Source organism: Paracoccus rhizosphaerae, assembly GCF_026162645.1.
GTDB lineage: Bacteria > Pseudomonadota > Alphaproteobacteria > Rhodobacterales > Rhodobacteraceae > Paracoccus > Paracoccus rhizosphaerae.
Window position 1 is genome coordinate 1 of the sequence record NZ_JAOTBE010000018.1, and the last position, 55,721, is coordinate 55,721.

52 protein-coding genes, 1 pseudogene and 2 riboswitches (1 of these 55 running past the window's edge) are annotated in these 55,721 nt (G+C 68.4%); of the genes and pseudogenes, 17 read left to right on the forward strand and 36 right to left on the reverse strand.

Translation table 11 applies throughout. The annotated features are described in order from the left end of the window. Positions 1-108, forward strand: a pseudogene (locus OC184_RS08595) (IS5/IS1182 family transposase); the annotation flags it as partial. A 179-nt stretch (positions 109-287) separates the two neighbouring features. Here the strand turns inward: OC184_RS08595 and OC184_RS08600 are convergent. Further along, positions 288-497 carry a hypothetical protein gene (locus tag OC184_RS08600; RefSeq protein WP_265506793.1) on the reverse strand — a complete coding sequence of 70 codons (210 nt, stop codon included), beginning with the start codon at positions 495-497 and terminating at the stop codon, positions 288-290. Between the two features lie 131 nt (positions 498-628). On the opposite strand from OC184_RS08600, the gene OC184_RS08605 reads away from it, so the two are divergent. Next, positions 629-1,828, forward strand: a complete 1,200-nt coding sequence (locus OC184_RS08605; protein WP_265506794.1) for a CAP domain-containing protein — start codon at positions 629-631, stop codon at positions 1,826-1,828. 6 nt (positions 1,829-1,834) lie between these two features. On the opposite strand, the gene cobF is transcribed toward OC184_RS08605, so the two are convergent. The 6 genes from cobF to cbiE all read right to left on the reverse strand — a co-directional run bounded on the left by cobF (position 1,835) and on the right by cbiE (position 7,121). Continuing rightward, positions 1,835-2,575: a precorrin-6A synthase (deacetylating) gene (cobF, locus tag OC184_RS08610; protein WP_265506795.1), complete on the reverse strand. Its 741-nt coding sequence runs from the start codon at positions 2,573-2,575 to the stop codon at positions 1,835-1,837. Next, a complete protein-coding gene (locus OC184_RS08615) occupies positions 2,572-3,237 on the reverse strand; it encodes an energy-coupling factor ABC transporter permease (RefSeq protein ID WP_265506796.1) in 666 nt (221 codons plus the stop codon). Before OC184_RS08615 ends, cobF begins: the two co-directional genes overlap by 4 nt. 36 nt (positions 3,238-3,273) lie before the next feature. Beyond that, positions 3,274-3,492, reverse strand: a riboswitch (cobalamin riboswitch). 20 nt (positions 3,493-3,512) lie between these two features. Then, a complete protein-coding gene (locus tag OC184_RS08620; protein WP_265506797.1) occupies positions 3,513-4,838 on the reverse strand; it encodes a cobyrinate a,c-diamide synthase in 1,326 nt (441 codons plus the stop codon). Then, positions 4,835-5,608 carry a precorrin-4 C(11)-methyltransferase gene (gene cobM, locus OC184_RS08625; protein ID WP_265506798.1) on the reverse strand — a complete coding sequence of 258 codons (774 nt, stop codon included), beginning with the start codon at positions 5,606-5,608 and terminating at the stop codon, positions 4,835-4,837. Before cobM ends, OC184_RS08620 begins: the two co-directional genes overlap by 4 nt. Then, positions 5,605-5,934, reverse strand: coding sequence for a cobalamin biosynthesis protein (locus tag OC184_RS08630; protein ID WP_265506799.1), 330 nt, complete (start codon positions 5,932-5,934; stop codon positions 5,605-5,607). Before OC184_RS08630 ends, cobM begins: the two co-directional genes overlap by 4 nt. Next, on the reverse strand, positions 5,931-7,121 hold the full coding sequence (gene cbiE / locus OC184_RS08635; RefSeq protein ID WP_265506800.1) for a precorrin-6y C5,15-methyltransferase (decarboxylating) subunit CbiE: 1,191 nt from the start codon (positions 7,119-7,121) through the stop codon (positions 5,931-5,933). Before cbiE ends, OC184_RS08630 begins: the two co-directional genes overlap by 4 nt. Here cbiE and OC184_RS08640 point away from each other — a divergent pair. Then, positions 7,120-7,860 carry a cobalt-precorrin-6A reductase gene (locus OC184_RS08640; protein WP_265506801.1) on the forward strand — a complete coding sequence of 247 codons (741 nt, stop codon included), beginning with the start codon at positions 7,120-7,122 and terminating at the stop codon, positions 7,858-7,860. The genes cbiE and OC184_RS08640 overlap by 2 nt on opposite strands. A 41-nt stretch (positions 7,861-7,901) precedes the next feature. Here OC184_RS08640 and cobJ read toward each other — a convergent pair whose 3' ends face one another. Genes cobJ through OC184_RS08675 form a run of 7 tightly spaced genes read right to left on the reverse strand, consistent with a single transcriptional unit; the run spans position 7,902 to position 15,750 of the window. Further along, positions 7,902-8,636 carry a precorrin-3B C(17)-methyltransferase gene (gene cobJ, locus OC184_RS08645; RefSeq protein WP_265506802.1) on the reverse strand — a complete coding sequence of 245 codons (735 nt, stop codon included), beginning with the start codon at positions 8,634-8,636 and terminating at the stop codon, positions 7,902-7,904. Then, positions 8,633-9,376 carry a precorrin-2 C(20)-methyltransferase gene (locus OC184_RS08650; RefSeq protein ID WP_265506803.1) on the reverse strand — a complete coding sequence of 248 codons (744 nt, stop codon included), beginning with the start codon at positions 9,374-9,376 and terminating at the stop codon, positions 8,633-8,635. The genes cobJ and OC184_RS08650 overlap by 4 nt, the downstream gene beginning before the upstream one ends. A 3-nt stretch (positions 9,377-9,379) precedes the next feature. Then, the gene (locus tag OC184_RS08655; RefSeq protein ID WP_265506804.1) at positions 9,380-10,009 is read right to left on the reverse strand and encodes a precorrin-8X methylmutase; all 630 of its coding nucleotides are present in this window, start codon (positions 10,007-10,009) and stop codon (positions 9,380-9,382) included. Beyond that, positions 10,009-11,148, reverse strand: coding sequence for a precorrin-3B synthase (cobG, locus tag OC184_RS08660; RefSeq protein ID WP_322630193.1), 1,140 nt, complete (start codon positions 11,146-11,148; stop codon positions 10,009-10,011). Before cobG ends, OC184_RS08655 begins: the two co-directional genes overlap by 1 nt. Beyond that, the gene (gene cobN / locus OC184_RS08665) at positions 11,109-14,339 is read right to left on the reverse strand and encodes a cobaltochelatase subunit CobN (RefSeq protein ID WP_265506805.1); all 3,231 of its coding nucleotides are present in this window, start codon (positions 14,337-14,339) and stop codon (positions 11,109-11,111) included. The genes cobG and cobN overlap by 40 nt, the downstream gene beginning before the upstream one ends. After that, complete coding sequence (gene cobW / locus OC184_RS08670; protein ID WP_265506806.1) at positions 14,339-15,382, reverse strand: cobalamin biosynthesis protein CobW; 1,044 nt, start codon at positions 15,380-15,382, stop codon at positions 14,339-14,341. The genes cobN and cobW overlap by 1 nt, the downstream gene beginning before the upstream one ends. 2 nt (positions 15,383-15,384) lie before the next feature. Beyond that, the gene (locus OC184_RS08675) at positions 15,385-15,750 is read right to left on the reverse strand and encodes a DUF1636 domain-containing protein (protein WP_265506807.1); all 366 of its coding nucleotides are present in this window, start codon (positions 15,748-15,750) and stop codon (positions 15,385-15,387) included. 95 nt (positions 15,751-15,845) lie between these two features. Next, positions 15,846-16,046, reverse strand: a riboswitch (cobalamin riboswitch). Between the two features lie 41 nt (positions 16,047-16,087). On the opposite strand from OC184_RS08675, the gene cobO reads away from it, so the two are divergent. From cobO to OC184_RS08690, 3 genes are all read left to right on the forward strand, one after another. Continuing rightward, entirely contained in the window at positions 16,088-16,717 is a 630-nt protein-coding gene (gene cobO, locus OC184_RS08680; protein ID WP_265506808.1) for a cob(I)yrinic acid a,c-diamide adenosyltransferase, read from the forward strand. Between the two features lie 108 nt (positions 16,718-16,825). Continuing rightward, a complete protein-coding gene (gene otsB / locus OC184_RS08685; protein WP_265506809.1) occupies positions 16,826-17,548 on the forward strand; it encodes a trehalose-phosphatase in 723 nt (240 codons plus the stop codon). 9 nt (positions 17,549-17,557) lie between these two features. After that, positions 17,558-18,949 carry an alpha,alpha-trehalose-phosphate synthase (UDP-forming) gene (locus OC184_RS08690; protein ID WP_265506810.1) on the forward strand — a complete coding sequence of 464 codons (1,392 nt, stop codon included), beginning with the start codon at positions 17,558-17,560 and terminating at the stop codon, positions 18,947-18,949. 274 nt (positions 18,950-19,223) lie between these two features. Here the strand turns inward: OC184_RS08690 and aroQ are convergent, their stop codons facing one another. From aroQ to OC184_RS08710, 4 genes are read right to left on the reverse strand one after another with little or no spacing between them, the layout of a single operon-like run. Next, a complete protein-coding gene (aroQ, locus tag OC184_RS08695) occupies positions 19,224-19,649 on the reverse strand; it encodes a type II 3-dehydroquinate dehydratase (protein ID WP_265506811.1) in 426 nt (141 codons plus the stop codon). Positions 19,650-19,699: 50 nt separating this feature from the next. Further along, positions 19,700-21,169, reverse strand: a complete 1,470-nt coding sequence (locus tag OC184_RS08700) for an asparaginase domain-containing protein (protein ID WP_265506812.1) — start codon at positions 21,167-21,169, stop codon at positions 19,700-19,702. A 36-nt stretch (positions 21,170-21,205) separates the two neighbouring features. Then, positions 21,206-22,240 carry a histone deacetylase family protein gene (locus OC184_RS08705; RefSeq protein ID WP_265506813.1) on the reverse strand — a complete coding sequence of 345 codons (1,035 nt, stop codon included), beginning with the start codon at positions 22,238-22,240 and terminating at the stop codon, positions 21,206-21,208. Positions 22,241-22,278: 38 nt separating this feature from the next. Beyond that, a complete protein-coding gene (locus OC184_RS08710; RefSeq protein WP_265506814.1) occupies positions 22,279-22,821 on the reverse strand; it encodes a DUF924 family protein in 543 nt (180 codons plus the stop codon). A gap of 153 nt (positions 22,822-22,974) precedes the next feature. On the opposite strand from OC184_RS08710, the gene OC184_RS08715 reads away from it, so the two are divergent. Beyond that, complete coding sequence (locus OC184_RS08715; protein WP_265506815.1) at positions 22,975-24,480, forward strand: VOC family protein; 1,506 nt, start codon at positions 22,975-22,977, stop codon at positions 24,478-24,480. Between the two features lie 59 nt (positions 24,481-24,539). On the opposite strand, the gene OC184_RS08720 is transcribed toward OC184_RS08715, so the two are convergent. From OC184_RS08720 to OC184_RS08730, 3 genes are read right to left on the reverse strand one after another with little or no spacing between them, the layout of a single operon-like run. Next, the gene (locus OC184_RS08720; RefSeq protein ID WP_265506816.1) at positions 24,540-25,307 is read right to left on the reverse strand and encodes a VOC family protein; all 768 of its coding nucleotides are present in this window, start codon (positions 25,305-25,307) and stop codon (positions 24,540-24,542) included. Next, positions 25,304-25,861 (reverse strand): NADPH-dependent FMN reductase, encoded by a 558-nt coding sequence (locus OC184_RS08725; protein WP_265506817.1) that lies wholly within the window; start codon positions 25,859-25,861, stop codon positions 25,304-25,306. The genes OC184_RS08720 and OC184_RS08725 overlap by 4 nt, the downstream gene beginning before the upstream one ends. Before the next feature lie 11 nt (positions 25,862-25,872). Further along, on the reverse strand, positions 25,873-26,814 hold the full coding sequence (locus OC184_RS08730) for a ring-cleaving dioxygenase (protein WP_265506818.1): 942 nt from the start codon (positions 26,812-26,814) through the stop codon (positions 25,873-25,875). 122 nt (positions 26,815-26,936) lie between these two features. Here OC184_RS08730 and OC184_RS08735 point away from each other — a divergent pair, with 122 nt between their 5' ends. Continuing rightward, on the forward strand, positions 26,937-27,902 hold the full coding sequence (locus OC184_RS08735; RefSeq protein ID WP_265506819.1) for a LysR family transcriptional regulator: 966 nt from the start codon (positions 26,937-26,939) through the stop codon (positions 27,900-27,902). 23 nt (positions 27,903-27,925) lie between these two features. Continuing rightward, a complete protein-coding gene (locus tag OC184_RS08740; RefSeq protein WP_265506820.1) occupies positions 27,926-28,111 on the forward strand; it encodes a hypothetical protein in 186 nt (61 codons plus the stop codon). Positions 28,112-28,129: 18 nt separating this feature from the next. On the opposite strand, the gene OC184_RS08745 is transcribed toward OC184_RS08740, so the two are convergent. After that, on the reverse strand, positions 28,130-29,734 hold the full coding sequence (locus tag OC184_RS08745; protein ID WP_265506821.1) for an alpha-glucosidase family protein: 1,605 nt from the start codon (positions 29,732-29,734) through the stop codon (positions 28,130-28,132). Positions 29,735-29,941: 207 nt separating this feature from the next. Between OC184_RS08745 and glgC the strand changes: the two genes are divergently transcribed. The 4 genes from glgC to OC184_RS08765 all read left to right on the forward strand — a co-directional run bounded on the left by glgC (position 29,942) and on the right by OC184_RS08765 (position 37,298). Continuing rightward, positions 29,942-31,201 carry a glucose-1-phosphate adenylyltransferase gene (glgC, locus tag OC184_RS08750; RefSeq protein ID WP_265506822.1) on the forward strand — a complete coding sequence of 420 codons (1,260 nt, stop codon included), beginning with the start codon at positions 29,942-29,944 and terminating at the stop codon, positions 31,199-31,201. After that, on the forward strand, positions 31,198-32,622 hold the full coding sequence (glgA, locus tag OC184_RS08755; RefSeq protein ID WP_265506823.1) for a glycogen synthase GlgA: 1,425 nt from the start codon (positions 31,198-31,200) through the stop codon (positions 32,620-32,622). The genes glgC and glgA overlap by 4 nt, the downstream gene beginning before the upstream one ends. After that, positions 32,619-34,697 (forward strand): glycogen debranching protein GlgX, encoded by a 2,079-nt coding sequence (gene glgX, locus OC184_RS08760; protein ID WP_265506824.1) that lies wholly within the window; start codon positions 32,619-32,621, stop codon positions 34,695-34,697. Before glgA ends, glgX begins: the two co-directional genes overlap by 4 nt. Positions 34,698-34,901: 204 nt before the next feature. Then, a complete protein-coding gene (locus OC184_RS08765) occupies positions 34,902-37,298 on the forward strand; it encodes a glycogen/starch/alpha-glucan phosphorylase (protein WP_378927004.1) in 2,397 nt (798 codons plus the stop codon). A gap of 34 nt (positions 37,299-37,332) precedes the next feature. Here OC184_RS08765 and OC184_RS08770 read toward each other — a convergent pair whose 3' ends face one another. Together OC184_RS08770 and OC184_RS08775 are read right to left on the reverse strand one after the other, a co-directional pair. Next, on the reverse strand, positions 37,333-38,697 hold the full coding sequence (locus tag OC184_RS08770) for an NCS1 family transporter (protein ID WP_265506826.1): 1,365 nt from the start codon (positions 38,695-38,697) through the stop codon (positions 37,333-37,335). Between the two features lie 33 nt (positions 38,698-38,730). Next, positions 38,731-39,423, reverse strand: coding sequence for an aspartate/glutamate racemase family protein (locus tag OC184_RS08775; protein ID WP_265506827.1), 693 nt, complete (start codon positions 39,421-39,423; stop codon positions 38,731-38,733). Between the two features lie 129 nt (positions 39,424-39,552). Between OC184_RS08775 and OC184_RS08780 the strand changes: the two genes are divergently transcribed. Further along, entirely contained in the window at positions 39,553-40,224 is a 672-nt protein-coding gene (locus tag OC184_RS08780) for a GntR family transcriptional regulator (protein ID WP_265506828.1), read from the forward strand. On the opposite strand, the gene OC184_RS08785 is transcribed toward OC184_RS08780, so the two are convergent. From OC184_RS08785 to OC184_RS08820, 8 genes are all read right to left on the reverse strand, one after another. Next, positions 40,221-40,958, reverse strand: coding sequence for an ABC transporter permease (locus OC184_RS08785; protein WP_265506829.1), 738 nt, complete (start codon positions 40,956-40,958; stop codon positions 40,221-40,223). The two genes, OC184_RS08780 and OC184_RS08785, sit on opposite strands and share 4 nt — an antisense overlap. Further along, a complete protein-coding gene (locus OC184_RS08790; protein WP_265506848.1) occupies positions 40,955-41,890 on the reverse strand; it encodes an ABC transporter ATP-binding protein in 936 nt (311 codons plus the stop codon). Before OC184_RS08790 ends, OC184_RS08785 begins: the two co-directional genes overlap by 4 nt. Positions 41,891-41,900: 10 nt before the next feature. Beyond that, positions 41,901-43,046 carry an ABC transporter permease gene (locus OC184_RS08795; RefSeq protein ID WP_265506830.1) on the reverse strand — a complete coding sequence of 382 codons (1,146 nt, stop codon included), beginning with the start codon at positions 43,044-43,046 and terminating at the stop codon, positions 41,901-41,903. Beyond that, entirely contained in the window at positions 43,046-43,951 is a 906-nt protein-coding gene (gene osmF / locus OC184_RS08800; protein WP_265506831.1) for a glycine betaine ABC transporter substrate-binding protein OsmF, read from the reverse strand. The genes OC184_RS08795 and osmF overlap by 1 nt, the downstream gene beginning before the upstream one ends. Positions 43,952-44,056: 105 nt before the next feature. Continuing rightward, positions 44,057-45,373 (reverse strand): TRAP transporter large permease, encoded by a 1,317-nt coding sequence (locus OC184_RS08805; RefSeq protein ID WP_265506832.1) that lies wholly within the window; start codon positions 45,371-45,373, stop codon positions 44,057-44,059. Further along, the gene (locus OC184_RS08810) at positions 45,373-45,921 is read right to left on the reverse strand and encodes a TRAP transporter small permease subunit (RefSeq protein WP_265506833.1); all 549 of its coding nucleotides are present in this window, start codon (positions 45,919-45,921) and stop codon (positions 45,373-45,375) included. Before OC184_RS08810 ends, OC184_RS08805 begins: the two co-directional genes overlap by 1 nt. Positions 45,922-45,972: 51 nt before the next feature. Next, positions 45,973-46,995 carry a TRAP transporter substrate-binding protein gene (locus OC184_RS08815; RefSeq protein WP_265506834.1) on the reverse strand — a complete coding sequence of 341 codons (1,023 nt, stop codon included), beginning with the start codon at positions 46,993-46,995 and terminating at the stop codon, positions 45,973-45,975. Continuing rightward, complete coding sequence (locus tag OC184_RS08820) at positions 46,992-47,522, reverse strand: gluconokinase (RefSeq protein ID WP_265506835.1); 531 nt, start codon at positions 47,520-47,522, stop codon at positions 46,992-46,994. The genes OC184_RS08815 and OC184_RS08820 overlap by 4 nt, the downstream gene beginning before the upstream one ends. Before the next feature lie 93 nt (positions 47,523-47,615). Between OC184_RS08820 and OC184_RS08825 the strand changes: the two genes are divergently transcribed. Then, the gene (locus OC184_RS08825) at positions 47,616-48,635 is read left to right on the forward strand and encodes a LacI family DNA-binding transcriptional regulator (RefSeq protein WP_265506836.1); all 1,020 of its coding nucleotides are present in this window, start codon (positions 47,616-47,618) and stop codon (positions 48,633-48,635) included. On the opposite strand, the gene OC184_RS08830 is transcribed toward OC184_RS08825, so the two are convergent. Together OC184_RS08830 and OC184_RS08835 are read right to left on the reverse strand one after the other, a co-directional pair. Then, a complete protein-coding gene (locus OC184_RS08830; RefSeq protein ID WP_265506837.1) occupies positions 48,632-49,207 on the reverse strand; it encodes a DUF1190 domain-containing protein in 576 nt (191 codons plus the stop codon). The genes OC184_RS08825 and OC184_RS08830 overlap by 4 nt on opposite strands. Positions 49,208-49,226: 19 nt before the next feature. Next, positions 49,227-50,453, reverse strand: a complete 1,227-nt coding sequence (locus tag OC184_RS08835; RefSeq protein ID WP_265506838.1) for a glutathionylspermidine synthase family protein — start codon at positions 50,451-50,453, stop codon at positions 49,227-49,229. 317 nt (positions 50,454-50,770) lie between these two features. Here OC184_RS08835 and OC184_RS08840 point away from each other — a divergent pair, with 317 nt between their 5' ends. Continuing rightward, positions 50,771-51,856 carry a DUF475 domain-containing protein gene (locus OC184_RS08840; protein WP_265506839.1) on the forward strand — a complete coding sequence of 362 codons (1,086 nt, stop codon included), beginning with the start codon at positions 50,771-50,773 and terminating at the stop codon, positions 51,854-51,856. A gap of 174 nt (positions 51,857-52,030) precedes the next feature. On the opposite strand, the gene OC184_RS08845 is transcribed toward OC184_RS08840, so the two are convergent. Next, positions 52,031-52,735: a hypothetical protein gene (locus OC184_RS08845; RefSeq protein ID WP_265506840.1), complete on the reverse strand. Its 705-nt coding sequence runs from the start codon at positions 52,733-52,735 to the stop codon at positions 52,031-52,033. 126 nt (positions 52,736-52,861) lie between these two features. On the opposite strand from OC184_RS08845, the gene nadE reads away from it, so the two are divergent. Beyond that, positions 52,862-54,373, forward strand: a complete 1,512-nt coding sequence (gene nadE / locus OC184_RS08850) for an NAD(+) synthase (RefSeq protein WP_265506841.1) — start codon at positions 52,862-52,864, stop codon at positions 54,371-54,373. Positions 54,374-54,391: 18 nt separating this feature from the next. On the opposite strand, the gene OC184_RS08855 is transcribed toward nadE, so the two are convergent. Continuing rightward, on the reverse strand, positions 54,392-55,721 hold the 3' portion of the coding sequence (locus OC184_RS08855) for an esterase-like activity of phytase family protein (protein ID WP_265506842.1). 845 nt of this gene lie beyond the right edge of the window; only the last 1,330 of its 2,175 coding nucleotides appear in the window; its start codon lies beyond the right edge, outside the window; the stop codon is at positions 54,392-54,394.

Consider the following 55,721-nt stretch of genomic DNA (forward strand, 5'->3'; position numbering starts at 1 on the left):
TTCGGCAGGCTTAAAGACTGGAGGCGCGTGGCGACCCGCTACGACCGATGCCCAAAGGTCTTCCTATCCGCGATCGCCCTCGCAGCTGTCGTCATCTATTGGTTATGAATCCTGACCCTAACGCTTCTCAGATGAATTATCTGATCGCAGGCATCGTTAAGGGAATCTCTTGATCAAGCCGTAGAGCGACACATCCCATTCCACTCCATCATATCCTCCAGCAGCGCCTTCTTCCCCCTTTCGCTGATCCGGCGGGGGTCTCTCCATGGGAACCCGCGCCCCAAGCTCTAGGGGGAACACAGCGGCTCCTCGTCCATGCCCGCTAGCGCCGCGTGCTCTTCGCGCTGCGGATCGTCGAATTCGGGGCGGCGGCCCTCCAGCCCCTCGGCCTCGCGGTGCTCGGTGGCTATCGCCCAGAACTTGATCGATGCCGCCGGCGAGCCAGGATCGCGATTGGTGACGCCGGCTTGGGCTCGCACAAGGTCACACCCCAGCAAGCGTTATCCTGCCTGCGACGGCAAGCTTCTGCCCATCGGATGCCGTTCCTTGACCGATTCCCAGTTTCCTGCTTGAAGCGCAGGCTGGCGGTGCCATACGCTTCAACCGAAGCGTGTAGAGAGAGGCGCCGATGTCCCATGCCACCCCGGCCGAGCGGTATTTCCTGCAGTTGGTCAACCAGGAACGTGCGCGCCACGATCTTGCGCCGCTGGTCCTGGAGATGCGCCTGAACGACTCGGCGGCGGCCCACAGCCGCTGGATGCTGGAGGACGACACGTTCTCGCACACGGGCGAAGGGGGCTCGAAGGCGTCCGAACGGGTGCGGGACGCGAACTTCCCGCTCGAGGGCAGCTGGCGGGTGGCCGAAAACCTCGCCCTGATCTCGGACGACCGGGACGGGTCCTTGATGGACGAGGTCCGTCAGATGCACGTCAACCTGATGAACAGCCCCGGTCACCGGGCCAACATCCTGGATCCCAGGGTCGAATACCTGGGCGTGGGGATCGAGGTCGGGAACCTTGGCAGCGACCGCGTCGTCATGGTGACGCAGAACTTCGCCGCGACCGGCGGGCAGGTGCATCTGGACGCGGCGCCGGGGGTGGCGATCACCACCGTCGGCGCGCCGATGCTGAACGCGCCTTCACCTTCAATTGCGGCATGGCGGGCGCAGGTCGGAGACTATCACCAAGGTCCCTTTGCTACGGCCGGAAACGACCAGATCCTGCGCGGAGACGGGAACGACACGGTCTGGGGCGGGACAGGTTTCGACTGGATCAACGGGGGCGGTGGCGCCGACGCGCTTCATGGCGGGCGCGGCAACGACGTGATCATGGGGCATCTGGGGAACGACCGGATCTGGGGCGATATCGGTGGCGATCGCCTGTCCGGCGGTGCGGGGAACGACATCATGGCCGGCGGACCGGGATATGATGTGATGACCGGGGACATGGGCGACGACCGGATGTTCGGCGGCGATCATAACGATCGCCTGTTCGGCAACTGGGGCGCCGACACGCTATTGGGCGGTACGGGCAACGACCTGCTGGCGGGTGGTCTTGGAAATGACGAGCTGCATGGCGGTGCGGGCGCGGACCAGTTCGTCTTCGCCGGGCAGGTCGGCGTCGATCGGATCGTCGACTTTCAGCCGGGTATCGACCGCATCCTGATCGACAAGGATCTGGTGGGGCGCGATGTGACCGACTTCGTCCGCGCCGATGTTCGCGAAACCGATTTCGGAGTGGTGATCGATCTGGGGTCGGGGAATCGCATCGCCCTGACGAACCCGAACCTGAGCTGGCAGGACGTGGCGGACGATATCTTCCTGTTCTAGGCGGTCTCAGACCCGCTGCAGCAGGTAGCAGTCCATGATCCAGCCGTGCGAGGCGCGGGCTTCGGCGCGCGTCTTGATGATCCTCGGTCCGGCCTCGGCCAGCGGACCATGGTCCCGGATCTGCTGCGGCATCCCCAGGAAGGCGCCCCACCAGATCCGGATGCCCTCCGGCGGCAGGCTCTGGAAAGCGCAGGCGCCGTCGAGCATCACCACCAGCCGGTCCACCGCTGCGGGCCACCCGTGGTCGCGCAGCATCCGGCCAGTGGTGATCTGCACCGGCGCGCCCAGGTCGTTCAGCGGGATCGCGTGGGCCGCGCACAGTGCCTGGATGGCGGTGATGCCGGGAATGACCGTCACCGGCGAGTCCAGCCGCGCCGCGATGCGCAGGCTGCTGTCATAGAGGGACGGGTCGCCCCAGACCAGCAGCGACACCTGGCCACCATTGGGCAGGTGTCGCGCGATCTGGGCCGACCATGCCAGGGCGATGGCGTCGTGCCAGCGCTCGACCGCGCCGAGATAGTCCGCGTCGGCGGTATCGCGGCGCGGCAGGTCGAACTCTGCCCGCCGGACGCGGCCGCCGGTCAGGTGCCGCCCGATGATCTCGCGGCGCAGCCCGGCCAGGTCGGCCTTGTCCTCGCCCTTCAGAGGGATCAGCACCAGGTCGGACGCCTGCAGGGCCTGGATGGCCTGCAGGGTCAGGTGATCGGGATTCCCGGTGCCGATCCCGATCAGGGTCAGCCGGATCATGCGTAGAGGCGCGGCGTCACCAGCCCGCTGTCACGAAGCCGGTGCAGGGATTTGGCACCGGCCAGCAGCGCCAGATCGACCAGAGGCTCCAGCGCCACGACCAGCATGTAAGCGGCGCCGAATGTGGCGACGCCTTCCCACGCGGCAGCGCCCTGGCCATAGAAGGCCCAGAACGCCACCCAGGCGACGACCCCGCCCTGGAAGGCCGTCGACAGTGCCAGCGCCTGGCCATAGCTCAGGTCGACATAGGCGGTGTGGGGGGCGACGACGCGGCGGGCGACCGCGGCGACCGCGAACAGCGGCACCAGCAGCGTGGTGACGTTCATGCCGTATTGCGGCAGATCGAAGGGCGCGAAGAACAGCCCCTGCGCCAGCAGGCCAAGCGCCAGGCCGATGGCGGCAGGCGCCGCGCCAAAGATCAGGAACAGGGTCGATCCCAGGATCAGGTGCACCTCGGACACGCCGACGGCGACATGGGGCAGCACCTGAAAGAAGACGAAGGTGGCGACGGTCGCCAGCGCGGCCCGCGCGCCAAGCGAAGCAAGGCCCCGTTCGCGCAGGGCGTCCACCGCCAGCTTCAGGGTATAGATGCCGGCGGTCGCGGCGGTGGCATAGCTGAGCACGATCTTCGCGCCAGCGACGATGCCCGGTTCGATATGCATGGTCATGTCTCCTGTGGCCGTCACACCCGACGGCGGGAAAGGTTTCCTGCCATGGCCGGTTTCCTGGCTTGCGGGTCAGGGCGCGGCGTCGGCCTTCCCGGGGTGGCCCCAGTGGCACGGGTGACGCGCGCTCTCCGCATACAGTCGCGGGGGCGGCTGGGGCTTCGGGCGCCGCGATTGGGTCCGCCCTTCCCCATTCCCGATGAAGCCCGACGCCTGAGGCATCGCATGGGCACCATGCAGGCCTTCACCTGAACGTCATCGCGTCGCCTGCGTCAAGTCGCGGCAGGCGCGATCAGATGAAAGAATGTCCCCGTAACCTGCCCGCCGCCCGGCATGGCGCGGTGGCTGCCGGTTTCGGGAACCTCGGCACCATTGGCATCCGTGACCCGCGCCAGCGGCGCATCGGGCTGCGACAGGATCGAGGCATAGTGGAATTCATGCCCCCGCAGCGGCTGGCGGCCCAGGCCGGGCGTCGGGGCCACGGGCTCGGCCCGCCGGTATCCCAGGTGCATCCGGCGCTTGGCATAGCTGGTTTCCAGCCCCAGAAGGCCCAGCATCTGGTGGCGGGTGCCATCGGCATCGACCAGCCCCGCCCCCAACGCCATATAGCCTCCGCATTCGCCATGCACCGGGCGCGTTTCGGCAAAGCGGTGCATCGCCGCCCGGAACCCCTGGGCCGAGGCGATGCGCAGGGCGTGCAGTTCGGGATAGCCGCCGGGCAGCCAGCAGCAGTCGGCGCTGTCGTCCGGCCCCTGGTCGGCCAGCGGAGAGAAGGGCAGGATCGTCGCACCGGCCCGGCGCCAGGCCTCCATGACATGGGGATAGACGAAGCTGAAGGCCGCGTCGCGGGCCAGGGCGATCCGCATGCCGGGCGGGGTCAGCGGCAGGGGCGCCGCATGATCGGGCAGGGTGCGCCCGGCGGCGGCAGCGACGATGGCGTCAAGGTCGCAATGGGCGCCGACGAAATCACCGGCATGGTCCAGGATCGCCTGCAGGCCGGCGGTCTCCTCGGCCTGGACCAGCCCCAGGTGCCGTTCGGGCAGGATGATGTTGCCCTGGCGCGGCAGGACGCCCAGCACCGTGATCCCGGCATCGCGCATCCCCTCGCGGATCAGGGCCTCGTGCCGGGCAGAGGCGACGCGGTTCAGCACCACCCCCGCGAAGGGCAGGTCCGGGCGCAGCGTCGCAAAGCCGCGCGCGGTGGCGGCGGCCGACTGCGCCTGACCGCCCACGTCCAGGATCAGCACCACCGGCCAGCCCATCATCTGCGCGATCTCGGCGCTGGAGCCGATGCCGGTCTCACCTGCCGAGGCCACCCCGTCGAAGAGGCCCATCGACCCTTCGGCCAGCACCAGGTCGGCGGGCGGTTGTCCGGTGACATGGGCGGCGATACGCCCCGGCTCCATCGCCCAGGCATCAAGGTTGAAGCTGGACCGCCCCGAGGCCGCGTGATGGAACCCGGGATCTATGTAGTCCGGCCCGGACTTGAAGGGCTGCACGGTCAGCCCCCGGCGCCGCAGCGCTGTCAACAGGCCAAGCATCAGCATCGTCTTGCCGGTCCCCGAGGCGGGGGCCGAGATCATCAGGCCGGGCGTCATTCCGGAAACCTCGGATCAGCGCCGACGGGGCGATAGCGGCGGTCGTAATCGGCGGCATACAAACGGCTGTCGTCGAAGCCTTCGGCCGCCAGCGCCGGGCCGACCAGGATCAGCGCAGTACGGTCGATGCCCTGCGCGTCGCCCTGCACCCGCGACAGGGTCGAACGGATGATCCGCTGGTCGGGCCAGCTGGCCCGCCAGACCACCGCCACCGCGCAGTCCGGGCCGTAGTGCGGAGCCAAGTCCGCCACCACCCGGTCCAGGGCGTGGATCGACAGGTGGACCGCCAGCGTGGCCCCGGTGGCCCCGAAGGCGGCCAGCGTCTCTCGTTCCGGCATGGTCGAGGCGCGGCCCGGCGTCCGCGTCAGCACCACCGACTGCGCCACGCCGGGCAGCGTCAGTTCGGCCTCCAGCGCGGCGGCGGCGGCGGCGAAGGATGGCACGCCCGGCGTCACCTGGAAGGGGATGCCAAGCAGGCGCAGGCGGCGCAGCTGTTCGCCCATCGCCGACCAGACCGACAGGTCGCCCGAATGCAGCCGCGCGACGTCATGGCCCGCGGCATGTGCGTCGGCCATTTCCTGGATGATTTGGTCCAGGCTCAGCGGCGCGGTGTTCACGATCCGCGCGCCGGGCGGGCAGTGCTGCAAGAGCGCGGGCGGCACCAGGCTGCCGGCATAGAGGCAGACGGGGCAGGCGGCAATCAGGTCGCGGCCGCGCAGCGTGATCAGGTCGGCGGCACCGGGGCCGGCGCCGATGAAGTGGACGGTCATGGAACCTCTGCGATGGCGATGGCGATGGTGACGGGGCCGAAGCTGCGGCGCGGGGTCAACAGGCGGCCGCCGCAGGCGATGGCGGCAGCCTCGGCCACCGATCCTGTAGCGTACAGCGCCTGGATACGCGGTGATTGCGTGGGCGTCTCGATGCCCGCCACGGAGACCAGGCGCAGCGGCAGGCTCAGGGCGGCGGCGACGGGGCGCAGTTCTGCGGCACGGGCGGGAATGGTCGCCAAGGCATCGGCTCCGCCAGATGCCGTTAGCGCGGCCATGATCGGGCCGGGGCCGGTGCCCGGACGGCAGCCTATGCCCGCGACCCTCATCGGCTGACCGCCCATTGCACGACCGGGCGCGCGGGCTGCCAGCCGCGCATCGTGCCTAGGGGGGCGGCGCGGGCGATCTCGATCCGTGTCAGATCGCCACCGCGGCGGGCATGGAGGTCGGCCAGCAGCGCCTCGGACTCCAGCGTGACGGCATTGGCGACCAGCCGCGCACCCGGCGGCAGTGCGGGCCACAGCGCGTCGAACAGCGCCGCGCTGGCCCCGCCGCCGACGAAGACCGCATCCGGTTCCGGCAGTTCGGCCAGCGCCTGCGGAGCCGCGCCCTGGTGCAGCGTCACGCGATCCGCCACGCCGAAATGGTCCAGGTTCGTGCGGATCAGGTCCAGCCGGTCCGCCCGAGGCTCCAGGCATATCGCCCGCCCCCCGGCCAGTGCCCATTCGACCGAGATCGAGCCGGACCCGCCGCCGATGTCCCAGAGCAGCGCCCCGGACCGGGGCTGCAGTGCCGCCAAGCTCAGCGCGCGGACCGGCGACTTGGTGATCTGGCCCCGATGCGCAAACAGGTCGTCGTCCCTGCCCGGCACCGCCGCCAGCCCCCAGCCACGCGGCAGGTCGGCCCCGTTCAGCGCAACAGCGACCGGGGCGGCGACATCGTGAAGCGTGAACTCTGCCGCCACCGTCTGTCTGACCCGCTCCGCCGGCCCGCCAAGCCGTTCCAGCACGGTCATCCGCATGGCGCCCGCGCCCTCTGCCGTCAACCACACGGCGAGTTCGGCAGGCGCGCCTCCGTCCCGCAGCGCCGCGATGACCCGGCAGCCGCGCGCCAGATGCGGCCGCAGGCGCGTGAAGGGGGCGGCATGCAGGCCCAGGGTCGCGCAGGTCTCGATCCGCCAGCCAAGACGCGCCGCCGCCAGCGACAGCACCCCCGGCGCCGGCAGGGCGCGCCATTCGCCGGGCTGCAGCGCCGCAGCCAGGCTGCCGCCGGCGCCGAACCAGAACGGATCGCCCGAGGCCAGAACCGCCACCCGCTGCCCCCGCAGCGCTACGACTGGCGAGATGTCGAAGGGCACGGGCCAGGGCCGCCCGCGGTCTCCTGCCCCGGCCAGCCGCAGGTGGCGCGGCCCGCCAAAGATCACCTGCGCCGCGGCCAGTGCCCGGCGGCTTGCATCCCCCAGGTCGGTCAGGCCATTCTCGGTGATCCCGATGATCGTCAACCAGGGGTCAGACATGCCGCGCGTCCTTCTTCTGGGCGGAACGTCCGAGGCCAGCGCCCTGGCCCGCATGCTGGCCGGGGCAGGGGTGCCGGCGGTTTTTTCCTATGCCGGACGGACGGCCACGCCGGTCGCCCAGCCGCTGCCGCTGCGCATCGGCGGCTTTGGCGGAGCCGAGGGGCTGGCCCGCCACCTGCATGAGGGTGGCTTCACCCACCTGATCGACGCGACCCATCCCTTCGCGGCCCGGATCAGCCGCAATGCGATCCAGGCGGCCCGGTCCACCGGCACACCCCTGCTGGCACTTGAGCGGCCTGCGTGGCAGCCGGGACCCGGCGACGACTGGACCTGCGTGGCCGAAATCGACGGTGCCGTGGCCGCGCTGCCCCGCGACCCGACGCGGGTGTTCCTGGCAATCGGCAAGCAGAATCTGGCGGCCTTTGCCGGTCTGCCGCATCGCTGGCTGCTGCGGCTGGTCGACAGGCCCGACGTTCCACCCCTGCCGCGGGCCCGGATCGTGATCGCCCGCGGGCCGTTCACCGAAGCCGGCGACCACGAATTGATGGCCGCGCATGGCATCACGCACCTGGTCGCGAAAAACAGCGGTGGCGGCGGTGCGGCGGCCAAGCTGGCGGCGGCGCGGCGCCTGGGCGTCCGGGTGGTGATGATCGACCGCCCCGCGCTGCTCGACCGCCTGACCGTCGCCGAACCGGCCGAGGCGCTGGACTGGCTGAGCCGGGCTCCGACGACTGCCTGAAAGGCGCCGGTCCGCCGACGCGGGCGTCTGTTCCATCCGCATCACGCCCTGCCTGCGCTGCGGGGGGTATAGACCCACCGCCCGACACGCCGCGTGGCAGCGTTGCCGACCAGCACGACCGTGCGCATGTCAGCCATGTCCGGTCGTGCCTCGGCCAGCGTCACGACCGACAGCGCCTCGTCCGGGGTGCTGACGGCGCGGGCGAAGATCAGCAGGCGTTCGGGTTCGCATTCCTCTCGCAGGATCTCCAGCACGCGGGCAAAGCCCTCGGGGCGCGACCGCGAGCGGGGGTTGTAGAACGCCATGGCGAAATCGCCCCTTGCCGCGTGGCGCAGGCGATGTTCGACCAGCGCGAAGGGCTTGAGGTTGTCCGACAGGTTGATCGCGCAGAAATCGTGGCCCAAGGGCGCGCCTGCCCGCGCGGCCGCCGCCAGCATCGCCGTGATGCCGGGCAGGATGCGGATGTCAGGCTCGGCGCCCGCCGCCTCGACCGCCTCGAAAAGGGCCGAGGCCATGGCGAAGACCCCCGGATCGCCCGACGAGACGATCACCACCCGCCGCCCCGCCGCCGCGAGGTCCAGCGCGTGGTGGGCGCGGTCCAGCTCCACCCGGTTGTCCGACGGATGCAGGGTCAGGCCGGGACGCGGCGCCACCCGCGCGACATAGGGGATATAGCCAATCACGTCCGTCGCCTGATCCAGCGCGGTGGCGACTTCGGGCGTGACCAGCGCGTCATCGCCCGGCCCCAGGCCCGCGACGGCGATCCAGCCGGTCATTCGGCGGCGTCCGGCATGGCCACGGGACGGCGGCCCTGTCCGTGGACCAGCACGATGGCGAAATAGGGGCAATCGGCGGCCTCGACCTCGGCCAGCCGGGCAATGCGCTGGCCGGGCATGGTGCCACGCTCGACCAGCCAGGCGTCGTCCAGGCGCCCGGCGGCGGCCAGCGCGCGGCGGACCTTGGGCAGGTTGCGGCCGGTCTTCATCACCACCATCGCGTCGCAGGCGGCCATGTGGCGGGCCAGGTCGGCCTCGGGCAGGGTGCCCATCAGCACGGTCAGCACGTCGTCGCCCCAAGTGATCGGCGTGCCGCTGGCGTTCCAGCAGCCGACCATGCCGGGGATGCCGGGGATGACCCGCACCGGCACCCGGTCCCTCAGTCGCACGTAAAGATGCATGAACGAGCCATAGAGGAACGGGTCCCCTTCGCACAGCACGACCACGTCGTGGTTCTGGGCCAGCGCAGCCAGCCGGCCCGCCCACTCATCGTAGAACCGCGACAGCAGGTCGATATAGGCCGGGCTGTCGAAGGGCAGCTCCGTCGTCACCGGGTATTCCATCGGGTATTCGGCGCAGCCGGGGGGCAGCATTCCGTCGACGATCCGCCGCGCCTGCCCCTGCCGCCCCGGCTTGCGGAAGAAGGCCACATGGCGCGCGCCCCGGATCGCCCGGTCGGCACCGACCGAGATCAGGTCGGGATCGCCCGGGCCCAGGCCCGCGCAGATGATCTGTCCCATGGCTCACTCCTTCCGGCTGGCCAGCGCGTTGATCGCGGCGACGGTGATGGCCGAGCCGCCAAGCCGCCCGCGCACGATCACCGATGGTGCGGGCGGGGCCGCCATCAGCGCATCCTTTGATTCGGCCGCACCAACAAATCCCACGGGGCAGCCGATGATCGCGGCGGGGCGGGGGCAGGCGGGGTCCTCCAGCATGTTCAGCAGGTGAAAGAGCGCGGTCGGCGCGTTGCCGATGGCGACCAGCGCACCCTCCAGGTGCGGGCGCCACAGTTCCAGCGCGGCGGCGCTGCGGGTGTTGCCCATGTCGCGCGCCATGTCAGGAACGTGCGGGTCGTGCAGGGTGCAGATGACTTGGTTGTCCGCAGGCAGACGCGCTCGGGTCACGCCTTCGCTGACCATGCGCGCATCGCAGAGGATCGGGGCGCCGCCCGCCAGCGCGGCGTGCGCAGCAGTCGCCATGCCGGGTGTGAAGACCACGTCGCGTTCCAGCCCCACCAGCCCTGCGGCATGGATCATGCGCACGACGACGGGTTCCTCGTCGGCGTCGAAGCGCGTCAGGTCGGCCTCGGCCCGGATGGTGGCGAAGGACTGGCGATAGATCGCGGCGCCGTCCTTTTCGTAATCATGGGGCATCAGAGAACCTTCGGCAGTTGGTCGGAGTGCAGGCCGCGAAGCGCGGCGGGGTCGGCGGCGCGGCCATGACGGATCAGGTCGAACCCCTGGGGTGTGGCGGTCAGCGTGCGGTCGGCGGCGCGGGGCCAGCCGCAGCCCTTGGCGCAGCCCGACACATGCAGCACCGTGCCCGGCGGGACAAGTCCGGCCAAGCTGCGCGCCAGATCGCGTGTTTCGGCCTGGGCCTGCGGGCAGGCGGGGGCGCCGGGGCAGGCCCGCAGGCGCAGGCGCGGGTCTGTAGGGTCGAGGATCAGCCCCGGCATCTGCGGAAGATTGCGCGCGCCCTGCACCAGCAGCATCCGCCACGGCGTCACCCGCAGTGGGCCGAGTCGCGCCAGCCGGCGCAGCGTGTCGGGGGGGATCTGCCCGAATTCCAGCGCGGCCAGTGTGCCATGCACGCATGTCCCCGGTTCCGGAGCGGTTGCTGACGCGGGCGCCGGCAGGGTGGCATCGGGACTGATGCCCCGCGCGATCAGCGCCGCCATCCGGCCGCGGCCTGCGGTCGCGCCGCCCATGTCCAGGAACCACCTTGCCAGCGCCAAGGCGTCATCGACGCGGTGCAGGGGGGCCGCATGGTCCAGGCCGTCGGCGCGCAGCAGCAGGCCTCCGCGTCCGCGCTCGATGCGGATATCGGCGGGATCGCGGGTCAGGACGGGTGCCGCGCCGGTATCGACGGCGAAGCCGAATTTCGCCGGCAGCGGCAGGTCCGACGCGGCCAGCCGCGCAGCCAGCGCTTCGGCCAATGCGTCGGTTTCGGCATCCGCGAAAGGCGTCACGATGATGTTGCGCCGCGTTTCGGCCGCGATGTCTGCGTCGATCAGCCCGCGATCCGCCAGCGCTGCGATCAGCTTGGGGTGGCTGTCCGGCGTCACGCCCCGCAGCTGCAGGTTCGCGCGCCCGGTCAGCTCGATCACGCCGTTGCCGTGGGCCGTCGCGGCATAGGCGATGGCATCTGCCTGCGCCGCATCCAGCCGCCCGCCCAAGGGGCGGATGCGGACCACCCAGCCGTCGCCAGATTCCATTGGCCTCAGGGCGCCGGGGCACCAGCCCTTGACCACGCTCACAGCGTCACCGCGATGGAATTGCGCCGTGTCACCCACAGGCCCGCATCGTGCAGCTGCTGGAACAGGTCGCGCATGGCGGCCAGCGCCTGCGGGTTCTCGGCCTCCATGAAGTCGACGATCTCGGGCCGGCCAAGCGTCGCCTCGTGATAGAGGTCGAACAGGTGCGGCGGCACCGTCCCCGCCAGATGCGCGAAGGCTGCCATGTGGTCCAGCGTCGCCGCGATCTCGGCCGCGCCGCGAAAGCCGTGGCGGGTCATGGCGTCGGCCCAGGCCGGGTCGGTCGCGCGGGCGCGGACGGTGCGGGCGATCTCCTCGGTCAGGGTGCGGGCGCGGGGGCGGTCGGGTTGGGTGCTGTCCAAGTGATAGAGTGCGGCCTTGCCGCCGATCCGCGCCATGGCGGCGGCAAAGCCCGCCTCGTGCGCGGCAAAGTCGGCAGCCATCAGAAGGTCGGTTTCGGGCAGGTCCTGCGGGTGGACGAAGCTGTCGGCGCCTGACAGCCGCGCCTCCAGCCCGCTGCGGTCCAGGCGGCTGGTCCCGTCAGCCCCGATCGCCCAGCTGGAGGCCGAAAGCCAGGCCTCGCCCGCTGCCTGGCGGGCCGCGTCGGTGAAGCTGTCGGGCGCGGTGCCCATGCCCAGCCCGTATTGCCCCGGCTGCGGCCCGAAGACACGCGGCGCGCGGGCGGCATAGGGGTTCCCCGCCTCGTCACGCTCGGCCAGCGCGGCGGCGCCGGTCTCGAACAGCTGCGCCAGCACCGGGAAGACGTCGCGGAAAAGGCCCGAAACCCGCAGCGTCACGTCGATGCGCGGGCGGTCCAGCAGCGCCGCCGGGATCACCTCGACCCCCGAGACGCGCCCAGATCCCACGTCCCAGACCGGTTTCAGCCCGGCCAGGTGCAGCGCCATGGCGAATTCCTCGCCCGCGGTGCGCATGGTCGCGCTGCCCCACAGGTCGACGACCAGCCCCTGCGGCCAGTCACCGTGATCCTGCAGGTGGCGGCGCAGCAGCTCCTCGGCCAGCTTGACGCCCTGGGCATGGGCCGAGGGCGTTGGAACGGCGCGCGGGTCGACCGAGAACAGGTTCCGCCCCGTGGGCATCACGTCTGTCCGCCCCCGGTTCGGCGACCCCGAGGGGCCGGGGGCGACGAACCGCCCCTGCAGGACCGCCATCAGGCCGACGCGTTCCGCCTCGCCGCAGGCGCCGCTGCCCCAGACATGCAGCCCTTCGCCATACTGGCTTTCCTTGATGTCGCAGACGAAGCGGTCGATGCGGGTGATCGCCTCGGCCGCGCCGGCATCGGGCGGGATGCCCAGGTCGTCCTCGACCCCCAGGGCGCGGGCCTCCTCCCGGATGGCGGCAATCAGGCGGTCGCGGCGGGCCGGGTCCAGCCCGTCGGCGGTCGAATATTCGTCCAAGGCCCGTTCTAGCCCCGCCATGCCGGCGGGCAGGGCCGCATCGCGCATCGGCGGCGGCATATGGCCAAGCGTCACCGCGCCGATGCGCCGCTTGGCCTGCGCCGCCTCTCCGGGATCGTTGACGATGAAGGGATAGATGACCGGCATGGGCCCGGTCAGCGCCTGCGGCCAGCAATCGCCCGACAGCGCCACAGCCTTGCCCGGCAGCCATTCCAGCGTACCATGCGCGCCCATGTGGATCAGCGCATGCGGCGCTTGGGTGCGCAGCCACAGGTAGAAGGCGACATAGGCGTGGCGGGGCACGCGGGTCAGGTCGTGATAGTCGTCCTCGCGCCCCGCGCGGTGGCTGCGTTCAGGCTGCAGGGCCAGGATCAGGTTGCCCTGGCGGATCGCGGCCAGACGGAAGGCGCCGTCCCGGCAGTCGGGATCGTCCCCGGGTGCGCCCCAGGCCGCGTGCAGGTCGTCCCGCAGCGCCTGCGGCAGGGTGGCCAGAGCGTCGCGGTATTCCGCCAGCGGCCAGTCCAGCCGCTCGATGGTCAGGGCATTGGCGTCGACGGATGTGGCGTCGTATCCGGCCTCGGCCAGCATCCGCGCCACGGCATCGGCCGAGGCGGGCGCGTCCAGCCCGACGGCATGAGCCATCTGCCAGTCGCGACCGGGATAGGTGGACAGCACCATCGCCACCCGGCGGTCGCGCAGGGGCGTCCGGGCCAACCGCGCCCAGGCCTCGATCCGGTCCACGGCAGCGGACAGCAGGTCGGGGTCGGGGCGGTGGGCAAAGCGCGAATACTGCAGGTCGGTGTCCCGGCGTCCTGGCGACTTGAAGCTGATGACGCCGGCGAAGATGCGGCCGTCAACCTCTGGCAGGACGACGTTCATGGCCAGGTCCGAGGGCGACAGCCCCCGTTCCGCCTGCGCCCAGTCCCGGCGGCGGTTCGTCGACAGAGCCACCTGGAAGACCGGCGCCGAAAATCTCGTGAATGGCGCCGCGCCCGGCCCCGAGGAAGGAGTGCCTTCAACTGCTCCGCCCGCCGCGAATCCGGTGGCGTTGACGATGATCTGCGGGGGCGTCTTCAGCGCATCGGCCAGCCAGTCGCCCATCCCTTCAGCCTTCAGCGAGGGCGCGAAGGCCCCCATCGCCGTGATCCCGCGCCCGCGCAGCGCCCTGATCAACGCGTCCAAGGCGGCCATGTCGGCAGCGGCCAGCCAGCTGCGATAGAAGGTCACCAGCGCCTGCACATCGCCCGGCACCTCGACGACGCCATGGTCGGGATCATAGAACCCCATCTGCGGCAGGGTCTTGCGGCCCGGCACCGGCGCGGCCTCCAGTCCCGAGGCAACGGCCAGCTGCGCCAGCGCCGCCTGAGCCGCGACCGCCCCGCCCTGGTCGCAATGCCGCCGCAGGATACGCAGCACCGAGGCCGGCACCGTCGAGACCTGATCCAGCCGCGCATCGTCGCGCCCGTCGGCTGGCAGCACGGCCAGCGCGATCCCCTTCCGGCGGGCAAGGTCCTGCACCGAGGCGAGGCCATAGGGCCAGTACGCCTCTCCTCCGATCAGGCGGATCAGGATGCCCTTTGCGCCGGACAGGGTGTTTTCGACATAGGTATCGACCGACACCGGGTGCCGCAGGGCCACCAGATTGCACAGTCGCGTCGACGGCAGGCCTCCCGCCGCACGTTTCCACGCCTCCGCGAACGCCCCCAGGTCGCTGTCCGAGAATGACAGGACCACCAGATCCGCAGGCTGCTGGCCCGGATCATAGGGGGTGTCGGAGCGTTCCAGCCCGACCTGTTCGCGGAAGATGACGTGCATCAGGCGGGCACGGCCTCCAGTACGGCGCGGATGGCGGCCGGGTCGACATGGTCGTGTTCGGCGATCACCACCAGCCTCGACTGGCGGGGCTGGTCGCCCCAGGGGCGGTCGTACTGGTGGCGCACCCGCGCACCCACGGCCTGCACCAGCAGGCGCATGGGCTTGCCCGCCACGGCGACATGACCCTTGACGCGCAGGATGTGCTGTTCGGCGGCCAGGCGCGCGATGCGGTCCGACAGGTCGGCGGGGTCGGTGATCTCGGGCAGGTCGATGACGACGGTATCGAAATCCTCGTGCTCGTGATCGTCGGCGCCGTCGTGGTGGCTGGGACGGGCGGCCAGGTCATCCTCGGCCGCGGCGCCGAGGCCCAGGATCAGCCGCGGGTCGACCACGCCCTCGGCCACGGTCAGGATGGGCAGGGGGCGGGGGGCCTCGGCCTCGATCACGGCGCGGGCGGCGGTGATGCCGTCTGGACCGGCCAGGTCGGCCTTGGTCAGCAGCACGACATCGGCGCAGGCGATCTGGTCCTCGAACACCTCGGACAGGGGGGTTTCGTGGTCCAGGCTGTCGTCGGCGGCGCGCTGCGCGTCGACGGCGGCCACATCCGGGGCGAACCGGCCCGCCGCCACGGCCTCGGCATCGGCCAGGGCGATCACGCCGTCCACGGTGATGCGCGACCGGATCGCCGGCCAGTCGAAGGCCTTCAGAAGCGGTTTCGGCAGCGCCAGCCCCGAGGTCTCGATCAGGATGTGATCGGGCTTCTGCGGCAGCGCCATCAGCGATTCCAGCGTCGGGATGAAATCATCGGCGACCGTGCAGCAGATGCAGCCGTTCGACAGCTCCAGGATGTTCTCGGCCGGGCAGCTTTCGTCGGCGCAGCCCTTCAGGATGTCGCCGTCCACACCCATCGTGCCGAATTCGTTCACGATCACCGCCAGCCGCTTGCCCTGCGGGTTCTGCATCAGGTGGCGGATCAGGGTCGTCTTGCCCGACCCAAGAAAGCCTGTGATCACGGTGACGGGGGTCTTCAACAGGTCGGTCATGGTCACTCCTGCGCGGGAATTTGCGGGGGGATTCTGGCAAGGCTCTGCTTGCGGAAGATGGTGGGGCGTTCGCGCCATGGCACGATTCCGTCGGGGGTGCCGGCATAGGCTGTGGCGCCGGCCAGGATGTCGGCGGCGTCATCGGGGGTCAGGCGGCCATAGACATAGGACCACTTGCCCGGCGCCGACAGCGCGACCGAACAGCCCTGCGAACAGGCCGACAGACATTCGACCGCGCGGATCTGCACGCCCTCGGGGGCCGCGGCCTGCAGCGCGTGGTGCAGGACGGATCCGGGGCGCGGGGCGTCGGGGTCGTCCACGGGGGCCATCCCGCGGCAGGTGGTGCAGACATGCAGAACAGCGCGCATCGCCGGCCTTTCCTTCAGGGGGTCAGGGGATGCCCGAAAGGGACGGCGCGGATTGTCCGGCCGTCGCCTGCCGGTCGCGAAGCACCCCGTTCGCCCGTCAACAACATGTGCTGGCAGGTCTCCCGGCTTGCGGATCCAGGGTTTCCCCAACGGTCGTCCCACCTTCCCGGCATCTGCCAGTGGATCGGGCGACCTTTCCGGTCACGGTCGCGGGGGCGGCTGCGCCTGGGGCCAAGGCCCTGTCGCATTCCCTCTTCGCCTGTCATAGGACAGGAACCAACACGCGCCTACCAAAAGCGCCGCGCCCGCGATTTGTCAACCTTGCAGGAGCCTGCCCGTGACCCGGAACGATGCGAATCCCGACGACGACCTGGCCCGCCACGCCCAGAAGATGGCCAAGAAGAAGGCCGCCCGCGACCGGATGATGGAGAACAAGACCGGCGAAAAGGGCTTGGTCATCGTCCATACGGGGCCGGGCAAGGGTAAATCTTCCAGCGGTTTCGGGATGATCATGCGCTGCATCGCGCATGGGATGCCGTCCGCCGTGGTGCAATTCATCAAGGGCGCCTGGGACACTGGCGAACGTCGCCTGCTGACGACGCATTTCGAGGACCTCTGCCAGTTCCACGCCATGGGCGAGGGGTTCACCTGGGAAACCCAGGACAAGTCGCGCGACATCGCCGCCGCCCAGGCAGGCTGGGCCAAGGCGCAGGACCTGATCCGCGACCCCAAGATCCGCATGGTCCTGCTGGACGAGATCAACATCGCCTTCCGCTATGGCTATCTGGACGTGGCCGAGGTGCTGGCCTTCCTGGCCGACGAAAAGCCGCCGATGACCCATGTGGTCCTGACCGGCCGCGGCGCGCCCGAGGCGCTTGTCGAGGCGGCGGACCTGGTAACCGAGATGACGCAGGTCAAGCATCCGTTCCGCGCCGGCATCAAGGCGCAGGCGGGGGTGGAGTTCTGACGCTCATGCCGCAGCGCGGCAAAAAAATCGCACAAGTGCGTGAACCGGCGCGGGTGCTGAGGGGTTGGTTGTTGAAACCATCCCTCTGCCCATCCTGCAGGAGCACTGATGAACCCGCCCCCGCTTCCCGACGCCGCCGCGCTGTTTCTTGATTTCGATGGCTGCCTGGTCGAGATCGCCCACCGCCCGGACGCTGTCGTGGTATCGGACGCGCTGCGCGACCTGCTGGCCCGGCTGACCGACAGGCTGGGCGGCGCGCTGGCGCTGATCTCGGGCCGGGACGTGGCCGACCTGCGGGGGCATCTGGGTGATTTTCCCGGCATCATCGCCGGCAGCCACGGGTCTGAACTGTCGGTCGCCCCCGGCGACATCCGGACGCTGCACCAGGTCCCCTTCGATGCGGCGGCGCTTCATTCCCGCGCGCATGAGCTGGCCGCACCGCATCCCGCCATCCTGGTCGAGGAAAAGCCGCATGGCGTGGCGATGCATTACCGTGAAGATCCCTCGCTGCAGAACTTCGTCGAGGATGCGATGCAGGATCTGGCCGCGCAGAACCCGCACCTGATGCTGCAGCCTGCCAAGATGGCGCTGGAGCTGCGTCCGGCTGGCGTCGGCAAGGATACCGCGCTGGCGCAACTGATGCAGATGCAGCCGTTCGAGGGCCGCGTCCCGGTCTTCGCCGGCGACGACACCACCGACGAGCCCGCCATGGAGGAGGTGCAGTCCCGCGGCGGCTTTGCCATCAAGATCGGCGACGGCCCCACCGCCGCCCGCCACCGCCTGTCCGACCCGGCCGCGCTGGCGGCCTGGCTGGACGCATCGCTGACCTGAGGAGAAAGCATGTCGCGCCTGATCGTCGTCTCGAACCGCCTGCCTCTGGGTGACAACCCCTCGGGCGGCCTTGTCGTCGCGCTGGAAGATGCGCTGCGCAGCTCGGGCGGGGTCTGGATCGGCTTTTCCGGAGAAGTGGTCGACGATCCGTCGGACGACCTGCAGGACAATCCCGGCGCGCCGTTCGACCGGCTGTCCTTCGACCTGACGCAGCAGGACCACGAGGAATACTATCTGGGGTATTCGAATTCGATCCTGTGGCCGCTCTGCCATGGGCGGCCGAACCTGATGCGCATCCTGCCGGAATATCTGGATGGCTATCGCCGGGTGAATGCGCGGATCGCCCGGATGATGCTGCCGCATCTGCGCGAGGGTGACCGGATCTGGGTGCAGGATTATCACCTGTTCCCCCTGGCGGCCGAGCTGCGGAAGCTGGGCGTGACCGCCCCCGTCGGGCATTTCCTGCACATTCCGTTTCCCGGCCCCGCCGATTGCGCTGCCCTGCCGAACCCCGAGGAGCTGTTTGAATGGCTGTCGCATTTCGACCTGCTGGGGTTCCAGGCGCAGCGCGACCTGGGTGCCTTCGCCGAAAGCGCACGCCAGCTGACCCAGGTCACCCAGCTGTCGCCGACCAGCTTCCTTCTGGACGACCGCAAGATCCACGCCCAGGTCTTCCCCATCGGGATCGATGCCGCGGCCTTCGTGGCCGAGGCCGAGGCCGCCCCTGACGAGGACCGCATCCGCACCCTGACCGACGCCAAGCTGATGATCGGGGTCGACAGGCTGGATTACTCCAAGGGCATCCCGCAGCGGTTCCGTGCCTTCCAGATCCTGCTGGAGCAGGACCCCGAGCTGATCGAGAAGATCTCGTTCCTGCAGATCGCCCCGCCCACGCGGGGCGAGGTCGAGGCCTATCAGGTCATCCGCGAGGAAACCGAGCACCTGGCCGGCCGGGTGAACGGCCAATTCTCGACCCTGAACTGGACGCCGATCCGGTTCATCCACCGATCCGTGCCGCGCAACGTGCTGGCGGGGCTGTTCCGGCAGGCGCATATCGGCCTGGTCACGCCGCTGGCCGACGGCATGAACCTGGTTGCCAAGGAATATGTCGCCGCCCAGAACCCCGAGGATCCCGGTGTCCTGATCCTGTCGCGCTTTGCAGGCGCGGCCGAGCAGATGCCCGACGCGCTGATCATCAACCCCCACGACCCGCACGACCTGGCGCAGGCCATGGCCGAGGCGATGCGGATGCCCAAGGAAGAACGCCGCCGCCGTCACGCCACTCTGCTCGAGGAAGTGATGTCCCACGACGTCGCCTGGTGGTCGCGGACCTATCTGCGGGCGCTGCGGGTGTCGGACCAGGGCCACGAATCGGACCGGATGCAGCACGACAACTCCTGACTGCACGAAAAGCGGGCATTCGCCCTTGATCCTGCACGTCTGCCCGTTGTTGCGGAACTTCGATGCCATCGCGCCCTCGACCGCCGCAGGCAGGGTCCTGCCGCCGATGCGGCGCTGCAGCATCAGGGTATGACATCGTCCCCGAGGGCGGGCATCCTGAAGTTACGGGGCCGGTGGCCCTGCGACGTCTCCTCCTCCGCGTCCGGTAACGGGCCGCACAAGAACCGCCGGGCCTGCCGCACCCTCCTCCCTGCGGCCGGGTCCGGCGGTCGCGTCAGACCAGCGTCGCCATATGCCGCAGGGCAGCGACATAACCCCCCAGCCCCAGCCCCGCGATGACGCCATCCGCGCGCTTCGACACATAGGAATGATGGCGAAACGGTTCCCGTTTGTGAATCTGGCTGATATGCACCTCGATCACCGGGCCGTCGAAGGCGTTCAGCGCGTCCAGCACCGCGACCGAGGTGTGGGTCAGCGCGGCGGGGTTGATGACGATGCCGGCGGCCTCGTCCCGCGCCTCGTGGATCCAGTCGACGATCTGGCCTTCCCAGTTCGACTGCAGGAAGCGGATCTGGTGCGGCGCCGCGGCATCCCGGCACATCGCCTCGAGATCGGCCAGCGTCTCTCGGCCATAGATCTCGGGCTGGCGCTTGCCCAGCAGGTTCAGGTTCGGACCGTTCAGGACATGGATCAGCGGCATGGGCGCTCCTTCAGAATGTAGGTCCTTGCTAGCGCAGGCCGCGCCGCCTGTCAGCCTGCCAGAGCCGTGACCGGGGCGGCGCGGCGGCCGGGGTCGACCAAGACCAGGGACGGCGGTGACGCTGTCAGGACCGGAACGGCATCCGGCTGCGCGGGCGGACTGGTCCAGGCGACGGTCCCGTCCGGCGCGATCAGCGCCAGCCGGTCGCCCTGCATCTGCAGGCGGCCCGGCGAGGGCCCCTGCCACAGGACCCTGCCCGCGGCCCGCAGCTGCGGCCCCAGGTCCGGATCGTTCAGCAGCAGGACATCCCCATCCGCCGCGGTCAGACGCCGGCCCGGCTGCAACGGCCCCACGATCCGGTCGAGGGGGGCGCATTCACCATTCAGGCTGCGCACCAGCAGCGCCCGGAGCGTGGCCGCGCCCCAGCCATGATGTGCGGCGGCGGCGTTCAGGACCGCCATCTTGGCCCACGCGGCGACGGGGGTCATGTCGCCCGCGGCGATGGCTCCGGTGCCGTCGATCCAGGCCCCTGCGGCATAGTGGAAGGCGCCGACCTGCCCGCCGATGGCGCGGCTGGCGATCAGGACGGGGACGGGCGCATCCATCAGCGCCGCCTCTATGGCGCCGTTGCCCGCGGGAATGTTGCCTTCGCCGAAGCCTTCCAGAACCAGGCCCGTCGCGCCGCCGTCCAGCGCGTCCCGGATCATCCGCGCCAGCAGAGGCCGGGGGGCGCCGTGGTCCGACGGCACCACCGGGATCTGGGCGATGCGCTGGTCGTCGATGCAGGACTGCACCGTGTCCAGCTGCGCCAGCGCCAGCGCGCGGGCGGCGGGATCGTCCAGTGCCAGGTCCGGCGCGGCAGGTCCGCCAAGGGAACCGGCCAGCCCGTGATGCACACCGATGCCGATCTCGGCCAGCGGCGACAGGTGCGGGCTGTCGAACCCGGCGAACCGTGTAGATGACACCTTCAGCGCCCGGTTGCCGCGCAGCAGCTTGCCATCGAAGAAGATCGCCACCTCGGGCAGGCGCAGGCGCGCGGCCTGCAGCGCCCCGGCCAGGTTCGCAAAGCCGTCGCTGCCCGCGTTCAGGACCAGCCCCTGCGACGTGTCGCGAAACAGCGGCAGCTGAGAGCCCGTCAGGATCACCGGCTTTGACAGCGCCGCACGCGCCATGCCCATGTTGTCGAAGACGTTCAGCAGCATGGGCAGCGCGGCGCCGGTGAAATCCATCGTGTCGGTGCCGTGCAGGATCACGAAGGCATCGTGGTCGGCATAAAGCTCCAGCACCCGGCGGGCGATGCGGCACCAGTCCGATGGCCGCAGGTCGGTGCTGTCCAGAAGCCCACCGCCCAAAAAACGCAAACCGCTGTCCAGGTGCAGCCGGTCGCCCGGCAACGCGGCGGCCAGCGCCGATCCCAGCAGGTCCGTCACCGCGGCGGCGAAGCGGTTCGACGGCATGGGTGCCAGCGGTTGGCCGACGCTGGCGATGGTGCCTCCTGTATTGATGACGCAGATCCGCATGTTGCCCCTTCCCGTTCCGCGCCCGCTATAGGCCGGTCAGGGCGTTCCGATCCAGCCCCGAAGGTGGCTGGCGATGTTCAGGGTCAGATCCTCGGACAGATAGCCCCCCTCTTGCACGATCACGGTGGGCAGGTTCAGGGCGCGGATCATCCGGGCCGCGTTGCCGAAGGCAGGCGTGGTCACGCGCAACCCCTTGAATGGATCGTTCTCGTGCGCATCCAGACCCAGTGCCAGCACCAGCGCACCGGGCGCGAAATCGCGGATGCGCTGCAGCGCGCGGTCGATGGCCTGCAGCCAGGACGCGTCGCCGGTCCCCGGTGGCAGCGGCAGGTTCAGGTTGAAGCCCTCGCCCGCGCCGCGCCCGGTCTCGTGCGCGTGGCCCAGAAAGAAGGGATAGAACGCATTGGGATCGGCATGGACCGACACCGTCAGCACGTCGGCGCGGTCATAGAAGATGTCTTGGGTGCCGTTGCCGTGGTGGACGTCGATGTCCAGCACGGCGACGCGGTCGTGCCGGGACAGCAAGGCCTGCGCGGCGATGGCCGAATTGTTCAGGAAGCAATGCCCCGCCGCCGTGTCGGCATCGGCATGGTGACCCGGTGGCCGACAGAGCGCATATGCCGCCCGCGCCCCCCGCATCACCGCATCGGTCGCGGCCAGGGCGGTGTCCACGCCCCGCAGCGCGGCGGCATGGGTGTCACGGCCAAGCGGACAGCCTGTGTCGGCCATGTGCCAGCCCGCCCGGCCGGTGATCCCCGACGGATAGGTCTGCGTGGCCTTCTGCGGATGCAGGTTCGCCACCACCTCGGGTCCGGCGCCGGGGGCGGTCTGCCATTCCTGCCAAGCGGTTTGCAAGAAGCGCAGATAGCGGGGCGTGTGGATGGCATGCATCGCCGCGCGGTCGGTCACCGGGGGGTCGCCGACCGTCAATCCCGCCGCCGCCACGCCCGCCAGCAGGCGTTCGGCGCGTTCGGCGCTTTCCTTGTTCCGCATCGGCACGCCGCGCAGCATCCAGAACTGCGGATCATGGGCGGCGGTGTCGGGCGCATAGAAGCAGGGCAGCTGGTCCATGCGCCGAAGGCTAGGGGGCCCGGCCTGCGCCCGCAAGATCAGAAGCCGGAATGCGTCTTCAGGAACTCGGCCTCCTCGGGGGTGCTGTCGCGGCCGAGGACGGCGTTGCGATGCGGAAAGCGGCCGAAGCGGGCGACGATGTCGCGGTGGTCCCGGGCGAAGCGCAGTGAGTTGTCATCGCCAAGCGCCTCGTACAGCGCAACCGAGCGTTCCTGGTCGGCCAGATCCTCGCTGTGCATGAAGGGCAGATAGAAGAACTGCCGCCGGTCGGGCGACTGCGTCCGATCAAAGCCCTGGTTAAGGGCGGCGCGGGCGTGGCGCAGGGCGATGTCGTTCGATTCGAAGCTGCGCGCGTCGCCGCGATGGATGTTGCGCGGGAACTGGTCCAGCACGATCACCAGCGCCAGCGCGCTGTCGGCATCCTGCATCCAGTGCTCCAGCCGGCCATCATGGGCTGCCTGATAGGTGGTGGCGAAGTCGTCGCGGATGCGGGCGTCGATTTCGTCGGACTTGGCGAACCAGTTGGGCTTCATCTGGTCCGAGAACCAGAAGTCCAACACGTCCTGCGGTGTCTTGATCATGGCTTGCTCCGTTTCTGCTTGTCTGACGGTGGGCGCAAACCGGCGAACGGGCAAGGGGCGATCCGTTCGGCCCCGTCGAACACCAGGTTGGCGCGCCGGGCAATGGCGCATGGGGTCCGCCGGACGCATCTTGAGTCGGAAAGGAGATCCGCGATGACATCAGGACTTCATCACGTGACCGCCGTCACCCGTGACGTGCAGGCGAATGTCGACTTCTGGATGGGCTTTCTGGGCCTGTCGCTGGTCAAGCAGACCGCGGGCTTCGAGGATGCCCGGCAGCTGCACCTGTTCTATGGCGATGCCGCCGGCAGCCCTGGTTCGCTGGTCAGCTTCCTCGTCTGGCAGGACGGGGCACCTGGCCGGGTGGGCCATGGCCAGGTGGCCGAGATCGCGCTGGCGATCCCGCGTGCCCGCATCGGCGACTGGCTGACCCGCGCCATGCAGCACGGCCTGCGAGTCGAGGGGCCGGTGCGTGAATTCGGCGCCCCTGTGCTGCGCTTGAAGGACCCCGACGGGATCATCGTCAAGCTGGTCGGCACCGACATCACCGACGGCGGCTGGCCGGCCGCCCCCGTGCGCCTGGCCGGGGTGACCATCTGGTCGGGCGATGCCGCCGCCACGGCGTCCTTCCTGTCTCGCTTCGGTTATCGAGCCGATGCGGTGGAAGGCGGGGTGACACGGATGGTGTCGGATAACGACGTGCTGGACATCCGCGACGCTGGCGGCTTCGTGCCGGGCATTCCGGGCACCGGGATCATCGACCATGTCGCGCTGCGCATGCCCGACGTGGCCGCGATTGCCGCGCATCGCGATGCGCTGACGGAGGTGACCGTCCACGACCGGCTGTATTTCACGTCGCTATATGTGCGCGAACCGGCGAACACGCTGATCGAACTGGCGACCGACGGCCCCGGCATGGCCGTGGACGAGGCGCCAGATGCCCTCGGCCGGACCCTGAAGGTCCCGCCGCATGTCGATGACGACACCGACCTGCGGCTGCACCTGCCGCAATTCGCCCGACCGGGCGAGGAAAGGAGACCCATGCGCGACCTGCCCTTCATCCACCGCATCCATGCGCCAGAGGATGCTGACGGATCGACTCTCTTGCTGCTGCACGGCACCGGCGGGTCGGAAACCGACCTGATGCCGCTAGCCCATCGCATCGCACCGCGCGCGACGCTGATCGGCGTGCGCGGGCGGTCGACCGAGGAAGGCGTGGCGCGGTTCTTCCGTCGCCTGTCGATGACCAGCTTCGACCAGGCCGACATCCGGTCCGAGGCGGCGGCCTTCGCGGCCTTCTGGGACGGCGCCCTTGCGGCCTATGGCATCGACGCCGACCGGTTGACGGTGCTGGGGTATTCGAACGGCGCGAACTTCGCCGGGGCGGTGATGGCGCTGCATCCAAGGCTGATCCGGCGCGCGATCCTGATGCGCCCGATGGCGGTGCTGGAGCCGCAGCCGGTGGCCGACCTGTCGGGCGTGTCGGTCCTGACCCTGCAGGGCGCGCAGGATCCCTATGGCGCCCACGCACCAGCGCTGAACGACTGGCTTGCGGCCAGCGGCGCGGATCTGGACGCGCAGGTCGTCCCGGCAGGGCACGAGATCGGGGCGGATGACATGGTCCGAGCCCAAGCTTGGCTGAGCCGGAACGCGGCATGAAAAAGCCCCGCCGCCGAGGCCTCGGCGGCGGGGACGTACTCTCGAAATTCGAACACAGCCTACAACTCGGTCCGGGTGAACTTGTTCCCCCATGGATCGAATTTTTTTATCGTTTCTTCCGGCAGGCCGCGCAGGACGACTTCCTCCAGCCCGGCCATGCCGGTGGGACGTCGGCCCGCCCCGTGGCTGTTCCAAGTGTTCGCCGCAAGATGGTGGTGATAGCCGTTCCAGCCGTACCAGGCCGCGCCCGGAGCGTCGAAGGTGCGTGTCAGGCCCAGATCGCCGGTCAGAAAGGCATCGGCCTGATCGACATCGCCCACCTGCAGGTGGACATGACCGATGATCGTGCCGTCGGGGGCGCCATCCCAAGGCGTTCTGGCCTCTGCCGCCAGCGCGGCAAGGTCCAGCCGTGCCGTCGTCATCTCGATCCGGTCGCCGTGGCGGGTCCAGCTGTCGGACGGCCGGTCGCGATAGATCTCGATCCCGTTCCCCTCGGGGTCGTCCAGATAGATCGCCTCGGACACCCCGTGATCCGATGCGCCCGTCAGGCGCAGGTCTGTATCGGCAGCGTGGCGAAGCCATGACGCAAGGTCCGCCCGCGCGGGCAGCAGGATCGCGACGTGGAAAAGCCCTGCCTGTCGCGGGTCCCGCGGGCGGGCGGCTGGGTCGCCGCGCAGCTCGATCAGCACGCGCCCGCCCGCACCAAGGCGGCGCACTCTGCCGTCGCCGCCCAAGGGCTCAAGGCCGATGCACCTTTCATAGAACGCGGCCGTGCCCGGCAGGTCGCGCACGGTCAGCACGACATGGTCGATTGCGCCCGGTGTCATCGGGCCCCTCGCGCGGTCAGGCTGGCGGTGAAGCCTGCGACGAAGTCGGCCAGCTTCTGGCGGGTCCTTTCGTCGGTCAGTTCGCCCCGTTCATCGAAGAGGTCGCCCGCGCGCGACACCATTAAACGTCCTTCGAACCAAGGGCGGGTGTTCAGCATCCGCAGCACCGGCAGCCAATGAGATTGCGCATGAGCCGTGCCGAAATTGCCCGGAGAGGCGCCGATCACCGCGACCGGTTTGCCCTTGAAGACCTTGAGCCCGTCGCCGCGCGACATCCAGTCGATGGCGTTCTTGAGGACGCCGGGAACGCCGTTGTTGTATTCGGGCGTCACCAGCAGCAGCCCGTCGGCCGCCGCCAACTGGTCGACAAGCGACCTGACGGCGGCGGGAATGCCTTCGGCGGTTTCGAGGTCGCCGTCATAGAGCGGGATCTCGCGGATGCTGCCGATGGACAGGGTCACGCCATCGGGGGCGACCTGCTGCGCGGCGCGCAGCAGGCCCGAGTTGAACGACGTCCGGCGCAGGCTGCCGGAAAGCCCCAAGATCGTGGTCATCGTCTTCTCCTTCAGGCCAAGGGCTTCAGCCCGGCTTCGATCTGCGCGCGGCGACCTTCCAGGAAGGGCGGCAGGGACAGGCCTTCGCCCATGCTGTCGCGGGGCTCGTCCACGTCGAAGCCCGGCCCGTCGGTCGCCAACTCGAACAGGGTGCCGCCCGGTTCGCGGAAGTAAAGCGACCGGAAGTAGTAGCGCTCGACCTCGCCGGAACTGGCGACGCGGAACTGGCCGACGCGGCCGGTCCATTCGGTCAGCGCGGCCGTGTCGGGGACGCGGAAGGCGACGTGGTGGACGCCGCCGGCGCCCTGCCGCGCCCGGGGCAGGTCAGGCTGGACCGCGACATGCAGTTCCGCTGCAGCGCCGCCGTCGCCCATCTCGAACACGTGGACCTGGCCGTGGCCGTCGGGGCTGGCATAGTCGCGGAGCTGGCGCATGTTCATGACCTGGGTCAGCAGCGCCTGCGTGGGTACCAGGTCGGGAACCGAGATGGTGATCGGTCCGAGTCCCTGGATCTGGTGTTCGGCCGGAACCGGGCTGCGATCCCAGGGCTGGCCCGCGGGGGTGGGGGCGGCGACCAGGCGCAGCCGCTGGCCCTCGGGGTCTTCCACATCAAGGCTGGGGCGACCATCGAGCGTGCCGACCTTGCCGGTCGAGACGCCCAGGCCGGCCAGCCGCCCGGCCCACCAGTCGAGGCTGTCTTCGGCCACGCGCAGGCCGGTGCCGGTGATGGCGTTGGTGCCGCGGCGTTCGCGGGCGGCGGGCCAGTCGAAGAAGGTGATGTCGGTGCCGGGGCTGCCGGCGCCGTCGGCGAAGAACAGGTGATAGGCCGAGGTGTCGTCCTGGTTCACGGTCTTCTTGACCCGGCGCAGGCCGAGCGTCTCGGTATAGAAGCGGTTGTTGCCCGGCGCATCGGCGGTGATGGCGGTCAGGTGATGGATACCCGTCAGTTGCATGGGAAGCTCCTTTGCTTGCCTTGGAAGCAATATGGCGCAGGCTGGGCGTTCGTGGCAGGCGTGCACGACGCAACGCAGCGTTCGCTTGTTGCGAACGGGGGGCGCGGCGCTATGGTGGCGGGATGAACTGGACGCTGTCTGACATTCGCACCTTCCTGGCGGTCTTGGATGCCGGCAGCATTTCGGCCGCGGCGGCGCGGGACGACCTGTCGAAATCGGTGATCAGCAAGCGGATCAGCGATTTCGAGGCCGAGCTGGGCGTGGCCTTGTTCACAAGGCACGCGGGGCGGATCGCGCCCACCGACAGCGCCCTGGCGCTGGCCGACCGTCTGCGCCCGGCGCTGGCCGAACTGGTCGCCGCGACAGAAAGCGTGACGGCCGATGCCGAGCTGCGAGGCAGGCTGGCCGTCGCCGCGCCGATGAGCTTTGGCATCAGGCACCTTGGACCTGTGATCGCGGGCTTCGCGCGCGCCCATCCGGGGCTGGAGATCGTGCTCGAATACGATGACCGGCAGACCGACTTGGGGCGAGCTGGGTCCGACCTGGGACTGCGGATCGGGCATCTGAAGGACAGCAGCCTGATGGCGCGGCGGCTGTGCGAGGATCCGCGGGTGCTGGTGGCCAGCCCGGATTACCTGTCCCAGCATGGCGGGATCGGGACGCCTGCCGACCTGGCCCGGCATGAGGCGATCGGATACCTGCATGCCCGCATGGGCGAGGTCTGGCCATTCGGCCCCGCCATCGAGCCGCCGCGACTTGGGCGGATCACGGCCAACAATGGCGAGGCCATGCGCGACATGGCCATCGGCGGCCTGGGGCTGGCGCTTCTGCCGCTGTTCATCGTGCATGACGCGCTGCGCGACGGGCGGCTGGTGCAGGTGCTGCCCGAACTGCCGCAGCAGCCGTTGCCGATCAGCGCTGTCTGGCCGCCGGTCAGGCCGATGCCGCGCAAGACCCGCGCGTTGATTGACCATGTCGCTGCCGCATTCGCCGAGGCACCCCCCTGGCAGCGCGGTCTGTTGCGTCCCGCGACCGCCGGGGGGCCGGCCCCCCGGACCCCCCCTGCCGGCGCCGCGCCTGGCACCTGATCCCCGAACTGCGAGACCGTATCATGCTTGTCGATCCGAACGCCCCGTTCTTCAGACCGCTCTGGGTGCGCGTGCTGAGCGTCGCCATGCCGTTGCTGTGGGCCGCGGTCGAGCTGTGGACGGGCAACCAGTTCTGGGCTGTGCTATTCGGTGGCGCGGGCATCTATCTGGGGCTGGCGCTGTTCGTCTGGCGCCGGCCCGAGGAGTGACGCCCGCGCCGGTGCGGATCAGGCGGTCAGGCTGACCGCGCCGTCCAGCCAGGCGTATCCCTTGGCGGGCAGGGACAGGTGGTCGCCATCCAGCCGCGCCTGCGACGGCCCTTCGAGCACCGCGCTGTCCTGAACCTGCAGCACCTGCGGATGATCGGACAGGTTGAAGGCGCAGGTCAGCGTCCGGCCCTCATGCGTGCGTTGGAAGGCCAGCACCGGTTCGGGCAGATCGAGGAACGTCGTCCGGCCCCAGCGAAGCGGGCCCTGTGACTTGCGGAAGGCCAAGATCGCGCGATAGGTCGCCAGAACGCTGTCGTTCCTGCCCTGCTGCCCGGCTACGGCGCGGGCGGCCTGCGGATCCTTGACGGGCAGCCAGGGCTGGCCATCCGAGAAGCCGGCATGCGGCTGGGTCGCGTCCCAGACCATCGGGGTGCGGCAGCCGTCGCGGCCCTTGATCTCGGGCCAATAGCGCAGGGCGGGGGGGTCGGTCAGTTCCTCGAAGACCAACTGGGTTTCGGTCTGGCCAAGTTCCTCGCCCTGATAGAGGCAGATGGTCCCGGGGAAGGACAGCAGCATCGCCGCCGAAAGCCGCGCCAGCGAGTCGCCGTCGCAGGCGTGGTCTGCCCACCGGCTGACGTGACGCACGACGTCGTGGTTCGAGAAGGACCAGCAGGCATGCGCGTCGGGCGCATTCTGCTGCAGCACGCGGATCGTGTCGCGGAAATGCTGCGCCGAGAAGCTGCGGCTGAGCATCTCGAAGCTGTAGCACATGTGCAGCCGGTCATTGCCTGCGGTGTATTCCGCCATGATGTCCAAGGCGGTCTTGCCGTTGTCGCCGACCTCTCCGACCATCATCCGGCCTTCGTATTCGTCGGTCAGCGCGCGCATGCGCTTGAGGAACTCGATGTTCTCGGGCTGGTTGCGGGAATTCACGTGGCGCTGCCAGGCATAGACGTCAGGGCCGTCGTATTCGGTATTGGGCGGATTGTTCCGCAGCTGCGCGTCGTGGAAGTAATAGTTCACCGTGTCCAGGCGGAAGCCGTCCACGCCGCGTTCCAGCCAGAAGCGCATCGTGTCCAGCAGCGCATCCTGCACCGCAGGGTTCCACAGGTTCAGGTCGGGCTGCTGGATCAGGAAGTTGTGCAGGTAATACTGGCGGCGGCGGGGCTCCCACTCCCACGCGTGGCCGCCGAATACGGCCAGCCAGTTGTTCGGCGGCGTGCCGTCGGGGTTGGGGTCGGCCCAGACGTACCAGTCGGCCTTGGGGTTCGTGCGGTCGGCGCGGCTTTCGGCAAACCAGGGGTGCTTGTCGCTGGAATGGCTGATGACTTGGTCGATGATCACCTTCAGCCCCAGCTGGTGCGCGCGGTCGACCAGGGCATCGAAATCCTCGATCGTGCCGAATAGCGGATCGATGCCGGTATAGTCGCTGACGTCATAGCCCATGTCCTTCATGGGCGAGGTGAAGATCGGCGACAGCCAGATGGCATCCGCCCCCAGGCCTGCCACGTGATCCAGCCGGCGGGTGATGCCCGCCAGATCGCCGATGCCGTCGCCGTCGCTGTCCTGAAAGCTGCGGGGATAGATCTGATAGATCACCGCATCGCGCCACCATTCCGCCATTCCGTCACCTTTCCGCTGCAGGGATTCGCCGCCAGTCAACCACGGGCGGCGGGGGATGGCAAAGGAGCAGTGGCCACGACAGGCATTGCGAGGCCACCCTGCGGCGCTAAGGTGGGGGCTGTGGCGGAGATTTTTTCCGCGCGGTGGCGTCGCGGCGCGGGTCGCCGTCGTTAAGAGGACAAGGGTTACAAGGGGGAGGATATTGATATGGCGGAAACGCAGCGTGTGACACGGCGGGCCATGGCCTTCGTTCTGGCGGGGGGCCGCGGCAGCCGGCTGAAAGAGCTGACGGACCGGCGCGTCAAGCCGGCGGTCCATTTCGGCGGCAAGGCGCGGATCGTCGATTTTGCCCTGTCGAACGCGATGAATTCGGGCATCCGCAAGATTGCGGTGGCGACCCAGTACAAGGCGCACAGCCTGATCCGGCACTGCCACCGTGGCTGGAACTTCTTCCGCGCCGAACGCAACGAATTCCTGGATATCCTGCCCGCCAGCCAGCGCGTCGCCGGCGAACACTGGTATCGCGGCACGGCCGATGCGGTGACGCAGAACATCGACATCGTGGACAATTACGACGTCGACTATGTCATCATCCTGGCGGGCGATCACATCTACAAGATGGACTACGAGATCATGCTCTGCGAGCATCTGGACAGCGGCGCCGACGTGACCGTGGGCTGCCTGACCGTCCCGAGGGAAGAGGCCAGTGCCTTCGGCGTCATGGATGTCGACGACAAGGGTCGCATCCTGTCCTTCCTGGAAAAGCCCGCCGATCCGCCGGCTATGCCGGGGCATCCCGACAAGGCCCTGGCATCAATGGGCATCTATGTCTTCAGCTGGCCGTTCCTGCGCGACCTGCTGCTGCGCGACGCGCAGGACCCGGATTCCAGCCACGACTTCGGCACCGACCTGATCCCCGAGCTTGTCAGGAATGGCAAGGCGATGTCGCACCGCTTCGACGATTCCTGCGTCCGCACGGACGGCGGCCCGGCCTACTGGAAGGACGTGGGCACCATCGATGCCTTCTGGAGCGCGAATATCGACCTGACGGACTTTACCCCCGACCTGGACCTGTGGGACACCGACTGGCCGATCTGGACCTATTCCGAAAGCACGCCGCCGGCCAAGTTCATCCACAACGAGAAGGACCGCCGGGGGATCGCGCTGTCATCGATGGTGTCGGGGGGCTGCATCATCTCGGGGACCGAGATCCGCAACTCGCTGCTGTTCACCAAGGTGCACACGAACAGCTATGCCATTCTGGACCATGCGGTCGTGCTTCCGCATGTCACCGTCCAACGCCACGCGCGGCTGCGCAACGTGGTGATCGATTCCCGCGTCGTTATCCCCGAAGGTCTGGTCGTGGGCGAGGATCGGCAGGACGACGCCAAGTGGTTCCGCGTCAGCGAAAAGGGCGTCACCCTGATCACGCAGGACATGCTGGACCGCCGGGCGGCGTCGCTGTGATGCAGGTCCTGTCAGTCGCCTCGGAATGTGCGCCGCTGGTCAAGACCGGGGGACTTGCCGATGTCGTGGGCGCGCTGCCCGGCGCGCTGGCGGGGCAGGGGGTTCGAATGCGCACGCTGCTGCCGGGCTACCCGGCGGTGATGGGCGTGCTGTCGGATGCGCAGCAGGTCGGCTGGTTCGACGACCTCTTCGGTGGCGGCGCACGGCTGGTCCAAGGGCATGCGGCGGGGCTGGACCTGCTGGCGATCGACGCGCCGCACCTGTTCGCGCGGCCGGGCGGGCCCTATATCGACCCCGACGGGCGCGACTGGCCGGACAACCCTGAACGCTTTGCGGCCCTGTCGTGGGTGGGCGCGCATGTCGCCACCCACGGCGCGGACGGCTGGCACCCGCAGGTGCTGCACGGCCATGACTGGCAGGCCGGACTGATGACCGAATACCTGCGCCAGATGGGCGGCCGGACGAAAACGGTGCTGACCATCCACAACATCGCCTTCAACGGCTCGACCGATCCAGGCCGCCTGCAGTCGCTGCGGTTGGACCCCTGGCGTTTCCATACCGAAGGCTACGAGTTCTGGGGGTCGATCTCGGCGCTGAAGGCGGGGCTGATGGGGTCGGATGCGCTGACGACCGTGTCCCCCAGCTATGCCGAGGAACTGATGACCCCCGAATTCGGCATGGGGCTGGAAGGCGTCATGCAGCACCGCCGCTATGCCCTGCACGGCATCCTGAACGGCATCGACGACAGCGCCTGGAATCCGGCGACTGACCCGGCCATCACCCGCTATGACAGCCCTGCGGGCAAGGCTGCCGCCAAGGCCGCGCTGCAGGCCGAACTGGAAATGCCACGGGCCGAGGGGCCGCTTTACGTCATCGTCTCGCGCATGACGCATCAGAAGGGGCTGGACCTTGTGCTGCAGATCCTGCCCGACATCCTGGACCAGGGCGGACAGCTGGCGGTGCTGGGATCGGGCGATCCGGGGCTGGAGCATGCCTTCCGCCAGGCCGCGACGAACCCCAACGTTTCGGTCCGCATCGGCTATGACGAGCCGTTCTCGCGCCGCCTGATCGCAGGGGGCGACGCCATCCTGGTGCCGTCACGGTTCGAACCCTGCGGCCTGACGCAGATGTACGGGCTGCGCTATGGCACGATCCCGGTCGTGGCGCTGACGGGGGGGCTGGCGGACACCGTCATCAACGCCTCGCCCGCCGCGCTGGCGCAGGGCGTGGCGACGGGGGTGCAGTTCTCTCCGGTGACGGCCGAGGCGCTGTGCAACGCTCTGGCGCGGCTTGGCAGCCTTTACAGGGACCCCGAAACATGGTTGCAGTTGCAAAAGAACGCCATGACGCAACCCGTGGGGTGGGCGCAGTCGGCCCGCGCCTATGCGCAGCTTTATGCAGACTTGACCGGACCTGAATGACCGACCGCTACAGCATTTCCGCAGGGCACCCGACGCCGTTGGGTGCCACCTTCGACGGTGCCGGCGTGAACTTCGCCGTGTTCTCGCAGCATGGCGAACGTGTGGTGCTATGCCTTTTCGACGACCGGAATCGCGAAACCCGCATCGACCTGCCCGAGCGGGAGGGCCATGTCTGGCACGGCTATCTGGAAGGGCTGCGGCCGGGCCAGAAATACGGCTATCGCGTCCACGGTCCCTATCGTCCCGCCGAGGGTCACCGCTTCAACGCCAACAAGCTGCTGATCGACCCCTATGCCAAGCGGCTGACCGGCAAGCCTGCCGCGCATGACGCGCTTTACGGTTACCGCGCGGGGCATGCTGACGCCGACCTGTCATTCGACCGCCGCGACAGCGCACATCACATGCCGAAATCGGTCGTGGCCGATCCGGCCTTCACCTGGAACGACGACCGACCGCTCTACCGCCCGATGACCGAAACGGTGATCTACGAGGCGCATGTGAAGGGGCTGACCGCCGGACGCGCCGACATCGACGGCCGCGGCAGCTTCGCCGCCATGGCGTCGGAACCGGTGCTGGACCACCTGGTCAACTTGGGCATCACCGCGGTCGAACTGCTGCCCGTCCATGCCTTCGCCGACGACCGCTTCCTGACCGACCGGGGGCTGACGAACTATTGGGGCTACATGTCCTATGGGTTCTTCGCGCCCGACCCGCGCTATCTGCGCAACGCCGACATTGCGGAATTCCAGCAGATGGTCGCCCGCTTCCACAAGGCCGGAATCGAGGTGATCCTGGACGTCGTCTATAACCACACCGCCGAGGGGAACGAGCTTGGCCCGACCCTGTCGTTCCGCGGCCTGGACAACGCTGCCTATTACTGCCTTGAGGACGACCGGCGCTTCTATGTCAATCATGCGGGAACGGGGAACATCCTGAACCTGGACAGTCCCTTCGCGCTGCGGCTGGTCATGGACAGTCTGCGTTATTGGGTGCAGGTGATGCATGTGGACGGCTTCCGCTTCGACCTGTGCTCGGTCCTGGGGCGCACGCGCGGCACCTTCGACCGCGACGGTCCGTTCTTCCGCGCCGTCCGCCAGGACCCGGTCTTGAACCGCGTCAAGCTGATCGCCGAGCCCTGGGACATCGGGCCGGGCGGCTATCAGCTGGGCAGCTATCCGGCGCCCTTCGCGGAATGGAACGACCGCTTCCGCGACCAGGTGCGCGGCTTCTGGCGGGGTGATCCGGGGCGTGTCGGCAAGCTGGCCAAGCGGATCGCCGGGTCGGCCGCGCGCTTTGACCACGACGGGCGGGCAGCCAGCAGTTCGGTCAACTTCGTGGCGGCGCATGACGGCTTCACGCTGATGGACACGGTCAGCTTCAACGACAAGCACAACGATGCGAACGGGGAAGAAAACCGCGACGGCCACAACCACAACCTGTCGGACAACATGGGCGTCGAGGGGCCGAGCGAAGACCCCGCGATCATCGCCCGCCGCAATCGCCGTCGCCGCAACCTGATTGCCACGCTGCTGCTGTCTCAGGGAACCCCGATGCTGCTGGCAGGTGACGAGCTGGGCAATTCGCAGGGCGGCAACAACAACGCCTATGCCCAGGACAACCCGATCGGCTGGGTGGATTGGGACGGTATCGACCCGATGTTCCTGAACTTCGTGCGCCGGGCGATCGCCTTCCGGCAGGCGCACCCGATCCTGCGGCAGAAGCGCTTCCTGCACAGCCAGCCACGAGAGGAGGACGGGCTGCCCGACCTGTTCTGGCGCCGCGAGGACGGCCAGCCCATGACGCCCGAAGACTGGAACGACCCCGACCGCCGGCTGCTGGCGGCCGAAATGCGCATGGCGCGGGGAACACCGCCCTATGCCGCACTGCCGGGGGCGGTCTTCGTCGTCTTCAACAACGGCCCCGATGCGCGGGTCCGGCTGCCGGACGCGGCCGACGGACAGTGGCACCGCAGACTGGACAGCGCCGCCGACGGAGACGTTGATTTTCCTACCATCTCGGTCGAGCCGGTGTCGGCGGAAAGCGTGGTGGCCTTCGTACTGTGTCCATTGCCCTGAGCTTCAGCTGCCGCGATCTCAGGCCTTAATGCCACAACCGGAAGCTGACGTAGCGGCCTGCACCAATGTTTGACTTCCAAACGCCGTCGAAGGCTGGCAACAGGGCCGCCGTATCCGGTGGATTTTTCAAGGGCGGCGATACAGTCGCGTCAGGGGGCCCGTAACAGCGCCCCGCCGCCTTGCTGTCATGACGTTTTCCAGCCCATGAGGCCGACATTGACCCAAGCACCTTCGGCGCAGGACCTGCGCGAGAAAATCCTGTTCCACCTGACCCACACCCAGGGCCGGGGGCCAGAGTTCGCGACCGTCTTCGACTGGCGGCTGGCCGTCAGCTATACCGTGCGCGACCTGATGGTCGGTCCTTGGGTCGGTGCCATCCGCGCGGCAAGGGATCACGGCGCCAAGCGCGTCTATTACCTGTCGATGGAGTTCCTGATCGGCCGCATTCTGGGCGATGCGATCATCAACCTGCAGCTTGAACCCGCCATAGCCGAGGCGCTGACCCAGCTTGGCCTGGACGAGCAGGAGATCCTGGACAACGAACCCGACGCGGCGCTGGGCAACGGCGGCTTGGGCCGCCTGGCCGCCTGCTTCATGGAATCGCTGTCATCATTGCGCTGCCCCGCCTACGGCTATGGCATCCGCTATGAGCACGGCCTCTTCCGCCAGAGCTTCGAGAACGGCCAGCAGGTCGAACGCCCCGAGGACTGGCTGAACCAGCCGCACCCTTGGGAATTCGTGCGCATCGACTACAGCTATCGGATCGGCTTCAAGGGACAAGTGGAGACGGTCGACGGCCGTGCGGTCTGGCATCCGGGCGAAAGCGTCATCGCGCGGGCCTATGACACGCCGGTGATCGGCTGGGGCGGGGACTGGGCCAACAGCCTGCGCCTGTGGGGCGCGCATCCGACCACGCTTCTGGACCTGCCGCGCTTCAACGCGGGCGATTATGCCGCCGCCGCCGAACCCGAGGCGCTGGCCCGGACGCTGTCGCGGGTCCTCTATCCTGACGACACCACCGAATCCGGCAAAGAGCTGCGGCTGAAGCAGGAGTACTTCCTGACCTCGGCGGCGCTGCAGGACATCCTGCGCCGCTTCCTGGCCGAGCATGACGACCTCAGCCTGCTGCCGCAGAAGGTCGCGATCCAGCTGAACGACACGCACCCGGCCATCGCGGGACCCGAGCTGATCCGCCTGCTGATGGACGACCACGGCCTGCCGTTTGAGCGCGCCCGCGACCTGGCGCGCGCGACGCTGAACTATACCAACCACACCCTGCTGCCCGAGGCGTTGGAGCGGTGGTCTACCTGGCTGATGGGGCGCATCCTGCCGCGCCACATGCAGATCATCCAGATGATCGACGACGATCATCGCGATGCGACGGGCCGTCCGTCCCATGTCGGCATCGTCCACAACGACCAGGTGCACATGGGCGAACTGGCCTTCATCATGGCCGGTCGGGTGAACGGCGTCTCGGCGCTGCATACCGACCTGGTCAGGGACACGGTCTTTGCAGACCTGCACAAGCTGCATCCCGACCGGATCGTCAACCAGACGAACGGCGTCGCGCCCCGGCGCTGGCTGCGCATGTCGAACCCTTCGCTGACCCGCCTGCTGGACGACACCATCGGCAACGGCTGGACGGGCGATCTGGACCAGCTGCAGGGGCTTGAGGACCATGCCCAGGACGCGAGCTTCCGCGACAGCCTTCGCGCGGCCAAGCGCGCCAACAAGGTCTGGCTTTCGAACGGCCTGCTGACCAAGCTGGGTGTGAAGGCTGATCCGGACGCGATCTTCGATGTCCAGATCAAGCGCATGCACGAATACAAGCGCCAGCTGCTGAACATCCTCGAGGCGATCGCCCTGTGGCACCGCATCCACGACGATCCGAACGGCGGCTGGACGCCGCGCGTCAAGATCTTCGGCGGGAAGGCCGCGCCGGGATACTGGCTGGCGAAATCGGTGATCCACCTGATCAACGATGTGGCGGCGACGATCAACAGCGACCCGATCACCTCGGAATACCTGCAGATTGCCTATCCGCCGAACTACAACGTCTCGATGGCCGAGGACCTGATCCCCGCCGCCGACCTGTCCGAGCAGATCAGCACCGCCGGGAAAGAGGCGTCGGGCACCGGCAACATGAAGTTCACCATGAATGGCGCGCTGACCATCGGCACGCTGGACGGCGCCAATGTCGAGATCCGAGAGCTTGTCGGCTCCGAGAACTTCTTCCTGTTCGGCCTGACCGCCGAGGAGGCCGCGGCCGAGAAGGCCCGCCCCGGCCACGCACGCGCCGCCATCGAAGCCAGCGAGGATCTGCAGGTCGCGCTGCAGCTGATCGCCGAAGGGCGGTTCGGCCAGGCCGACAGCTATTACTCGCTGCTGGACCGGACCTGGAACGACGATCCGTTCCTGGTGGCGTCCGACTTCGACGCCTATTTCGCGATGCAGCGGCAGGTGGACCGTGCCTTTGCCGATCCCGCAAGCTGGGTCCGGATGGCAGCATTGAACATCGCGCGGTCAGGGTTCTTCTCGTCCGACCGGACGATCCGCGGCTATATGCGCGACATCTGGGATGTCCGGCCCGTCACGGCATAAGGCGGCGGCCCCCGCCTGCGCGGGGGCCGTCCGTTCATTCGCGGAAGCGGCGGGCGGCCGGCATGTACTGCATCAGCAGCCAGTAGCTGACGCCCGCCGGGATCAGGCTGGCATACCAACTGATGGCCGAGAACCACAGCGCGGCGACCACGCCGATGACTGTCGCGATCAGCGCGGCGGGGTTGACCCCGCGATAGGGGCCGTCGCTGTCGTAGAGATGATCCAGGTTCAGCGTCTGGCGGCGGATCACGTAATAGTCGACGACCAGGATCGCGAAGATCGGTCCCAGGAAGGCGCTGTATGTCTGGATGAAGATCCCGAGCCCCGCCGCCGATTCGTCGCGCACCAGCAGCCAGGGGAAGGTGGCGAAGGCCAGAAGGCCCACGATGACCGCGGCCGCCTTGAAGGGCAGCTTGAAGACGTCCATCATCGCATAGGCCGGCGGCACCACGTTGTTGAGGATGTTCGTCGTCACCTGCGCGAAAGCGATGAACAGCAGCGTGACGACCAACAGGATCTTGTTGTCGACGGCGCTGGCGAAGACGCGGATCGGGTCGACCTCTCCGGTGGCGCTGGACACCATCAGCCCGATCAGGCCCATGAACAGCGTCGCCGGCAGGATCGAGTTCGCATAGATCGCCACCTGTTTGCCCGGCCCGACACGGTGCTTCAGTTCGCGCGAGTAGTCCGACACGTTCAGCATCATCGTCGAATAGACGCCGAGGAACAGCATCGTCGCGCCCCAGAAGGGCGCGCCCCAGGTGCCCTCGGCCTGCAGAAGGTTGGTGCTGATCGCGTCGCCATAGCGCCCGATGACGCTGAAGAACATGTAGACCAGCGCGCCGATGATGAAGACGGCGCCGATGTTTTCCAGCCACTTGATGCCATGAAAGCCCAGCACCGACAGGCCGATCTGCAGGAACTGGAAGCCGATGAAGAAGACCCAGATGTTGGAATAGCCGAACATCGTCTCGCTGACGAGATTCAGCGCGCCTGCGCCGATCCAGCTCTGGAATCCGTACCAGACGATGGCGGGAACCGACCGCACCAGCGCCGGCAGGCGCGTGCCGCCGAAGCCATAGGCGGAGCGCGCCTGCACCATGAAGGGGATGCCGTATTTGTGCCCCGCGCGGCCGTTGATCATCAGCGCCACGCCGATGACCGTGCAGCCGATGGCGATGGCCAGCACCGTCTGCAGCAGGTTCAGCGTGCCGACCAGGCCCGATCCGACCGTGAAGGTGCCGATGCTGACGCAGCCGCCCAGCCAGGCGAACAGGTAGGACCAGGGGTCCATGATCCGCACATTCTGGGGGGCCAGCGATTCCTCGCCCATCTTCTTGTCGGCGGCGGCCCCTGCCGCCCCCGGCGCAAGGCCGGCCGTCGTCTCCGAATAGGTCATGTCAGACTCCCTGTCTGAAGGTGGCGGTGTTTCTTATTTTTGGTTGGGGGTCGCATAGGCCCCGATCTTGGAGGTCTTCAGCCCGGCGCCGACCAGCGCCTCGGCCAGCTTCGTGGCGACGGTCACACCGTCGATGACCGGGATGCCGGTCTCGGCGCTCAGCCATTCAGTCAGATCCGACATTCCGGCGCAGCCCAGAACCACCGCCTCGCAGCGGTCCTCCTCGATCGCGCGCAGGATTTCGGCACGAACCTGCTGTCGTGCATTCGATCCGGGCTCTTCCAGCGCCAAAACGGGAATCGCGGCCGAGCGGACGCGGCGGCACTGGTGGTCCAGCCCGTACTTCCGCACCAGTTCCTCGATCACGGGGACGGACCGGGGCAGGGTGGTGACGATGGAGAATGACGTGGCGATCATGCTGGCGGCCTTCACGGCGGCTTCGCAGATGCCGATGACCGGGCCGGTCGCGACCTCGCGGCAGGCGCCGATGGCAGGGTCGTCGAAGCAGGCGACGACGATGGCGTCGGCGTCGCGGGCCGCCTGCACTTCCCGCAAAAGGTGGGCGGCCGACATGACCTCGTCGAAATGACCCTCGATGCTGGCGGGGGCGCCGTGGGCGGTGCGGCCTTCGACCTCGGTGTCGGGGGCTGCGACCGCGCGTGCCGAGGCGACGATCTTGTCGGTCATCGACCGGGTCGAGTTGGGGTTGATGACGACCAGTTTCATCCGCTTCTCCATAACGTGAGTCGCGACATTGGTAACATGGATTGTTAACAATCCAATTCTTTATTTCCTGCAAAAATTATGGGCCAGATCGCGTTGCGAAGGCCCGATCAAGGTGCAATTGAGAAAGACATGGACAAGCCCTTGGAAGCCCTGATCGTCGACAGCATCCTTGACGCCATCGCCGACCAGCGGCTGGCGGCGGGGACCAAGCTGGGTGAACAGGCCCTGTCCGAGATCTTCGGCTGCAATCGGCTGCATGTCCGTCGCGCGCTGTCGATGCTGACGGGTTGGCAGGTGGTCGATCATCTGCCCAATCGCGGCGCCTATGTGGCGACGCCCACCCCGCAGGATGCGCGCGACGTCTTTCAGGCCCGCCGCGCCATCGAGACCACGATCTGCCGCAACGCCGTGCGGCAGGCGACGCCTGCAGACATCGCGGCCCTGCGCGCCCACCTGGCCGAGGAAGACGCGGCGCGCGGACACGAGAACCGCCCTGTGGCGATCCGGCTTTCCAGGGGGTTCCATATCCTGCTGGCGCGGATCGGCCGCAATTCTGTCCTGGCCCGTTATCTTGACGAGTTGACGATGCGATCCTCGCTGATCATCGGGCTTTATGGCACTGGCCATGCGACGCTGTGTGCCGAGGACGAACATGCCCGCATCACCGACGCGATCGCCCGCCGGGACGAGGCCGGGGCGCTGGCGCTGCTGGACGACCACCTGCGCCATATCGAGGCGGGGATACGTTTCGACGATGCGGCCCCGGCGACCGGCGCGCTGTCGGCGGCGCTGCGGCGCTAGCGGTTCAGGCCGGTTCGGGCCGCAGCCATCCGTTCAAGCGTCTGGAAGCCTTCGTGCAGCAGCACGGCGATAATGCCGACCACCATACCACCCTGCAGGACGAAGGCGGTGTTCGATGACAGGAGACCCGCGATGATCACCTCGCCCAAGGTCTTGGCCGCGACGGTCGAACCGATGGTCGCGGTCCCCAGAGAGATCACCGCCGTCAGCCGCATGCCGCCCAGGATCACCGGCAGGGCCAGCGGCAGGTCGACTTGCGTCAGGCGCTGCCTTGGCGTCAGGCCCATGCCGCGCGCGGCTTCCGCCACCTGCGGCGGCTGGCCGGTCAGACCCGCCAGAGCATTCTCAAAAACCGGCAGCAGCCCATAGAGGAACAGTGCCACCAGCGTCGGCCCAGCCCCAAACCCCATGATCGGCACGGCCAGCGCCAGAACCGCGACCGGCGGGAAGGTCTGCCCGACCGCCGTGACGGTGCGGGCCAAGGGCAGGAACTCGCGCCCCGCCGGCCGCGTCACCAGTACCGCCAGCACCAGCGCGATCACGGTCGAAGCCACGACCGCCATCCCCACCAGCGCCAGGTGCGACAGCGTCAGCGACCACAGCGGCGTCTGGGTATAGATCGCCGGCGCGTTGTTGCGCGTGAAGGGCTGGAAGAGCCAGGCAAAGCTGGTGGGCGTCAGCAGGAAGGCCAGCAGGAACAGGACGGCCGCGCCCAGCAGCACGCGTCCGATCATTCGGCCGCCCGCGCCGTCGGCGCCGCATGAGCCTGAAGCGCCGCCAGGGTGACGATGCCCCCGCCCTCGACCGGGACGGCGGATCGCCCGGACCAGAGGCATTCGGCCAACGCCTCGCGCAGGCTGGCATCGCGGGCGATGGGGGCGCCGGGAGCTTCGCCCTCGGTCGCGATGGCATGGGCGGGGGTCAGCGACAGCAGGTGGAAGGGACGTTCCCGCATCCCGATCAGGTCGCGCACGAAGGGTGTGGCGGGGGCGGTCAGGATTTCCGACGGCGGCCCGTACTGGACCAGACGGCCCTTGTCCATCACCGCGATGCGGTCGCCCAGGGTCACGGCCTCTTCCATGTCGTGGGTCACCAGGATCAGCGTCGTTCCCAGCTGGCGCTGGATGTGGCGCAAGTCGTCCTGCGCCTTGGCGCGGATCACCGGGTCCAACGCGCCGAAGGGTTCGTCCATCAGCAGAAGGTCGGGCTTGGCCGCCAGCGCCCGGGCGACGCCGACGCGCTGCTGCTGGCCGCCAGACAGTTCGTGCGGCATGCGGTCGCGGAAGGCGTCGGGGTCCAGCTGGAACAGGTTCAAAAGCTCATCCACGCGGTCGCGGATCTGGTCCGCGCTCCAGCCCAGCAGGCGCGGCACCGTGGCGATGTTCTGCGCCACCGTGCGGTGCGGAAAAAGCCCGTGCCCCTGGATCGCATAGCCGATGCGGCGGCGCAGCAAATATCCGGGCAGGCTGTGCGAATCCTCTCCGTCGATCAGGACCTGGCCGCTGGTCGGTTCGACCAGCCGGTTGATCATGCGCAGAAGCGTGGTCTTGCCAGACCCCGAGGTGCCGACGAGGGCGGCGATCTGCCCGGATTCGACCGTGAAGCTGACATCTTCCACGGCGACTGCGCCGTCATAGCGCTTGGTCAGGTTGCGGATTTCGATCATGTCCGACATCTCAGGCTCCTTTGGGGCGGCGCGACGTCGCCTCGACCAGCAAATCCAGCGCGATGCCCGCCACCAGGGCCAGGGCAATGGTGGGCAGCGCCCCCAGAAGAACAAGATCCATGGCCGTCTGGTTCAACCCCTGAAACACGAAAGTGCCGAAACCGCCGCCGCCGATCAAGCCTGCGATGACCGCCAGGCCGATGTTCTGCACCAGTACGATCCGGACCGCCGCCAGCAGCACCGGCAGGGCCAGCGGCACCAGGACCGAGGACAGGACCTGCACGCGCGTCAGGCCGAGGCCGGTCGCGGCCTCTCGGGTCGCGGGATTCACGCCGTTCAGGCCGGTCAGCGTGTTCGACACCACCGGCAGCAGGGAATAGAGAAACAGCGCCACCAGCGCGGGAAAGACGCCGATCCCGGCCACGCCCGCCTGGGCCGCGCCGGGCACGTTCGCCGCGATCCAGCCAAAGATCGGGATCATGATCCCGAACAGCGCCAGCGACGGCACCGTCTGCAGGATGTTCAGCACCGACAGGACCGGCCTCCGCAGCCCCCGCGCCTGATAGAGCGCGACGCCAAGCGGCAGCCCCACCAGAAGCGCCAGCCCGAGCGATCCGAAGGCCAGCAGCAGATGCGCCCGCGCCTCTCTCAGGAAGATGTCGCGGCGTGCCTCGTATTCGCGCATGACGGAAATGCCGTCGACGATGCCAGATGCGAGGGCTGCGACGACCAGACCGATGGCCAGCCCCAGAAGCAGCCAGCGCATCGCCAGGCTGGGCCGAAGCCGGGTGATGGCGTCGGCCAACATCAGCGCAAAAGCCAGCGTCGCCAGCCAGAACCCAGTGGCGGGCGACACCCGCGCCAGCGTGTTGTCGGGGGGCGTCAGGTGACCCGCCGAGGCGCCGAGCGCCAGCACCAGCGCCACAAGGGCCGCCAGCGCCGCCGCCAGCCGCCAGCCCGCGCCGATTCGCCAGCACCCACCGACCAGCACCGCCGCCAGCACCACGGCCAGCGGCAGGCCCCAGGGCAGGGCGGACCACAGCGCCACGCCCTCGCCCAGGACGATGCGGTTCGGCTTGAACTGCACCAGCGGCAGGGCCAGCCCAGCCAGCCCGATCAGCGCGAAGAGCAGCCCCGGCCGGTCCAGCCGCCCCATCAGTCGATGAAGCCGGCCGAGGTCAGGTGATCGCGGGCGACGGTCGCGGCGGGTTCGCCGCCGATCTGGATGCGGCCGTTCAGTTCCTGCAGGGTTTCAAGGTCGAGGGATTCGAAGATTGGCGCCAGCACATCGCGGATCTGGGGATGCGCCTCCAGCACTTCGGAACGGACGATGGGGGCGGGCTGATAGACCGGCTGGACACCCTTGTCATCCTCCATCACCACGAGGCCCGCGGGCGCGATGCCGCCGTCGGTGCCATAGACCATCGCCGCGTTCACGCCCGAGGTCTGCTGCGCCGCCGCCGCAATGGTCGCGGCCGTGTCTCCGCCCGACAGCTGCACCAGCTGGTCAGGGCTCATCGTGAAGCCATAGGTTTCCTGGAACGCCGGCAGCGCCGCGGCCGAGGTCACGAACTCGGTCGAGGCCGCCAGCTTCACGTCGCCGCCGCCGGCGATCCATTCGCCGAAATCGGTCATGGTGGTCAGGTCGTTCTCCTCGGCCACGTCCTGGCGGACGGCGATGGCCCAAGTGTTGTTCGCGGGCGCGGGCTGCAGCCAGACGATGTCGTTCTGTTCCTTGTCCAACTCAGCCACGCGTTCGTAGCCGGCCTGCGCGTCCTTCCAGACGTCGCTGTCGGCCTCGTTGAAGAAGAAGGCGCCGTTGGCGGTGTATTCCGGATAGATGTCGATCTGCCCCGAGGTGATCGCGTCGCGCATGATCGGCGTGCCGCCCAGTTGCAGGCGGTCCTGCACCGGCAGGCCCGCATCCTGCAGCGCGATCAGCATCATGTTGCCCAGAAGCCCCCCTTCGGTGTCGATCTTCGAGGACACGGTGATGTCCTGCGCCGATGCCGCGGCGCCCAGTCCGATCAGCATGGCGGCAAGGGGGGCGATGGCTTTCATGGTGATCTCTCCTGTCCCGTGGCGGGGGCATGTGCCTTTGCCCGGCTGTCGCACACAGCCGGAGTCAAAGGACGAAATGCGCCAGGTCGCGCCTTGGTTCCCGCGTCAATAGAGGGCGATGCCCGGGAAGACGATCAGCAGCGCGACCGCAAGGACCTGCAGCCCGATGAAGGGCAGCAGCGCGCGGAAGATCTCGCCGAGGGAAATCTCGGGCGGGGTCACCGACTTCAGGTAGAAGGCGGCCGGGCCGAAGGGCGGCGACAGGAAGCTGACCTGCATGTTCATCGCGAACAGCACCCCGAACCACACGGGGTCATAGCCCAGGCTGACGATGATCGGCACGAAGATCGGCATGGTCAGCAGCGCTATGCCGACCCAATCAAGGAACATGCCCAGGACGAACAGGATCGCCATCATGAAGAGGATGATGACCGTCGGGTTCTCGCTGATGCCGGTGATCAACTCGGACACGAAGTCGATGCCGCCCATCAGGTTGAAGACGCCGACCAGGGCGGATGCGCCGATGCCGATCCAGACGATCATGCCCACGGTCTGCAGCGTCTGCATGGCCGCGCCGCGCAGCAGGCCCCATGTGAATTCGCCTCGCAGCACGGTCGAGATCAGCACGCCCGCCACGCCCACGGCGCTGGCCTCGGTGACCGAGGCGATGCCGCCATAGATCGAGCCCAGCACCAAGATCACCACCAGGATCGGCAGGAACAGCCCCTTCAGCAGGCGGATCTTTTCAGCCCGGGGGGTGGGATCGGTGACGGCCGGGGGGACGTCGCCCGGCGTCAGCCAGGCTCGGGCCAGGACGTAGCCGACATAGAGCAGCGCCAGCATGAAGCCCGGAATGAAGGCCGCCGTGAACAGGTCGCCGATCGAGACGTTGGCGGTCAGGCCATAGATGATCAGCACGATCGAGGGCGGCACCATGGTCCCCAGGCTGCCCCCCGCGCAGACGACGCCGATGGCCAGCTTGCGGTCATAGCCCTGCGCCAGCATCTGCGGCAGGGCGATCAGGCCCAGCAGCACGACCTCTCCGCCGATGATGCCTGACATGGCGGCCAGGATCACGGCCACGAAGATCGTCTGCACCGCCACGCCGCCGCGGATGCGGCCGCCGATCAGGCGCATCGCCTCGAAAAGATCACGCGCGATGCCGCTGCGGTCCAGGATCGCGGCCATCAGCACGAACATCGGCACCGACACGAAGACGAAGCTGGAGACGAAGGAATAGACGCGGCTGGTGATCAGCGGCACGACGTTCGGCCCGAACCAGCCAAGCGCGAAGATCAGCGTCACCAGCAGCGTGACGAAGGCCAGCGGGATGCCCGTGACCAGAAGACCCAGCAGCAGCGCGAACAGCAGGCCGGTCCCGGCCTCGATGCCCAGGGACTGCAGCGATCCGAAGAACTCCATCAGCGGACCCCCTTGCGGGCATAGTTGATCGTCAGGATCACGAACTGCAGCGCCATGATCGCCAGCGCGACCATCAGGAGGATCTTCAGGACGCCCGGATAGGCCGGGTTCCAGGCCGATCCCGAAGTTTCCAGGTGGAAGCTGCCGTCGGGGCGCCAAGCGGCGCGCTTGACCATCTGCCAGGCCGCCCAGGCAAAGGCTGCAGCCGAAACCCCGCAGATGGCCGAGATCAGGATGTCAGCCACCCGCCGCGCCGCCGGCGGCAGGACGTCATAGACCAGCACCACGCGGATGTGCCTGTCACGCGCCGTGCACAGAAGCCCGCCATAGACGAACGAGATCGCGCAGAGGAACACGGTCGTCTCGTGCGCCCAGATGGTCGGGCGGCCGAACGCATAGCGCAGCACGACCTCCTGGATCAGGATCAGCATGGCGATGACCAGCCCCATCGCGGGGATGATCGCTGCCCGGTCGATCCAGCGCCCGAGGGCGCCCGACTGGGGCACGGCCTCGTGCTCTTCTCTCGGGACGGCTTCCGAGGTTTCCATGCGCTCTCCTCCCGCTGGTGGGGCCGGGCGCGCGTGGCGCCCGACCGGCCGTTACTGGACCAGGCCCTTGTCGGTCAAATAGGCCGTCAGCGTGTCATAGACCCGCTGAGCGGCCGGCGACTGGCCGGCGACCTTTTCCCATTCGCCTTGGGCGATGGCGCGGAACTTGGCGCGTTCCTCGTCGGGCCAGTCGTGGACGGTGATCTGCCCGCTCGCCTCGGCCTCTGCCACGGCGGCGGCGTCGGCCTCGGCCAGGGCGGCGGTCTGGGTCTGGGCGAAGTCCTTGACCGACTGCGTCAGGACCTGCTGCAGATCCTGGGGCAGCGCGTCCCACTTGTCCTTGTTCATCGAGATTTCCACCAGCGGCAGCGAATGGAACCCCGGATAGACCGGATGCGGCGCGATTTCGTTCAGGCCCTGCGCCTGGTTGGTCGAAAAGACGCTGTAATCGGCCGCGTCGATCACCTTCTTGTCCAGCGAGGTGAAGACCTCTGACCCCGGCAGGTTCACGGGCGCGGCACCGGCGGCCGCGAAGACCGACTGGACCAGACCTTCAGGGGCGCGGATCTTGACGCCCTGCAGGTCGTCCACGCCGTCCAGCGGCACGGCGCTGACCAGCGCCTCAAGGCCCGGCGTGGTGGCGCCGATGAACTGCAGGCCATAGGGGTTCATGATCTCGTTCAGCAGCTCCTTGCCGCCGCCGTTCTCGACGAAGTCCAGCATCTGCTGGGGGTCGGACCAGGCGCCGACCGGGTTGCCCATCAGGCCGAAGGCAGGGTCCTTGCCTGCGAAATAGGACAGGTCGGTCACGTGACCGTCCAGGATCCCGGTGGCGATGGCGTCCTGCGTTTCGTTGTGCGCGACGATGGATTCGACCGGAAGCAGGTCGATCTTTATCCGGCCGCCGGACTTTTCGGCCACGTCCTCGGCCCAGCCCTGCTGCAGCACGAAGTTCGGGTTACCCGCGGGGTCCGAAGACTGGAAACGGAAGCTGTGTTCCTGCGCAAGTCCCGGTGCGGCCAGCGCCATGACGGCGGTCGCGGCCAGCAGGGTGCGGCGGGTCATATGTGTCATTCGGTTTCTCCTCCTGTGGTTTTCGCTTGCGGCGCAAGGGTGTCGGCCGCGATGTCGATGATGGCCGGCAGGGGCAGGGCGACATCGATCCACAGCGCCCCCTCGGCCGCCGGATCGGGCGGCTGCAGCGCGGCCAACTGGCTGTCGATCAGGCTGATCGGCATGTAGTGGTCCTGCCTTGCGATCATCCGCGCCTCGATCAGGGCGCGGTCGCCATGCAGGAAGACGATGTCCAGCGCACCGGCGCCGGCCCTCAACCGGTCGCGATGCGCCAGCCCCAACGCCGAACAGGCCAGCACCGCCCGCTGCGGCGCATTGCGAACCGCATCCGCCAGCCGGTCCAGCCAGCCCCAGCGCATGTCGTCGGTCAGCGGCTGGCCCGCGCGCATCCGCGCGACGCTGCTGGCGTCGTGATACTGGTCCGCCTCAATGAAGCTGCCGCCGATGCAACTGGCCAGCCCGCGGGCCACCGACGATTTCCCGGTGCCGCAGATGCCCATGACCAGAATCGGCCGCAAGATGGTCATTCGGTCGTCCTCCCTGCCTCAAGCATGAATGACAGCGCTGTCATGCGTCAACCCCTTTTCCTTGCCTCTTGAATGGGCGTAATCTTCCAGATCATGAACGATAAGCCCAGGATCACCTTGTCCGAGGTCGCGCTGGCCGCCGATGTCAGCCCTATCACGGTGTCGCGCGCATTGCGCAATCCCGACAAGGTCTCGGCCGAGGCGCGGGCTCGGATCGACCGGGCGATCCGCGAACTGGGCTATGTGCCGAACCCGGCGGCGCGGGCGCTGGCGTCGGGGCGGACGGACGTGATCGGCGTGGTCATCCCGTCGGTCAGCAACAACGTCTTTGCCGATGTGATGCGCGGCATCTACGAGGGGCTCGAGGGCAGCAGCCTGGGCGTCCAACTGGGCACCACGCGCTATTCGCCGATGACCGAGGAACAGCTGATCCGGGTCTTCCTGTCGCAGCGGCCGGCCGGACTGATCGTGGCCGGGCACGACCAGTCGCCCGCCGCACGCGCGCTGCTGTCCGCGGCGGCCTGCCCGGTCGTCCAGATCATGGAGGTCGGGCCGCCGCCGATCGACCTGGCGGTCGGCCTGTCTCATTATCACGGTGCGCGGGCGGGGGTCGAACACCTGTTGGCGCAAGGCTATCGCGCACCGGCCTTCCTGGGGGCGCAGATGGACCCGCGGAGCCAGCGCCGGCTGGCAGGCTTTCGCGACGGCCTGGCCGCGGCCGGGCAGGCGGACGACCCCGTAGTCACCACGCCCGAGCCGTCCTCGGTCAGCCTGGGCTGCCGGCTGTTCGCGGACCTGCTGGCGCGGCGCCCGCAGACAGATGCAGTGCTTTGCAACAACGACGATCTGGCGATCGGCGTCCTCTTCGAGGCGCAGCGGCGCAACATCCGCGTGGGCGCCGAGCTGGGCATCTGCGGCTTCAACGACCACGAGATGATGTCGGCGGCCGAGCCTGCGCTGACCTCGGTGGCGACTGACCGGCTGTCGATGGGGCGGCAGGCGGTTCGGATGGTCCGTGACCGGCTGACCGGCGGCGGTGCGCCGCGCGGTCATGCGCTGGACCTGGGCTTCCGGCTGATGCCGCGCGCCAGCACCGCGCGCGGGCGTGTCTAGCCGCCGAAGCTGCGGCTGCCGCCGAACCCGCCGCGAGAGGTCGCGGTGGCGCGCGACATGGGCGCCTGACCAGCCGTCGCGGCCGGTCGGGCAAAGTTCTGCGCGCTCATCTGCGCGCGGCCTGCGTTGCTGCCGAAGTTGGTGGTGCGCGCAGCGTTGGTAAAGCCGCCCTGGGCGTTGCGGTAAAGCGGCTGCGCAGCGGCCATTCCGCCGCCGGCGCGGCCCAGCATGTTGCCGATCAGGTAGCCCGCCAGAAGCGGCATGAAGATGCTGCCGGACCCGCCGTCCTCGACCACCTGGTCCTCGGACCCGCAGGCGTCTTCGCCATGCTGCTCCTCGCAGACGGCCAGGCTGTCGTATCGTGGCGCGGCCTCGACATGCAGTTCTTCGGCCTGCGCGAAGGCCTGGTCGCATTCGGCCGGCGTGAACAGGCCCTGCTGTTCGGCTGCGGACCGGCAGCTGGCCAGGTCCGGAAAGGCCTGTGCCTCGACCTGCTCCTCGCGGCAGCCGGCGACGGTGAAGGCGGCAGCGCCGAGGATGGTCAGCGCGACGGTTCTGGAACGTGTCCTCATGGATCCTCCTTAGCGCGAATCACTCCGCGATGAAATGCGGCTTGAAGCGCGACAGGTCCTGCGTGATGCGGCCCCGGTCTTCGCGGATGCCCAGGCCCACGCAGGCCTGCCCCACGATCCAGGCGCCCATGACCGGGCGGAAGCCGTCGAAGACCGGCAGCGGATGATAGGCCTGCACGATCCGAGGATGCCGGTCGTATTCCGTGTTGGGCGAGGTCTCGGTCACCTCGCCATCCTCGACGATGCTGATCGACGCCCCCTCGCGCGAGAAGATCGGCTTCACCACATGCGCCTTGCGGAACTGGTCGGCGACGCGGCCGAAGGCATCGGCCACCGCCGGCACCGGCCGCCCGCCCGCCACCAGCGCATCCGCGACCTCGTCGGCGAAGAAGGCCGGCAGCAGGTTCGGGTGCCCCTCGAACATCTGCCACAGCACGGGCAGCAGGCCCTTGTTCGACACGACGGCCTTCCAGGCGGGTTCCAGGAACATGCAGCCCGACCCTGCGATGTGGCGCGCATAGTCGTCAGCCAGCAGATCCTCCCATGGATAGAGCTTGAAGAGCGTGCCGATCACCCGGTCCTCGGCATCGAGGAACTGCCCCTCCCGGCTGACGCCGAGCTTCGCGAGGTCGCTGAAATGCGCCCCCAGCCCGGCCTCGCGGGCGGCCCAGGCCATCTGCTCGACCGTCGCATAATCCTCGGGATTGTCGGCGACGGCGGTGAAGTGGATGTCGGTCTTGGGCGCGAACAGCTCTTTGAAGCGCTCGACCAACGCCTCGTGGATGCCGTTGAACTGGTCCGCCCCCTGGGGCAGGACGCCCGCGGCCATTTGATCTTCAAGCCACTGCCACTGGAAGGCGGCGCTTTCGTAAAGCGAGGTCGGAGTGTCGGCGTTGTATTCCAAGAGCTTCGCAGGCCCGCTGCCGTCATAGGCCAGGTCCATGCGACCATAGATCTCGGGCTCGTTGCGCGCCCAGCAGTCGGCGATGAGGTCGAAATGCGCTGGCGGAATGCCCATCCGCTCCATCAGCGCCTCCTCGCGGACGATGCGGTCCACGGCCTCTCGCGTCATTGCATGAAGCTCTGTCGCGGGGTCCTCCAGGTCACGCTCGACCTGGGTCAGCGTCAGGCGATAGGCCGACGATTCGTCCCAATAGGGCTCGCCGTGCATGTTGGCGAAGCTGAAGCCCTGATCCGCTGCCTTGGCGGCCAGATCGGGGCGTTCCGGCAGGTTGATCTTTTCCATGGCGAAGACATAGGCGCCCGGCCCGCCGGACGCCAGTGGCGCCGAGACTGGAAAGCGGTGCCTTGACGCCCCGTGGGCGCGCGGTAGGTGGCGGAGACGGGGTCGCCGGGGGCGGTGCGCACGTTGCATCAGCCTGCACGAACCGCCGCCCACGGATGGTTCCCGTGCCTGCGGCCTTGCAGATTCGGGCGCCGGCTTGTTAGATACCTGCGGCGCTTCGGCGCAGTCGAGCGGTGACCGGGCCCCTCTGGCGGAAGTGGCGGCGCTTTCGCGATGTCGGCACCTGTTCCTTTCCAGCCGCCTGGACCAATCCAATCATGACACAGCAAACTCCTCCCCTCGGGGGCGGCGCGTCCGGACGGTCGATCCTGTCCTATATGAAATGGGCGCTCGTCGTCACCGTCCTGGGCCTGGTGCTGGGCGCCGCCCTTGGCTGGCAGACCACTGGCACATTCGGCGGGATGATGTCGATCCTGTTCATCTGCGCGGTGCTGGCCGTGCTGGAAATCTCGCTGTCCTTCGACAATGCGATCGTGAACGCCAACAAGCTCAAGGAGATGCGGCCGGAATGGCAGCACCGCTTCCTGACCTGGGGGATCCTGATCGCGGTGTTCGGCATGCGGATCGTCTTTCCGCTGCTGATCGTGGTGGTCGCGGCAGGCATCGGACCCTGGCAGGCGCTGGTGCTGGCCGCCAGCCAGCCCGAGGAATACGCCCGCATCATGCATGACGCGCATCTGCCGATCGCGGCCTTCGGCGGGACGTTCCTGATGATGGTGGGGCTCTCCTTCTTCTTCGACCATGAAAAGGACGTCCACTGGGTCCACTGGCTGGAACGCCACATGGCCAAATACGCCACCATCCGCGGCGTCGAGGTCGCGGTCGTGCTGATGTTCGTGATCGGCTTCTCGCGCCTGCTGGAAGGGACCGAGCGCACCGTCTTCTTCAGCGCGGCGATCTGGGGCCTGATGACCTTCCTGCTGGTCGAGGTGCTGGGCGGCCTTCTGGACAGCACGCAAGAGACCCTGCACGGGGCCGCGCGGGGCGGGCTGGGGGCGTTCCTCTATCTCGAGGTGCTGGACGCGTCCTTCAGCTTCGACGGGGTGATCGGGGCCTTCGCGCTGAGCCAGAACCTGTTCGTGATCGCCATCGGTCTGGGCATCGGCGCGATGTATGTGCGCTCGATGACGATCATGCTGGTGGAAAACGGCACGCTGGCCGAATACCGGTTCCTTGAGCACGGCGCCTTCTATGCCATCATCGCGCTGTCGGTGGTGATGTTCGCGCAGTCGCTGGTGCACATCCCCGAGGTCATCACCGGTTTGGGCGGCGCGGCGCTGATCGGCGTCTCGCTCTGGTCATCCATCCGCTGGAACCGGGCAGAGGCCCTTCACGCCTCCTAAATGATCTTCGGGGGCGCCCGCCGCCCCCGGGTTCCTGACGGTGATATCAGTGAACCGTTCTCATGGCGCCGTGCCGAATGATCCGGCATCGGCGCCCCCAAGGTCGGTCACGTCGAAAGACTTGCGCCGCTGCTGCGCTGCGTCGCGCTTGGAGCAAGGGGTAGTGCAGCGACTTCAGCCGTTGCCGTCGCTTCCGCCCTCTCCGCCGCTGTCGCCGCCATCGCTGTCGCCACCGTCGCTTCCGCCACCGCTTCCGGCGCTGTCGGATCCGCCGGCATCGCCGCCGTCAGCGCCGCTGCCGTCCGCGCCCGAGGCGTCTCCGCCCGTGTCGCCGTCCGCGCCCGAGCCTTCGCCGCCCGTGTCGCCGTCATCCGTCCCGGTGCCGCCGTCGTCCATGCCGGAATCCTCGGCGCCGTCGGCAGCGTCCGGCGCGCCCGCATCTCCGTCCGCCGTGGCGTTCATGCCCATCTGGTCGCCGGCCGAAGATCCTTCGGGCGCCTCCCGCGTCTCGACGCCATCCACCGAGACCAGCCGCCCGTTGGCGGTGCTGTAGACAAGCTCGATCGGCGTCACGCCGCGAACCGCCGTCACCGTCAGGATCGGCCCCTCGCGGCTGATGACCACGTCGCTGTAGCCCTGAGAGATCAGCGTCTGGGCGATCGTGGTGTTGTTCTCGATGCTGTCGAGCCGCGGGTAATCACTTTCGAGGACATAGCCCACCGACGGTTGCGCCTCGAGCGCGTCGTCCGGCACGATGACAGTGTTGCCCTGTGGCGTGTCGAGCGTGGTCGTCTGCGCCATCGCGGTCGTGGCCAGCAACGCGCTGGCCGTCACGACCCGGCCGCCAGCCATCAGGGTCTTGATCGAAGAGGTGAGCATCTCGGTTTCTCCCATGAAGATCGCATGTGAACGCTGAAGGCCCGGGTTCAGGTTCCTCGGCGCGGGGCCGGGAACATTTGCGGCCGTGGCCCAGTTCCGGACACCAATATCTGCCGCGGAGGACCCATGTCGTACGATGAAATCATGAACCTGTCCCGCCAGAAGGCCGCGGGCGGCCTGGACCCCTGGTTCGACACCCGGTTGCGGGGGCAGATCGAGCAAGGTCTGTTCCTGCCGGCGGACCAGCTTGAGGACGTGCACCGCCGGCTTGTCGGCAAGCTGAGCGACTATCGCCAGCAGGGCGGCGTGGGCACCGCGGTGCTCGGCATGTCGGGTGGAGTGGATTCGGCGCTGACGGCCGCCTTGTTCAAGGAGGCCGGGTGGCGTGTCGTCGGTTACACCTTGCCGATCCACCAGAACCCCGAGGAGACCGAGCGCGGCGTCGAGGCTTGCGAGGCCCTGGGGTTGGAGCATGTCCATATCGACCTGACGGCCGAGTACGAGGCGATGGTCGCTGCGCTGGCGGGGCTGGACCCGGACCTTGCGCAGTCGGACGAGGCTGCCGCCCGGACGCGTCGCGGCAACCTGCGGGCGCGGCTGCGGATGGTCACGCTCTATGACCAGGCGCATCGCCACGGCGGGATCGTCGCCAGCACCGACAACTATTCCGAACTGGGGGCGGGCTTCTGGACGCTGCACGGCGACGTTGGCGACCTTGCTCCCGTCCAGGGCCTGTTGAAGTCGTGGGAGATCCCGTGGATGGCCCGCGCCGCCGGGGTGCCTGAGAAGACCTGGCGCGCCAAGCCGACCGACGGGCTTGGGATCGGGGCCGGTGACGAGGCGCAGATCGGCGCGACCTATCTGGAATGGGACATCATGGTCTTTGCGCTGTCGCAGGCGCTGGAACGAAACCCCCGGCTGGATGTCGACGGGATCGCCGACGCGCTGGACATCGACCCCGGCAGCCACCCGGCCAAGGTGATGCAGGCGGTCCTCTATCGCCTTCGCACCACCTGGCACAAGCGGGTGAACCCGATCAGCTTCGACAACCCGCTGTCGGAACGCTTCCCCGTTCTGGACCGGATCGACGAGGACCTGTTCCGGCCCCAAGTGCTGGTCCGGAACGAGGCCCGGCTGGATTTCCCGGTCGACCTGCAGGCGGCGGCCTCGGACCTGTCGCAAGCGCTACGTCAGCGCGACTTGCGGCTGGTCACCGCGGAATCCTGCACGGGCGGGCTTCTGTCGGCCAGCCTTGCAGCAGTGCCCGGCAGCGGCTCCAGCCTTGAAGGGAGCATCGTGACCTATGGGACGACGATGAAGACGTCGGCCCTGGGGGTGTCGCAGGAAGTTATCGACGAACGTACGGTCTATGACCCCGAGGTGGCGCGGCAGATGGCGACCGGTGCGCTGGAGGCCGCGCCGAAAGCGGATCTGGCGCTGTCGATCACCGGTGTCGCGGGGCCTGACAACGACCAGGGCAAGCCCGCCGGCTATGTCTGCATCGGCGTCTGTCGCCGTGGCAAGGCGCCGGTCGCGAAAGAATTCAACTTCGACGGCGGCCCGCAGGCCGTGCTGGCGGCCACCATGGCGGCGGCACTGCAGCTGGGCCTGTCGGAACTGGAGGCCGATGGCGCATAGCCACCGGCCCCGGCCGGGTCACTCGGCCATGGTGCCGATCGACCAGAACAGCGTCTCGCCCGAGCTGTCGTCGACGCCGTCGTTGTCGGTGACCAGCCAGCCCATACCAGCGGCGTCGATGGCAAAGCCCTCGACCTTGTCCTGGACATAGCCGTTCAGGACGCGCAGGTCCGGGATCAGGTCGCGGACCTCCTCCTTGGCGACCAGGGGCAGATCCTGGTCCAGCGCCACGGGGACCATGTCGGACAGCGCGACGCGATAGAGCTTCTTGGTCGTGGCGGCCTGTCCCACCTGGTTGTCGCGCTCGATCAGCCAAGCCCAGTCACCGTGGATCGCGATTTCTGAAAGACCCATCCAGCCCTGCGGCGCGTCATCCAGCGGATAGGCGACGGCGCCCCATGTCTCGGCTTCGGTGTCATAGGCCAGAAGCTTGACCCGGCCTTTGGGATCGGACCCCCATTCGCGCTGGACCGCGGTCCACAGCAGGTTGTCCTGCCGCGCGATGCCCTCGAACCCGAAGCGGCTCTCGCCCTGCAGAAGCTCTGCAGGCAGGGCGATTTCGTCGGTGATTTCTCCGTCAGGATCCACATGATAGATGGCGTGCGCGATCAGGCGGTCGCTGCGTCCTTCGGATGCCAGCCAGAAGCCGCCTTCGCCGTCGCTGGTGATGCCTTCCAGATCCAGCTTCTGCGCCGGATCGCCGTTGCGGGTCACCACGGTCTTGGCGGTGATGCGGGCGGGCGTCTGGGTGGCGTCGATAGTCAGGATCGACGGCTGGTTGCCGTAAAAGCTGTCGGTGATCGCGTAAAGCTGTCCCTCGGCCTCTCCGGCGGCAAGCCCCGACAGCGCGCCCCAGCCGATCAGATCATCGGCGCCTTCCGAGGTCAGCATGGGATAAGCTGCGGGATCGTTGCCGCCCTGGAAGACCATGACATGGGCGCGGGCGCCGCCATCTTCGACCAGGTCGGCCTCGTTGGCGGTGATCAGCAGGTTGCGCGACGGGATGGCGGCCATGCCTTCGGGGCTAATGCCCGAGGGCAGCAATTGCGTCAGGCGCGGAGCGGTCAGGTCGGTTGCGTCATAGACGCCGATGATCGATCCGCGCTCCGAGGCGACGAAGATGTAGCGGGTGTCGTCGAAGGTCGCGACCTCGATGCTTTCTGGCTCGACGCCCTTCGCATCCGAGCGCTTGTCGGGGTAATGGCCGATCTGGACCAGCGCGTGTTCGAAGCTGGTGCCGGAATCGTAAACCACGTTCCCCTGCCGGTCGAAGATCGACCAGCCGCGGGTGCCGCCCTGGTAATCCCCTTCGTTCGCGGTGGCGATGTGATCGTCGTCGATCCATTTC

Excerpts from the sequence above, each read along its gene's own strand:
- glgX (WP_265506824.1), top strand. The coding sequence starts at position 32,619 with ATGACCGACCGCTACAGCATTTCCGCAGGGCACCCGACGCCGTTGGGT.
- OC184_RS08835 (WP_265506838.1), bottom strand. The coding sequence starts at position 50,453 with ATGGAAAAGATCAACCTGCCGGAACGCCCCGATCTGGCCGCCAAGGCA.
- nadE (WP_265506841.1), top strand. The coding sequence starts at position 52,862 with ATGTCGTACGATGAAATCATGAACCTGTCCCGCCAGAAGGCCGCGGGC.
- OC184_RS08690 (WP_265506810.1), top strand. The coding sequence starts at position 17,558 with ATGTCGCGCCTGATCGTCGTCTCGAACCGCCTGCCTCTGGGTGACAAC.
- OC184_RS08705 (WP_265506813.1), bottom strand. The coding sequence starts at position 22,240 with ATGGACCAGCTGCCCTGCTTCTATGCGCCCGACACCGCCGCCCATGAT.
- OC184_RS08630 (WP_265506799.1), bottom strand. The coding sequence starts at position 5,934 with ATGAGGGTCGCGGGCATAGGCTGCCGTCCGGGCACCGGCCCCGGCCCG.
- OC184_RS08640 (WP_265506801.1), top strand. The coding sequence starts at position 7,120 with ATGCCGCGCGTCCTTCTTCTGGGCGGAACGTCCGAGGCCAGCGCCCTG.
- OC184_RS08790 (WP_265506848.1), bottom strand. The coding sequence starts at position 41,890 with ATGATCGAAATCCGCAACCTGACCAAGCGCTATGACGGCGCAGTCGCC.
- OC184_RS08720 (WP_265506816.1), bottom strand. The coding sequence starts at position 25,307 with ATGACACCGGGCGCAATCGACCATGTCGTGCTGACCGTGCGCGACCTG.
- OC184_RS08620 (WP_265506797.1), bottom strand. The coding sequence starts at position 4,838 with ATGACGCCCGGCCTGATGATCTCGGCCCCCGCCTCGGGGACCGGCAAG.
- OC184_RS08655 (WP_265506804.1), bottom strand. The coding sequence starts at position 10,009 with ATGCCCCATGATTACGAAAAGGACGGCGCCGCGATCTATCGCCAGTCC.
- otsB (WP_265506809.1), top strand. The coding sequence starts at position 16,826 with ATGAACCCGCCCCCGCTTCCCGACGCCGCCGCGCTGTTTCTTGATTTC.
- OC184_RS08745 (WP_265506821.1), bottom strand. The coding sequence starts at position 29,734 with ATGGCGGAATGGTGGCGCGATGCGGTGATCTATCAGATCTATCCCCGC.
- OC184_RS08825 (WP_265506836.1), top strand. The coding sequence starts at position 47,616 with ATGAACGATAAGCCCAGGATCACCTTGTCCGAGGTCGCGCTGGCCGCC.
- cobW (WP_265506806.1), bottom strand. The coding sequence starts at position 15,382 with ATGACCGACCTGTTGAAGACCCCCGTCACCGTGATCACAGGCTTTCTT.
- OC184_RS08715 (WP_265506815.1), top strand. The coding sequence starts at position 22,975 with ATGACATCAGGACTTCATCACGTGACCGCCGTCACCCGTGACGTGCAG.
- OC184_RS08650 (WP_265506803.1), bottom strand. The coding sequence starts at position 9,376 with ATGGGACAGATCATCTGCGCGGGCCTGGGCCCGGGCGATCCCGACCTG.
- OC184_RS08775 (WP_265506827.1), bottom strand. The coding sequence starts at position 39,423 with ATGAAACTGGTCGTCATCAACCCCAACTCGACCCGGTCGATGACCGAC.
- OC184_RS08815 (WP_265506834.1), bottom strand. The coding sequence starts at position 46,995 with ATGACACATATGACCCGCCGCACCCTGCTGGCCGCGACCGCCGTCATG.
- OC184_RS08740 (WP_265506820.1), top strand. The coding sequence starts at position 27,926 with ATGCTTGTCGATCCGAACGCCCCGTTCTTCAGACCGCTCTGGGTGCGC.
- OC184_RS08785 (WP_265506829.1), bottom strand. The coding sequence starts at position 40,958 with ATGATCGGACGCGTGCTGCTGGGCGCGGCCGTCCTGTTCCTGCTGGCC.
- OC184_RS08700 (WP_265506812.1), bottom strand. The coding sequence starts at position 21,169 with ATGCGGATCTGCGTCATCAATACAGGAGGCACCATCGCCAGCGTCGGC.
- OC184_RS08810 (WP_265506833.1), bottom strand. The coding sequence starts at position 45,921 with ATGGAAACCTCGGAAGCCGTCCCGAGAGAAGAGCACGAGGCCGTGCCC.
- OC184_RS08830 (WP_265506837.1), bottom strand. The coding sequence starts at position 49,207 with ATGAGGACACGTTCCAGAACCGTCGCGCTGACCATCCTCGGCGCTGCC.
- OC184_RS08765 (WP_378927004.1), top strand. The coding sequence starts at position 34,902 with ATGAGGCCGACATTGACCCAAGCACCTTCGGCGCAGGACCTGCGCGAG.
- OC184_RS08805 (WP_265506832.1), bottom strand. The coding sequence starts at position 45,373 with ATGGAGTTCTTCGGATCGCTGCAGTCCCTGGGCATCGAGGCCGGGACC.
- osmF (WP_265506831.1), bottom strand. The coding sequence starts at position 43,951 with ATGAAAGCCATCGCCCCCCTTGCCGCCATGCTGATCGGACTGGGCGCC.
- OC184_RS08710 (WP_265506814.1), bottom strand. The coding sequence starts at position 22,821 with ATGATCAAGACACCGCAGGACGTGTTGGACTTCTGGTTCTCGGACCAG.
- OC184_RS08770 (WP_265506826.1), bottom strand. The coding sequence starts at position 38,697 with ATGACCTATTCGGAGACGACGGCCGGCCTTGCGCCGGGGGCGGCAGGG.
- OC184_RS08820 (WP_265506835.1), bottom strand. The coding sequence starts at position 47,522 with ATGACCATCTTGCGGCCGATTCTGGTCATGGGCATCTGCGGCACCGGG.
- OC184_RS08615 (WP_265506796.1), bottom strand. The coding sequence starts at position 3,237 with ATGCATATCGAACCGGGCATCGTCGCTGGCGCGAAGATCGTGCTCAGC.
- OC184_RS08730 (WP_265506818.1), bottom strand. The coding sequence starts at position 26,814 with ATGCAACTGACGGGTATCCATCACCTGACCGCCATCACCGCCGATGCG.
- OC184_RS08780 (WP_265506828.1), top strand. The coding sequence starts at position 39,553 with ATGGACAAGCCCTTGGAAGCCCTGATCGTCGACAGCATCCTTGACGCC.
- aroQ (WP_265506811.1), bottom strand. The coding sequence starts at position 19,649 with ATGCCGCTGATCCATGTCCTGAACGGTCCGAACCTGAACCTGCTGGGC.
- OC184_RS08605 (WP_265506794.1), top strand. The coding sequence starts at position 629 with ATGTCCCATGCCACCCCGGCCGAGCGGTATTTCCTGCAGTTGGTCAAC.
- cobN (WP_265506805.1), bottom strand. The coding sequence starts at position 14,339 with ATGCACGTCATCTTCCGCGAACAGGTCGGGCTGGAACGCTCCGACACC.
- OC184_RS08725 (WP_265506817.1), bottom strand. The coding sequence starts at position 25,861 with ATGACCACGATCTTGGGGCTTTCCGGCAGCCTGCGCCGGACGTCGTTC.
- OC184_RS08795 (WP_265506830.1), bottom strand. The coding sequence starts at position 43,046 with ATGGGGCGGCTGGACCGGCCGGGGCTGCTCTTCGCGCTGATCGGGCTG.
- OC184_RS08840 (WP_265506839.1), top strand. The coding sequence starts at position 50,771 with ATGACACAGCAAACTCCTCCCCTCGGGGGCGGCGCGTCCGGACGGTCG.
- OC184_RS08675 (WP_265506807.1), bottom strand. The coding sequence starts at position 15,750 with ATGCGCGCTGTTCTGCATGTCTGCACCACCTGCCGCGGGATGGCCCCC.
- OC184_RS08735 (WP_265506819.1), top strand. The coding sequence starts at position 26,937 with ATGAACTGGACGCTGTCTGACATTCGCACCTTCCTGGCGGTCTTGGAT.
- OC184_RS08845 (WP_265506840.1), bottom strand. The coding sequence starts at position 52,735 with ATGCTCACCTCTTCGATCAAGACCCTGATGGCTGGCGGCCGGGTCGTG.
- cobJ (WP_265506802.1), bottom strand. The coding sequence starts at position 8,636 with ATGACCGGCTGGATCGCCGTCGCGGGCCTGGGGCCGGGCGATGACGCG.
- cobF (WP_265506795.1), bottom strand. The coding sequence starts at position 2,575 with ATGATCCGGCTGACCCTGATCGGGATCGGCACCGGGAATCCCGATCAC.
- cbiE (WP_265506800.1), bottom strand. The coding sequence starts at position 7,121 with ATGTCTGACCCCTGGTTGACGATCATCGGGATCACCGAGAATGGCCTG.
- glgC (WP_265506822.1), top strand. The coding sequence starts at position 29,942 with ATGGCGGAAACGCAGCGTGTGACACGGCGGGCCATGGCCTTCGTTCTG.
- cobM (WP_265506798.1), bottom strand. The coding sequence starts at position 5,608 with ATGACCGTCCACTTCATCGGCGCCGGCCCCGGTGCCGCCGACCTGATC.